Below are 55,490 nucleotides of genomic sequence, written 5' to 3'. Positions count from 1 at the left end.
TCAGACTGCCCTCAGCTTCGATGCCCTACCACGACAGGACATCGGTGCAGGTCTCCCACCTCCACTCGATCGAATAGCGCCTCGTGGCGCACGTAGCCCTCAATCCAGACCCACCCTTCGTAGGTGTATCGCTCGGGGAACTCGCGAATCACCCGCACATTGATCGGGCGAAGGAACTGCACGCTCGCCGCGGTGGTCAGGCGGACCAAGTCGCCGGCCTTCATCTCCCCCGTCATCTCGACACCCACCGACTGGCCGGGACGCGGTTGCGCCGCTCCATCGGCGGGACCGGGAACGGTCCGACCGGGACGATGGTCCCAGGCGGCCAGGGTGCGGGTGGTGGTGTCAACCGCTCAGGCTGCGGATTGGGCTTCGGCTCAGGCTTCGGTTCGGGTGGCTTGTCCGGCACGCGCGCTCTCCCTGCTCGTAGCTGTGGGAAGGGGCCGCCCTCGTGAAGTGCCCACCAGAGGGCGGCCCCGGTACAACTCGACCGGCGGCTCACCCCTGCGCATCAGCCGACCACGTCGTGTGCCTCTACCTTGCCGAGGGTTGCCTGCCAAACACACCGCGTAGGACTATGGACATAGGACGTAATTACCAAATCACTGTGGGGCGGCATGAACCGAGCTGTGCTGGCAGCAATGGCCGAGACCGGCCACACTACGGATAGCCTCGCGACGCAGACTGGTGCCGATCCAAAGACCGTCGCGCGATGGGCAAACCCGGGACGGATTCCGCAGCACCGGTACCGCACCCAGGTCGCACAACTCCTTCGGCGCGAGGTCGGCGAGTTATGGCCGGACGTCATACGCCGTGAGCCGGACTGGTTCCGCCAGTGGGCCGACCATGAGCGCGAAGCTACCGCCTTGCGCTGGTATGAGTCGTCAGTGCTTCCCGGGCTTCTTCAGACCGCCGACTACGCCCGTGCGGTGCTCGGCAGCAGCCCAGACGCAGCCGGCGATGTTGCAGGCTTCGTCGAGACTCGGCTTCAACGGCAAGCCGCGGTCTTCGATCGACCGCACCCGCCGCTGACCGTGTTCGTCATCGACGAGGCGGCGCTTCGACGCGGCGACCCCGACGTGATGGCCGATCAGCTCGACCATATGGTCACGCTCGCGGCGCGGCCGACGGTCATGATTCATGTGCTGCCGCTGCGAGCGGGTTTCCACCCCGGACAGGCGGGCCCGTTCATCATCGCGACGGGCAAAGACGGGGAAGACGTCGGATATCTCGACGACCAGGCCGCAGGGCACATCACTAATGACGTTGCTCCGTTGTGGGCGGTGTGGGATACCGTGAGGTCAGTTTCGCTCCCGCGAGACCAGACCATCGAAGTGATGAGAGCGCGAGCATGGATGACCTGACCAGCGCCCCGCAGTGGCGCACGAGCACCCGCAGCAGCTCGAACGGTGGGGCGTGCGTGGAGGTCGCCGATAACCTCCCCGGCGTCGTGCTCGTTCGCGACACCAAAGACCGCGACGGCGGAACGCTGACCTTCGGCCCCGCGGCGTGGCAGGGCTTCGTCAGCTTCGCGAAGGCCCACAGCCCCATCGCCTGACAGCATCGCAAAGAGGCCCCTGACATTCGCGTCGGGGGCCTCTTTGCGTCTCGCGTAGGAGTCGCCTCACGCGTTCCAAGCGGCTCCGCGTAGCTCCTGTAGGTAGGTGTATGCGGACCGGAACGAGCGGCCGGTCGCCTGGGCGGCCTCAGCGGCGGAGAGCGCCGGTTTAGCGGCGAGCAGAGCGGCGACCTGCGCGCGAGCGCCGCTGGCATCAGAGAGTGGTGATCTTGACCGCCCGTGCGGGGTAGCCGTCCTGGCCTGGAATTTCGTAGTGACATCGCACCCGCTGCCCTGGTTCAAGGCTTCGGTATTCGGTCGGCCCGGCGACGATGTGGCTGAAGTGCACCCAGACCGTCAGGCCAACGTGATCGAGGGCGACAGTTCCCCATCCCTCGTCGCGATTCCAGGTTTTCACCACGCCGGTGTCCTGCGGGCCCTGATCACTCACAGGTGCCAGGGTATGGGCTCGGCGGCGGCCGGGCAGGGAAGCTGCCGTGCCCGGCCTCCAAACGCCACACAGCGACCCACATCGAAGGCAGACTGCCATCGGCACGCGCTGGTACCCAAAGAAGCCGGCGATCAACGATCGCCGATCGACCATGACGGCAGGTGGTGATTGCTGCCAGCACCGACAACCGAACCGCGGGTTATCTCGACACCCAACTTCACGGCCAGGTGGCGTCCGAACCGGCGGACTTGGTCCTCCTCATGGGAGAATGGGAGGACGTTCGCAGTCGATCACACTCGTAAGGGAAGTGGCGAAGATATGGACGTGAAGACCGCGCGCTGGCGCAAGTCGTCTTACTCGTCGTCTAACGGGGGCTCGTGTGTCGAGGTCGCCGACAACCTGGCGGGCGTAGTCCTCGTGCGCGACACCAAAGACCGCGACGGCGGAACGTTGACCTTCGACCCCGCCGCGTGGCAGGGCTTCGTCGGCTTCGCGAAGGCGCACGGCCCCGTCGCCTGACCGCATCGACAGAAAGGTCCCCGACACCCCATTCGCGTCGGGGGCTTTCTGCGTCTCGCGTAAGGGTCGCCTCATGCGTTTGAAGCGGCTGGGACATAGCTCGTTCAGGTAGGTGTAGACGGACCGGAGCGACCGGCCGGTCGCCTGGGTGGCCTCGGCGGCGGCGACCTGCGCCCGAGGCAGCACCGGCCGCTAGTGTGAGCGAGTGGTCGAAGCCCGGCCCGCCGGCCCACCCGGCGTCGTCTTCGTGCTGCCGACCGCCCGGCGGATCGGCGCGCAACTCCGCGTCGGCGGCGGACCCCACCTTGGCGAGGTGCGTTTCGCCGCGCCGGCTGCGACGGCACGCCCTGTGGACGGCATCAACCAGCCGAAGCTTCCCTCTGAGCTGGGTACGATTGCTCTCAAGACCCCGGCTAACCTCTGCCTCCTGGCACGCTCCCGGGGTTTGACCCACCTCAGCGCCGAACGTAGTAGAATCACTACGAACGCTCTGGGCGCCCTCGGGCCACCAGAGTTCTGGCTCCTAACTTTGGAATGGCGCTCACCGACTTCGGTGGGCGCCATTCCGGTTTCCCGGCCGTTTCCAGCACGTCCGACGTGGAGACGGGCCGCCAGCGCCCTACGCTGTCCAGGCGCCCAGCGATCCAGGGCGCTGACCCTCGTTCCGGAAGTGGGGACGCCGCGTGCCTGACGCCACCGCACAGCTACTGCAGCAGCGATTCTCACCCGAGCGGCTGGGCCCCTACCAGGCGGCCGTCGGTGGCGACCTCGACAAAGCGGTGGCGCTCTACGAGTGGAACGCGAAGATGAGTGGCATCTTCTGGATCACCCTCGGGCACGTCGAGGTGCTGATCCGCAACGCGATGCACCAGCAGCTCACCAACTGGTCCACCCGGCAACACCAGGAATCTCGTTGGTATCTCGACCCCGGCAACGTCTTCGACCCGCGGCGTCTGAAAGAGATCGCCGAGGCCCGCAGACGTGCCACCCGCGACGGCCGCCAGGAGACACCCGGCAGGGTCGTAGCCGAACTGAACTTCGGATTCTGGCGCTACCTGCTCATCAGCTCCTACGACCGGTCCCTCTGGCCCCACCTGCGCAACGCCTGGCCCAGCAAGCTCCTACGCCGCGAGGTTCAGGAGCCGCTCACCGAACTGCACGAGTTCCGCAACCGGCTCGCCCATCACGAGCCGATCTACAACCGGCCGATCAAGGAGTTGCACGCCAAAGCACTAAACCTTGCCTCCTGGACCTGCCCAGACACGGCGGCCTGGATCACGTCACGGTGCGAGGTGCTTGCCGCCCTTGCTGCTCGGCCCTGGACCTCAGGCACCCCGAGCACGCCCCCGCAGCGAGGTGTCAGCCGATACCACCCAGCCCGGCCCATGCCCAAGCGGTAAGTCGGGCCGGTCACGCGGAGCGGGCCGGCAAGCCCAGCTGCTCGCGCACCGCCGCGTCGAGTTCGGGCGTCCAGCGGGCGCGGGCATCTTCCAAGCGGCGGCGGGCGCGCGCCAGGCCGTCCTTGGTCACGACGATGCCGACCGCGGCGAGCAGCGCCATGGTGTCGGTGCCGCTGTGCGGATTCTGGCTAACCATGACCGCAGAGTATCCCTGGCCAGGTCAGCCACCACCCCAACATGGTGCGGCCCTCAACCCGCGTCAGGTTGAGGACCGCTGACGTGCGGCCAGGTGGCGTCCGAACCAGCGGATCTGGTCCTCCTCACGACAGCATGGGAGAACGTTCGCGGTGCGGCACTATCACGCTTCACCGTGTGTGGGCGACGCGCGGAACTGCGCGCTCGGGGGTCGCCGTCGTCGGCGGGTACGACGACGGCGGAGCCACGGTTGCCCGTGACCCCGCCGTCGGTGGAGTTACTGCCCTGCGGGCTTGAGGCAGAGCACCCGGTTGGTGCCGCTGCCCGGCAGCACCACGTGCGGCTGCGTCGTGTCGGTGCACTTCTCCTTCGCGTCCACCCTGGAGACGATGGAGAAGGAACCCGCCTCGCCACAGTTCGCCGCGGAGGCCCCACCCTGACCGGACTGCTTCACGCAGCTACCGACCGCCGGATCGAACGGCGCGGGGTCGTCCTTGCCGACCTTCCCGAGGAGCAGCAGCAGGCCGAGCGGCACCGCCAGGATGAGCACCGCGGCGATCAGTACCGCGGCCAGCACCCGGCCGTTGCGTACCTTCGGTGTCGGTAGCTCCGCCTTGGGACTGTCGGCGGCGTCCGGCTTGAACGAGTCGAACCGGCCCTGATCCGACTGGCCAGGCTCCTGGCCCCAGGACGGTACGGGCTGCGGCGGTGGCGGGAAGGCCGGCGGGAAACCGCCGCCCGGCACCGACTCGGTCGCCGGCCCGCCGAACCCTGGCCCGTCGGAACCCGGTCCGCCGAAGTTCGGTGCGCCGAAGGTCGACGTGCCGCCGACCGCGGCGGAGCCGGCGGCAGGTGGGCCGCCGAACTGGTCGGCTGGCCGCTCGGCACCGCCGTGTGGCCGCGTGCCGTTCACCGGCCGGTTGTTGCCCGGCGTGTCGACGAAGGACGGCACGCCGGGAGGGAACGCCGGAGGCGGCGGCGGGGCCGCACCGAACGCGTTCGGTGCGGGCTGCCGGTCGTCGAAGCGCGGCTCGGCGGCGGGCTCACCGCCCCAGCCGATCTGGCGCGGCGGCTCGTTCTGCCAGTCCGGTGCACCCTGCCGCGGCGGGTCGTTCTGCCAATCCGGGGCGGCCTGGCGCTGGGAGTCGCTCTGCCAGTCCGGTGCGCTCTGCCGCTGCGGGTCGTTCTGCCAGTCCGGTGGGCCCTGGCGCTGGGAGTCGTTCTGCCAGTCCGGTGAACCCTGGCGATCGGCACCCGGGTCGGCCTGGAACGCCTCCGGCTCCGGCTCGTTGTCGGGCTCGGGTCGCGCCGGCCGGCCGTACACCCGGGGTTGGGGTGTGGCCGTGCCAGTCGGACGGATGGCCTGGTCGGTCGGGGGCATCACCCGGCTGGCCAGCGGCACCGAAGCGCTTGCCGTGGCCTTGGCCGCCGCGCCGGCTGCCGACTCGGCGTCCGACACCGGCACCACCGCGCGGCCCGCTCCGGCCTCCGGAGAGGTACGCGGTGCGGGCACCACCGCGCCACTCGCGGGAGCGTCCTCGGCGCGGCCCCAACCGGTCGGGTCCGCCTCGTACTGTGCGGCGACGTCCGGTGCCTCCCGCTCGGGGTACGCGGGCTGCTCCGGGATCGGAGCGAACTGGGCCTGGGGCACGTAGTCGGCCGGCGGGGCAGCCGCCAGGCTGGCGCCCGGCACGCGCTGCTCCTGAGGAGGCAGCGGCACCGCGTTCGCCGGTGAGATGCCCGGCGCGGGACCGGGTTGGTAGGCCGGAGCGTCGTCGGCCCGGTCCGCCTCCCAGCCGCCACGGGCCTGGGCGGAGGCTTCCGCTTCGGCGCGACCCCACACCTCGCCGGGTGCCCACGGCTCGACCTCGGCCGCAGCATCCTTGCCGGGCACGCTGGCGCTGGCACGGGAGGGAAGGCCGCTCTGCTGCGCCGGCGTGGGCTGGTCCTGCGGCGACAGCACCCAATCGGGTTGTTGCGGACGGCTCTCGGCCTCGCCCCAGCCGGCTGGCTGCGCGGGCTGGTCCTGCCGCGCGTCGCCGTCAGCCCACCCGGCAGGCTGCACCTGCTGCTGGGCGGCCCAGCCACCCGAGCGGGCCGGATCGTCCGGTCCGGGCCAGTTCGGCGCTGGCGCCGGCGCCGGCACCTGGGCCGCGCCACGGGCCGCGTTGGGTTTGGCCGCCTGCCCCCACGCGGGGGCGGGCTGCTCGGCCGGCTCGGCGGGTTGGCCCCAGGTCGGCGGCGACTGCGGCGCCGGCGGCCACCCGGACTGGTCGTCGCGTCCCGCCGCGCTGGCGGGCCAGCCGCCGCTGCCGGACGCCTCGTCCTGCTGGGCTCCGCCGGACCAGTTGGCGGCCTGCGACTCGGGCTGCGGCGACTCGGCTCCGCGCCACTCAGCGGTGGGCGGGTTGGCGTGCGCCGCGCCACCCCAGCCGCCGGCGTTGGCCGGATCCTGCTGGGCGGGCCAGGCTGCGGTGGCCGGAGGCACCTGCGCGGCGCCCCGCGCGGGCGGCTGGGCCTGCGCCCAGTCGGGCTGCTCGGTGGCGTTCGGGGTCCAGGTGGGGGCGGGCGCGCTCTGCTCAGCCGGCGTCCAGCCCTGCTGTGGCTGTGTGGCCCAGGCTGGCTGCGCCGGAGCCGGTGCGCTGTCGCCGCCGGGCCAGGTGCCGGGCTGCTGGTGCGGCGGCTCGCTCGCGCCACCGCCGGCCGCCCACGCGGGCTGCGCCGGGTCGTTGGGCTGCGGGGCGGTGGTGCCCCAGGCGGGCTGCGCCGGGTCGTTGGGCTGCGGGGCAGCGGCGGCACCCCAGGCGGGGGCCGGTGGTTGCTCGGACTGGGTGGCCCATGCCGGCGTCGACGCGTCGGGCCGCGCCGGTGGCGGGGGCGCCCAGCCCAGGTCTGGGCCGGTGGCGTTGTGGCCGTTGTCCGGCTGCGCCGGGCGGTCGCCGTACGGCGCCGGTCCGCCGGCGCCCGTTGACACCTCGTCCGGCTCCTGGCCGGTGCGGTGCGGGCCCTCGGACGTCATGGGTGCGCCTCCTCCATCACATGTCGGCTCGCCGGTGCCGATCGGTCTCCTCGGCATGGCTGCCGGCGTCACCGGCGTACCGCTGTGCCGGCTCCCCGCACGGTATCGGGTGGTGGCACGGCACGTCCAAGGAGCACCGGTCGTCACTCCCCGTATCCGGTTGGTGTCGAGCAGTTTCGGTTGGCTCGGCCTCTGTCGGGTCGGCGGGCGGCGACCGAAGCCCACCGTACCGGGCGCTGCGGCAGGGCGGAATCCCGGTGGTGGGTGGCCGGGAACGCCGATGGCCCACCCGGCGGGCCGGGTGGGCCATCGATCTGGAGGAGGTGAGGAAAGTCGTGGAGCGTCAGCTCATGTGACGCTGGGCGATGACGAGGATTTCCTCGCGAACTGCCGGCGAGTTCGCCGAGCGCAGCGCGTGCTCGATGGCACGGGCGCGGCGGGTGGCGTCGCGGTGGTTGCGGATTCGCTCGATCATGCTCATTGGTGGGTCCCCCTAGCTATTCGGTTGTCAGCCCCTGATGAGTCCATTCAACAGCAGAACCCCGAGAACTTCCATCGATTATTAGGTGAGCTGGGACACCTGCCTAACAATCGAAGGTCAACAGGCCGCCTGGCCGACGCTTCCGTTGCCCAAACGACACGGCCGGTGTGCCGGGTGTTAACCCGTGGCACACCGGCCGTGGCTGGCGTCGCGAACGATCAGGTCCAGGCGAGCAGCGCCGCCTCCGGATCGGTGAGGAAGTCACCGATGTCACGCAGGAACTTCGAGCCCAACTCGCCGTCGATGATCCGGTGGTCGAAGCTCAGCCCCAGGGTGGTGACCTGACGGACCTTGACCTTGCCCTTGTGCACCCAGGGCATCTCCCGCACCGCGCCGAAGGCCAGGATCGCCGACTCACCCGGCGGCAGGATCGGAGTGCCCGTGTCCACCCCGAACACGCCGACGTTGGTGATGGTCAGCGTGCCGCCGGACATGGCCGCCGGGGAGGTGCGCCCGGACTTCGCCGTCTGCACCAGGTCGGTGAGCGAGTCCGCCAACTCCCGCAACGAGAGTCGGCCGGCGTCCTTGATGTTCGGCACGATCAGGCCCCGCTCGGTGGCCGCCGCGATGCCGAGGTTGACGTACTCCTTCACCACGATCTCGTCGCCGGCCCACGTCGAGTTGACCATCGGGTGACGCCGCACCGCCAGCAGCACCGCCTTCGCCACCAGCAGCAGCGGCGAGACCCGGACGTCACGCCACTCGCGCCGGCCGCGCAGCCGGTCCAGTGCCTTCATCGCCCGGGTCACGTCGACGGTCAGGAACTCGGTGACGTGCGGGGCGGTGAACGCCGAGCGGGACATGTTCTCGGCGGTGAGCTTGCGGACCCCCTTGACCGGGATGCGCTGCTCCCGGTCCGCGCCGAAGCTGGGGGCCGTCGCCACCGCGATCGGCTCGGCAGCCACCGCCGTCGCACCGCTCGCCGCCTGCTGGACGTCCTCCCGGGTGATCGAGCCGAGCGGCCCCGACCCGGCAAGTGCGCCAAGATCAACCCCAAGATCCTTGGCAAGCTTCCGCACCGGCGGCTTCGCCAACACCGCCCCGCCGCTCGCCCCGCCGCGTCGATCATGGACTTGTGGTGCCGGAATCGTGGAGGTAGCGGCTGGTTTGTCACCCACCACAACTCCATGATCGACCCCAGCGGGGGCGGCGGGCTGGGCGGGGACGGGGGCGTTCTTGCGGGGGCGGCGCTTTGCGGCCGTGGTTCGTGGGCCGTAGCCGACAAGCACCGCCGTTCGGCCGCCCGGGGCGACGCCGCCGATCAGGCCCGGCTCCACCATGCCCTCGGCCGGGGCCAGCTCCACCGCCGCCAGCGAAGCCGCCGACGGGGTGGGCAGGTCGCCGCTGGGCGTGGCAGTGGTCGACGGCGCCTCCAGCGGACCGGCACCCGGGTCGGTGTCGATCGCGATGATCGGCGTACCGACCTCGACAGTGGTGCCCTCCGGGTGGTGGATCGCCTGCACCTGCCCGGCCCACTTCGCCGGGATCTCCACCGCCGCCTTGGCCGTCTCGACCTCGACGATCGGTTGGTTCAGCTCGATCGTGTCGCCGACCTTGACCAGCCAGGCCAGGATCTCGCCCTCGGTCAGCCCCTCGCCCAGGTCGGGCAGGTTGAACGTCTTGATCCGGGACATGGCGCTCACCAGCCGAAGGTGCGGTCGACGGCGTCGAGCACCCGGTCGAGATCGGGCAGGTACTCCTCTTCGACCCGGGCGGCCGGGTAGGGGGTGTCGAAGCCGGTCACCCGCAGCACCGGCGACTCCAGGGAGTAGAAGCACTCCTCGGTGATCCGGGCGGCCAACTCGGCGCCGAGGCCGAGGTTCGACGGCGCCTCGTGCACCACGACCGCACGGCCGGTGCGCCTCACCGACTCGTACGCCGCCGCCAGGTCCAGCGGGGAGAGCGAGCGCAGGTCGATGACCTCCAGCTCCCGGCCGTCCTCCGCGGCGGCGGTCGCCGCCTCCAGGCACGTCCGCACCATCGGCCCGTAGGCCAGCACCGTCACGTCCGTGCCGGGCCGCACCACGCGGGCCGAGTGCAGGGGGTACGCGTCGGACAGCGGCGCGTCCAGGTCGACCTGACCCTTCTCCCAGTAGCGCCGCTTGGGCTCCAGGAAGACGATCGGGTCGTCCGAGGCGACAGCCTGCTGGATCATCACGTACGCGTCCTGCGGGTTGGAGCAGGTCACCACCTTCAGGCCGGCCGTGTGCGCGAAGTACGCCTCGGGCGACTCGGAGTGGTGCTCGACCGCGCCGATGCCGCCGCCGTACGGGATGCGGATCACCATCGGGATGTTGAGCTTGCCGGCGGAGCGGTAGTGCATCTTCGCCACCTGCGACACGATCTGGTCGTACGCGGGGTAGACGAAGCCGTCGAACTGGATCTCGCAGATCGGCCGGTAGCCACGGATGGCGAGGCCGACAGCGGTGCCGATGATGCCGGACTCGGCCAGCGGGGTGTCGATCACCCGCTGGTCGCCGAAGTCCTTCTGGAGCCCGTCGGTGATCCGGAAGACGCCGCCGAGCTTGCCGACGTCCTCGCCCATGATGATGACCTTGGGGTCGTTCTCCAGGGCGCGGCGCAGGCCGGTGTTGAGGGCCTTGCCGATGGTGAGCGTCTCCGTGGCCATCAGTGGGCGCTCCCCTCGAACGACTCCATGTAGCGGCTGAACTGCGCACGTTGCTCGTCGAGCAGCGGGGAACCGTTCGGGTAGACGTGGTCGAACATCGTCACCGGCTCCGGGTTGGGCATGTCGAGCACCCGCTCACGCAGGTGCACCGACTCGCGGCGGGCCTGCTCGTCGACGTCGGCGAAGAAGGCCGCGTCGGCGATCTGCTGCTTCTCCAGGAACGCCCTGACCCGGGTGATGGGGTCCTTGGCCTGCCACGCCTCGACCTCGCTGGCGATGCGGTAGCGGGTCGGGTCGTCGGAGGTGGTGTGCGCGCCCATCCGGTAGGTGTACGCCTCGATCAGGCTGGGGCCCTGCCCGTGGCGGGCGTTGTCCAGCGCCGTGCGGGTGACCGCGTACGAGGCCAGCACGTCGTTGCCGTCCACCCGTACGCCGGGGAAGCCGAAGCCGGCGGCCCGCTGGTAGAGCGGGACGCGGGTCTGCCGCTCCAACGGCTCGGAGATCGCGTACTGGTTGTTCTGGCAGAAGAAGACGAGCGGGGCGTTGAACACGCTCGCCCAGACGAACGCCTCGTTCACGTCGCCCTGGCTGGTGGCCCCGTCGCCGAAGTAGGCGATCGCGGCCTCGCCGTCGTCGGTACCGGTCTTGCCGTCCATGGTGATGCCCATGGCGTAGCCGGTCGCGTGCAGGGTCTGCGCGCCGATGACGATCGTGTACATGTTGAACTTGAACTCGTTCGGGTCCCAACCGCCCTGGTCGACACCGCGGAACAGACCGAGCGGCATGATCGGGTCGATGCCCCGGCAGTAGAGGACGCCGTGCTCCCGGTAGGTCGGGAAGGCCATGTCCTGCGTCCGCAGCGCCCGCCCCGATCCGACCTGCGCGGCCTCCTGGCCGAGCAGGCTGGCCCAGAGGCCCAGCTCGCCCTGGCGCTGGAGCGCGGTCGCCTCGGCGTCCAGCTTGCGGACCAGCACCAGATCGCGGTAAAGGCCGCGGTACTCCTCGTCGGTGAAGTCGACGCGGTATTCGGTGCCGTCCGGCCCGGTGACGCTGTCGATCCGCTCGCCGTCGGGGGTGAGCAACTGCACCAGCTCGGGGTCGCCGGCCGTGCCCTTCTTGGAGCGGGGTGCCGCCCGCCTGCCGCGGGTGGTGCCCCCGGGGTCGCCCTTTGCCATCGGTCTCTCCCTGTCGTGTCTGCGTCGGCACCGGGGGTAACCCGGCCACGCAACTCGTGCGCCTGTCCGGCTTCTGCCGGACCGGTTCCTGGCGGCCGCGCCTAGCCCCGGTGGGGGTTGCCGCACGGCGTGAGCCGGGTTCTGGCCGAACCCGGATCGGGAGCGCCGGCGCCGGGCCGCGCCTGCCGCGAGGGTGCGCGGAGGTCACGGCTGCGTTGCCGTCGTGCTCCATATTCGCAGAGCAGGTGAGCGCGCCCACAGTACGCCCGCCCCGGATTCCGACAGCCCACCCTTTGCGGCCGTTTGTCGCCATCATGCCGGCCTGCGGTGCACAGGCGACCCGGCGATGATTCGTCACCGTTCGGACAGCATCGCGTGTCGACACGCGGTGGAGACTGGCTAACGGAGGGTGACTGGGTCAGGCTGATTCCCGCAGGATCGCGCCTATCAGGTCATATGCCGGCTTTGGGGCTGGCGGCGTCCATCCATGTCCTCCGACGGCCGACGACAAGGGGTGTGCGGTGCACGAGCCAGGTGATGGTCCCGGCACACCAGCACTCGGTCGGCATCGGTCGGCCGGTGGCTACCGGCGGGTGGTCGGTGTCCACCGTGCCCCCGGCGCGGGCGGCGCCACCCGGGGTTACCTGCTCACCGTCGCCCTGCTGGCCGGCACCGCGTCGATGCCCATCCTCGCCGCGATAAGCGCGGGCTCGGCCACCCCGGGCAGCACCGCGCTGCCGGACAGCAGCACCCCGTTCATCACGACCCCGTCGGTCGGGCCGGTGGTGATCCCGCTGCCGATGACCAGCCAGCCGGTGCTCCCGCCACCCGGCACACCAAGCGTCGGGCCGACCAGCGGCTGGCTGCCCGCGTCTCCGGGGCGTACCTCGGAAGGGCCTCCATCGGAGCCGACCGGCCGCGGCCGGGTGGCGACCTACCCACCGCCGCCGCCGAAGCCCACCCGTGGCACCTGGCCCGCCATGCCCCCACCCGGCCCCCCGGACCCGACGGACCCCGACCCGACGGACCCCGACCCGACGGACCCCGACCCGACGGATCCAGGCCCGACCGACCCGGATCCGACCGACCCAGGCCCGACCGACCCCGACCCGGACCCGACCGACCCCGATCCGACCGACCCCGATCCGACCGACCCGGATCCGGCTCCGACCTCGACCCTGGAGCCGACGCCCACCTGGGAGCCGACACCCACGTTGGACCCCGCGCCGACACCCGCGCCCACGCTGACGGACGCCCCGACGGCGACCGCCGTGCCGACCAGGGCGCCGTCCGCGCCGGTCAGCACCCCCGGGCCACCCGCCACCCCCGCCGCACCGACCAGTCAGCCCGGCCCAGCGGTCCCGTCGCCTCGGGCCGTGGCCCCAACGCCGACCGACGGCCGGTCCGCGCTGGCCTGACCGATGCGCCCCACGGTGTCTGTTCCCTCGGCGCTGACCGGCGGCCGGTCCGTGCTGGCCTGACCGATGCGCCCCACGGTGTCTGTTCCCTCGGCGCGCTGACGGCGGCCGGTCCGTGCTGGCCTGACCGATGCGCCCCACGGTGTCTGTTCCCTCGGCGCGCTGACCGGCGGCCGGTCCTCGCTCGGCTGACCGACGCGTCCCACGTGGCTCGCGACGGTACGGTGACGATCAGGCGTGGCTGACCCGGTTTCGACGGTGGGCACGTACCGGAGGGGGTGGCGTGGGCGGCGGTGCGAAACTCCGCCCGGTCATCGCCCGGCCCGGCCCGGGGCTGCGGGTCGCCCGGCTGGTCACCGAGGTGAGCGCGCCGGCCGTGCTGGTGTCGCTGTTGATCGTCACCGTGAGCTGGCACAGCGCGCGCCGCCCGGGCCAGGGGCTGGTCTGGGGTCTGCTCGCCACGCTGTTCGTCATCGGCATTCCGTTCGCCTACGTCGTCGGCGGGGTACGCCGTGGCCGGCTCACCGACCACCACGTCGGCCGTCGGGAGCAGCGCCGTGCGCCGCTGCTTGTCGGCCTCGCCTCGGTGACCGCGGGGCTCGCCCTGCTCGTCGTGCTCGGTGCGCCCCGCCCGGTGCTGGCGCTGGCCGTGGCCGGGCTGGTCGGCCTCGTGGTCGCCGTGTCGGTGAGCCACTGGTGGAAGATGTCGATCCACTCGGCGGTGGCCGCCGGCGCACTTGTCATCCTGATGCTGACCTTCGGGGCCCGGCTGGTCGTCGCCGCACCGCTGCTGGTGTTGGTCGGCTGGTCCCGGGTGCGGCTGCGGGATCACACAGTGTCGCAGGTGCTCGCCGGTGGTGTGCTCGGTGCGCTGATCGCCGCGGTGGTCTTCGGCGCGCTGCGCTGACCCGCGAGCTACCCCCGACGGGGCCCGCCACCGGGGCGGACGAGAGCCGGGGCGGACGACATGCCGCCCGCCCCGGGTGGACCGTCAGGCGCCGTCGTCGGCGAGGCGGTGCCGGTTGGCCTCGATCCAGGCATCCAGAGCGGCCGGGTCGTCCGGGTCCACCCCGTCGGCCATCAACTGCGCCACCGCGGCGGTCGCCGGGCTGCGCCGCTCACCCGTCGAGTAGAGGCGGGCGAACTCCGGCACCATCTCCTCGATCGCCTCGTCGGTGCGCGTCGCCGCCGCCTCGGGCAGCCCGCGCTGCCGGGACGCGTACCGCGCCCAGGCGCGCAGCACCCGGGGCAGCATCGCCGCGTCGTCCATGTCCAGCACCGCGCGGCGGTGCACCCAGTCGAGCAGGAACAGCCCGGACACCGCCGGGCTCCAGCGCATCGGGTCGCCGTCCGGGAAACTCGCCGAATGGTCCAGCACCAGGCTCAGGCAGAAGTGCAGGGAGGCCAACTCCGCGCCGTCGACGGTGTCCAGCCCGAAGCGGGCGGCCTCCGGCGCGGCGAGGAACCGCCGGACCAGGTCGGTGCGCTCGGCTGCGGAGAGCGGCTCGACCTGCGCCGGGCCGGTCGGATCGGCAGCGGTGGGCAGCAACGCCAGCCGGGCACCGACAAGCGCCCGGTCGGTCGCCAGGGAACCCTCGCCGGGCAACTCGCCGAGGTCGTCGGTCACCGCGAGGTGGCGGGCCACCTCGCCCCGGAGCCGGGCCGGATTCTCGGTCCGGAACCAGGTCAACTCGTCGTCGGCGCACATCTGTCGGACCTGGTCCAGGATCCGTTCCGCCGGCCCACCGACGAAGATGTCCTTGGTGATCCCGATGTTGTGGTCCACCAGGGCCACCAGCGCGTGCTCGCCGCCACCGGAGGCGTCGTCGTACGCGAAGGTGGCGAGGTAGGAGGTCTGGTCGCCGTACACGTCGCCGTAGGCCCAGGTGCCGGTGAGGTGCACCCGGCCGAGCTGCCCGGACCAGGCGGGGGCCTGGCTGCCCGGACGGACCCGCTCGGTGCCCTCGGCGTCCGGGACGAGCGCGGCGAACACCTGTCGGATGGTGGTGGCCGCCGCGATCCGGCGGCGCGCGGTGGCGGCGAGGAAGCCGGTGACGAACTCCCGTACGGCGGTGTCGCGGTCGGTTTCCGCGATGGCGTAGACACTGCCCAGCAGCGCGCTGCCGAGCATCTCGGCGTCGAGGGCGGACTCCAGCTTGGTCACGTCGCGTGCGGCGTGCAGCACCGCGTCGTAGGGGGTCTCAGGCGTGGCCATGCTCCGACCCTACGCCGCCCGGAGCCGATGTAGAGCGGTAGCGAGTCGCGCGGGACGTCAGCGGCGGGCGGCGTCCCGCAGCGCGTCGCGTGCCTGCGCGTACGAGTCGAGCACGGCGCGTACCGGTGTCAGCACGTACTCCTCGCCGACCAGGGCCACCTTCGCGGTCAGCCGCTGCTCGGCGCGGGCCCGAGCGCGTCGGGCCGCCCACCGCACCACCGGCCGGGTCAGCGCCGCCACCAGCAGCCCGGCCAGCAGGCCGCCGAGCAGCAGCAGGGTGGGCAGCGGCACCTGACCGACCATCGGGTTGTCCAGCGCCGGCAGGCCGAGGGCCCGCAGCGCGTAGCCGAGTAGTAACCAGCCGAGGCCGACCACCGCGGCGAGGGTGACCAGCCACTGCACACCGCCGACGAACCGCCACCACAGCGGCCGACGGCCCAGGCCGAGGTCGGTGCCGGCGATCGTGCGGTCGAGGGCGTCCGGCAGGTCGCCCAGGCGGGACCGGGCGGCCGAGGTCACCGCGCCGGGCCAGGCGGCGGGCAGGTCGGCGGCGGCCCGGTCGGCGACCGCGCGGATCGCGAGGCCCAGGGCCGAGCGTTGGGCGGCCGATGGTTCCGGGACCGAGGTGGCCGCGACCAGGCTCTCCGCCGGGTCGGCCCGGTCGCCGGTCGGGCCGGGCAGGTGCAGCCGGCGCAGCGGGTCGGGTCGCAGCCGCCGCCAGCCCCGGACCACGGGCCAGCCGGTGGCCGTGCCGGCACGATGCCGGTACGCCTGCTCCACCGCCTCGGTGACCGCGGACACGCCGGCCGCCGCGGCCAACGCCCGGTTGAGCCCGTCGAGCGTCGAGTCGTCCGGGCCACCCGCCGGTCGGGCGGAGCCGACCAGCTCGTCCAACCCGGCCACGACCGTGTCGACGTCACCCGCGAGCCGACGCAGTGCGGCCTGCCGCTCGGCGACCGTACGCTCCAGCGCCCCGCGCAGCCCCACCATGCCGGGCGGGTCGATGGCGGTCGTCGCCAGCAGCGGCACACCGGTCAGCCCGTCCGTGTCGAGCAGCCGGCGCAGATCGTCCAAGACCCGGGGCACCTCGGCCGGGGACAGCCGGTCGGCCTGGTTGAGCACGACAAGCGTGACGTCCCGATGCCTGTGGAACTCGCGCAGATAGCTGTCGTGGATGACCCGGTCGGCGTACTTCTGTGGATCGACGACCCAGACCACCTGGTCGACCAGGCCGAGAAGCCGGTCCACCTCCAGGCGGTGGGATCGCTGCACCGAGTCGAAGTCGGGCAGGTCGAGCAGGATCAGCCCGTGCAGTGCCGTCTCGTCGTCCCCGTCCAGGGCGCTCTCCCGCACGAAGCGGTGTCGGGGCAGCACGCCGATCCAGTCGAGCAGACGGGTGGCGCCCTCCAACGGCCCCCACACGCAGGCGTGGGTGACGCCGGTGGTCGGCCGGCGCACCCCGACCGGCGAGAGCTCCAACTGGGCCAACGCGTTGAAGAGGCTGGACTTGCCACTGCCGGTGGCGCCGGCCAACGCGACCACCGTGTGGTCCCGGGACAGCGCCAGCCGGGTGCCGGCCCGCTCGACCAGGGTGTGCGCGGGCACCAGCTCGGCGTCGGGCAGCAGGCCGTCCACCGCGGTCAGGAAGCGGCGTACCGCGTCCAGGCGGGCGACAAGCGCGTCGGCATCGACCCGCTGGTCACCGCGGAACGCCTCGCGTACCCGGCCGGTGATGTTGGTCACCGGGCGCTCCCCTCGTCGCCGCCCGCGGACAGGCCGCTGCGGTGCCGGGCCAGCTCGACCCGACCGGCGGCCCGGCGCAGACAGTCGCCGGCGTCCGCGGCGGGGCGGGCGTCGGCGGTGCGGGTGAGGAATCGGGCGGCCTCCGCGTCGAGCAGCGTCCGCACCCGGGCCAGCAGGTCGGTGCGGGCCTTGGCGGCCAGGGTACGCACGGCCTGGTCGCCGAAGATCGCCTGGAGCACGGCCTGCGCGGCGACGGTGGTGCCGGCGCCGGTGGCCAGCTCCAGCCCGGTCGGGATGAACGCGGTGGAGGCGAAGACGGCGATCATCACGGCCAACCCGGTGGCGTTGACCGCGTACGCGGCGGTGCGGGCCACGAACCGCTTGTCCCCGCCCTCGACCCGGACCAGCTCCAGCACCCCGCGCTGCCAGTCGCGGACCATCCGTTCGGCGTGCTCCGGGAGGTCGTCGCTCGGGTGGGCGAGCGCCGGATCGAGCAGCCCGGAGCCCGCCGGATGCGCCTTCCACCCCGTGTACGCGGATTCGGCTGCCTCCGAGGACACGCCGCGCAGCAGCGTGACCAGCTGCGACTCGATGGCGTTGCGCAGCTCGACGGCGGGTGCCGGGCGGCCGGTGACGGCGGCGACGACCCGGTCCCGGAGGCGACCGATCCGTGCCTCCAGAGTGCGGAAGAACTCCCCGGTGCCGACGAACTCCTGCCAGCGGGCGAGCACCTCACCCCGGAGCAGTCGGCCGTCCTGGAGCCCCTGCTCGACGGTGCGTTCGGCACCCCGGTACGCGGCCCGGACCCGTTCGTCCAGCTCGGCGGCGGCGGTGACCTGCTGGTCGGCGGCGTCGGCCAGCTCCTCGACGGTGGGGTGGAGCGCGGCCAGCGCACCGTCCAGGGTCTGGCGGACCACGGCCGAGCGGGCTTCCGCGTCGCCGGCCAGTCGGGCGAACCAGTCGGCCAGCGCCGCGGTCACGCCCTCGGGCAGCAGCCCCTGACCGTCGACCCAGGTCTCCGGCAACACGAACAGCGGCGCCCGGCCGAGATCCTGTTCGGCGAGCATCTCGGCCAGGTGCGCGGAGATCTCGTCGGTGGCCTCGGCGGGCACCCGGTCCAGCACCATGGCGATCACCGCGCCGCGCGCCCGGGCGCTGCGCAGCAGCTCCCACGGCACCGCGTCGGCGTACCGGGCGGCGGTGGTGACGAAGAGCCAGAGGTCGGCGGCGGCGAGCAGTTGGGTGGCGAGTGCCCGGTTGGCGTCGACCACCGAGTCGATGTCGGGCGCGTCGAGGAAGGCCAACCCGGCGGGCAGGGCGGGCGCGGTGACGAGGTGCAGGGCGCGCGGATCGTCGCTCGGCTCGGTGGTGCGGGTCAGGCCGGGCAGCAGGTCACCCTGCCGAAACCACGCCGCGTCGGACGGGTTGCACACCAGCACCGGGGAGCGGGTGGTCGGCCGGAGCACGCCGGCGGCGCTGACCCGGGCCTTGACCAGGCTGTTGACAAGTGTCGACTTGCCCGCGCCGGTGGAGCCGCCGACCACCACGAGCAGTGGGGCGTCCAGCCGGGCGAGCCGGGGCAGCAGGTAGTCGTCGAGTTGGTCGGTGAGGGCGGCGGCGGTGTGCCGGGCGGAGCCGGCGGAGGGCAGTGCGAGTGGAAACCGGGTCGCACCTATCGCCTCCCGGAGGCCCGACAGAGCACCGGGGAGGCTGTCGTCCCCGGTGGTGGCGGGCGGCTCCTCCGCGGTGTCCGGCGGGCCGGTGCGGGCTGCGACGGCGGGCGCGCCGGAACGGGTGGCGGAATCGCCGTGCGTCGTCACCGCTAAAGCGTGCCCGACCGATGCAAGGGAAGACAACCGGACGGTAGTAATGGCTGAGTTGCGTCGGGTTGACTCAACCCGACTTGACGATTCGCCAACGCGTGGCACTATTGAGTCAAGTTCACTCAACTTGTGGTGGGGCCCGCTGCGGGCGGTGCTCGCCAGGCAGCCGCGGGCGATGCCCGTCACCTGCACAACCTTACGAAGCGAGGAAGCGAAGATGGCACGTGCGGTCGGTATCGACCTCGGCACGACGAACTCCTGCGTCAGCGTTCTCGAGGGTGGTGAACCCACCGTCATCGCCAACGCTGAGGGGTCGCGGACGACCCCGTCGATCGTCGCGTTCGCCCGCAACGGCGAGGTGCTCGTTGGTGAGGTCGCCAAGCGCCAGGCGGTGACCAACCCGGACCGGACGATCCGGTCGGTCAAGCGCGAGGTCGGCACGAACTGGTCCGTCGACATCGACGGCAAGAAGTACACCCCGCAGGAGATCTCGGCCCGGACGCTGATGAAGCTCAAGCGGGACGCGGAGGCGTACCTGGGTGAGCAGATCACCGACGCGGTGATCACCGTCCCGGCCTACTTCAACGACAGCCAGCGCCAGGCCACCAAGGAGGCCGGTGAGATCGCCGGCTTCAACGTGCTGCGGATCGTCAACGAGCCGACCGCGGCCGCCCTGGCGTACGGGCTGGACAAGGGCTCCAAGGAGCAGACCGTCCTGGTCTTCGACCTCGGCGGCGGCACCTTCGACGTGTCGCTGCTGGAGCTGGCCGAGGGCGTCATCGAGGTCAAGTCGACGAGTGGTGACAACCACCTCGGTGGCGACGACTGGGACCAGCGGATCATCGACCACCTGGTCAAGACGTTCCGTGGTGAGCACGGCATCGACCTCGGTCAGGACAAGATGGCCCTCCAGCGCCTCCGCGAGGCCGCCGAGAAGGCCAAGATCGAGCTGTCCGCCGCCACCACCACCAACATCAACCTGCCGTACATCACCGCCGGTGCGGCCGGCCCGCTGCACCTCGACGTGACGCTCAGCCGCGCCGAGTTCCAGCGGATGACGCAGGATCTGCTGGACCGCTGCAAGGGCCCGTTCGAGCAGGCCGTGAAGGACGCCGGGATCAAGATCTCCGACGTCGAGCACGTCATCCTGGTCGGCGGTTCGACCCGGATGCCCGCCGTGACCGACCTGGTCAAGCAGCTCACCGGCCGCGACCCCAACAAGGGCGTCAACCCGGACGAGGTCGTCGCCGTCGGCGCCGCCCTCCAGGCCGGTGTGCTCAAGGGTGAGGTCAAGGACGTCCTGCTGCTCGACGTGACCCCGCTGAGCCTGGGCATCGAGACCAAGGGCGGCATCTTCACCAAGCTGATCGAGCGCAACACCACCATCCCGACCAAGCGCTCCGAGGTCTTCACCACGGCGGACGACAACCAGCCGTCGGTGCTGATCCAGGTGTTCCAGGGTGAGCGGGAGATCGCGGCCTACAACAAGAAGCTCGGCACCTTCGAGCTGACCGGCCTCCCGCCGGCGCCGCGCGGTGTGCCGCAGATCGAGGTCGCCTTCGACATCGACGCCAACGGCATCGTCAACGTGCACGCCAAGGACCTGGGCACCGGCAAGGAACAGAAGATGACGATCACCGGCGGCTCCTCGCTGCCGAAGGACGACATCGAGCGGATGCGCCGGGACGCCGAGGAGCACGCGGAGGAGGACAAGCGCCGCCGCGACGACGCCGAGACCCGCAACGTGGCCGAGGCGCTCCAGTGGCAGACCGAGAAGTTCCTCGCCGAGAGCGGCGACAAGCTGCCCGGTGAGAACCGGGAGCAGCTCAACGAGGCGCTCGGTGAGCTGCGGGGCGCCCTCGGCGGTCAGGACATCGAGAAGATCAAGTCCGCGCACGAGAAGCTGGCGCAGGTCTCCCAGCAGGCCGGTTCGCTGCTCTACTCGCAGCAGGCCGAGCAGGGTCAGCAGCCGGGTGGCGAGCCCGGTCCGGGTGCGGCCGGCGCGACCGGTGCGACCGGCGCGCAGGCCGGTGGGGCCGACGACGTGGTCGACGCGGAGATCGTGGACGAGGACGGCAAGAAGTGACGGTCGGTCTCCGACACGTATCCACGGCGAAGGGGATGAGGTAGCCGCATGACGCAGAAGCCACGAGCCGCCGACCCGGACGACACCGGGTCGACGCCGGGTGGCTCCGCGCCCACGGAGCCGACCACCGGCGACGGGGAGCGGGTCGTCATCCGCAACAGACGCAAGCTCGTCGACACGGCGGAGCCGGAGGGCACCGCCGCCGACGCGGAGACCGGTGTGCCGGCCGAGGGCCTGGTCGAGGACGCCGAGGTCGTGGTCGACGAGATCGAGGTCGAGGTCAACTCCACCGACGGACCGGAGCCCTCCGGTCCACCGGTGGTGGACGCCCCGGCACAGCCGGTCGACGGCGGCGGCACGGGCACGTCGCTCGGCGCCGAGCTGGAGGCACTCCGGGCCGAGTTGGACGAGCGGACCAGAGACCTGCAGCGGGTGTCGGCGGAGTACGCCAACTACCGCAAGCGGGTCGACCGCGACCGCAACCTGGTGCAGGAGCAGGCGACCGGCTCGGTGCTGGCCGCGCTGCTGCCGATCCTCGACGACCTGGACCGGGCTCGGGAACACGGCGACCTGGTCGGACCGTTCGGCACGGTGGCGGAACAACTCACCACCGCACTTGGCAAGTTCGGCCTGAACGCCTTCGGCGAGCAGGGCGACGCGTTCGACCCGACCCGCCACGAGGCGGTCGCGCACCAGACCTCGGCCGAGGTCAGCGAGCCGACCTGCGTCCAGGTGATGCGACGCGGCTACCAGCTCGGTGAGCGGCTGCTGCGCCCCGCGCTGGTCGCGGTCGCGGACCCGGAATAGTGCGAAACAGTGACCGTGCCGTCCCGCCCACCGTGCAACGGTGGGCGGGACGGCCGGGCCGCGACTGTCGAAAGGGGGTGGACCGGTGAGTTCCAAGGACTGGATCGAGAAGGACTTCTACGCCGTGCTCGGCGTGGACAAGGCCGCCTCCGCGGACGACATCAAGAAGGCGTACCGCAAGGTGGCCCGGGAATCGCACCCGGACCACAACCCGGGCGACGCCAAGGCGGAGGAGCGGTTCAAGGCCGCGTCCGAGGCGTACAACGTGCTGTCGGACTCCGGCCGCCGCCGCGAGTACGACGAGATGCGCTCGCTGTTCGGCTCGGGCGCGTTCCGGCGTAACGCCCGTGGGGAGGGTCAGCCGGGCGGCATGCCGTTCGACGTGTCCGACATGTTCGGCGGCGGGGGCGGCGACCGCCGCTTCGGAGGCGCCGGCTTCCAGGACCTGTTCAGCTCGATCTTCACCGGCGGCCAGGGCGGTGGGCAGGCGGCGCCGCGCGGTCCGGCCCGCGGTCGGGACGTGGAGACCGAGGTGGCACTGGACTTCGGCGACGCGGTGCGCGGGGTGACGCTGCCCCTGACGCTGCGCGCGCCCGGAGTCTGCGACACCTGCCATGGCAACGGGGCCAAGCCCGGCACTCAGCCGCGTACCTGCCCGGTCTGCCACGGTGCCGGCGTGACCACCCGCAACCAGGGCTCGTTCAGCTTCTCCGAGCCGTGCCGCAACTGCCAGGGCGTCGGCACGGTGGTCGAGGAGAAGTGCCCCGAGTGCCACGGCAGCGGCGGTGTCACCAAGACCCGCACCATGAACGTGCGCTTCCCGGCCGGCGTGGCCGACGGCCAGCGCATCCGGTTGGCCGGGCGCGGTGAGCCGGGCGAGCGCGGCGGCCCGGCCGGCGACCTGTTCGTGCACGTCAAGGTTCGACCGGACGAGCTGTTCGGGCGTACCGGTGACGACCTGACGCTGAGCGTGCCGGTCACCTTCGCGGAGGCCGTGCTCGGCACGGACCTGCGGGTGCCCACGCTCGACGGCGCGGTGACCCTGCGGGTTCCCCCGGGGACGCCGAGCGGGCGGGTGCTGCGCGCCCGCGGCAAGGGTGTGGTCCGCCGCGACGGACAGGCCGGTGATCTGCTTGTCACGTTGGACGTGGCGGTGCCGGCCCGGTTGTCCGACGAGGCGCGGGCGGCGCTTGAGGCGTTCGCCGAGCAGAGCCCGCCGGCAGCCCGGGAACATCTCGACGCGCGGGTGCGTCGAGTCAGCTAGTCCGGTGGAAGGGACGCGGAGGTGAGCGGCATGTCGGGCGAGTTCCTCGGTTCGGGTGACCCTGCCTACGAGGCCAAGGTGCTGATGATCTCGGTTGCGGCGCGGATGGCGGGAATGCATCCGCAGACCCTGCGCCAGTACGACCGACTGGGGCTGGTGCAGCCTGGCCGGGCCGCCGGCGGCGGTCGCCGGTACAGCGTCCGCGACGTGGTGCTGCTCCGCGAGGTGCAGCGGCTCAGTCAGGACGACGGGATCAACCTTGCCGGCGTCAAGCGGATCATCGGGCTGGAGCGGCTGTTGGAGCAGGCGCAGCAGCGGGTGGCCCGCCTGGAGGCGGAGCTGGATGCCGCGTACCGGCGGGTGGCCGAGCTGGAATCACTCGCCCGATTCCCGGGACGGGACCTGGTGCCGACCAATCGCACGTCCACCGCGCTTGTGGTGTGGCGACCCCGCCGTACTCCCGATCGTTGACCTGACGCCCACCGCAGATCCGTCTCCTCGGCCCGGACCGCACCGGATTCCCCGGTGCGGTCCGGGCCGTTTCGGTTAGCCTGTGAATACGGGTCCAATCGGCTATTTCGGGCCTACCGGCATGGCGAGGGGGAGCGATGGCGGAACCGGCGAAGAAGGTGGCCGAGCAGACGGAGGAGCGGCTGGAAAGCCTGGCCGAAACCGTCCGCAAGAAGTTCGACAAGGTGACCGAGGGGACCTATCGGGACCGGGTCGTCGGCGGCCGGTTCGCCGAGCGGGGCGACGACAAGGGTCGACCCGAAACCGAACGCAAGCAGGACTGACCGGCGACCGACGGGCGGGCCGGGACCCACGGGGGGTCCCGGCCCGCCCCTGGTTACCGAGTGCGGGCCGGGACGCGGGTGACGCCGGGGCGGCGGTCGCAGTTCAGCCGAGGCGGCGGTTCTCGCGGACCAGGCCGCCCTCGCACCAGTCGCGGTAGACGAAGAGATCCGGTCGGGCCAGCAGCACCCGCCCGTTGTGCGCCCAGATCTTCATCAGCTCGTCGCCGTCGCGCTCGGCCTGCTCGACGAGCTTGCGGAAGCGGCGCTTGGGGTGGGCGCGGAAGTTCGTCCGGATGCCGTCGGCCGCGTAGATGTAGAGGCAGTGCAGGGCGAAACGCCGGGCCGGGCAGGTCGGGTCCATCGCCAACTCGAAGAGTGTCAACACCAGCCGGTCGCCGGAGACCAACAGGTCCCAGTCGGGTGGCATCGAAGCCAACGGCACCGAATCAGGCTTGTACGCCCACGCTCGCAACTCCGCCGGACTCGGATCGACGGGGTTGGCGAAGCCGCGGAACGTCGACTCCTGCACGCTCACCGGCCAACCTTCCACGCTCTCGCCCGCGTTTGGCAACGCTGCCTACGGACCTTGGCTGCTGGGGCGAAACGGTAACCCGCCGTCGGGTGCTGCGGTAGTAGCCGCGAGGAGCAATTCCGCAACCGTTGGCATGGGCGGGTTCACTGCAGTGAGTCGACGACCGGGGTCCGCTCCCGCCGTTGGGCCGCCGCGCGGTTACGCAGCCACCGCTTGAACCACGGGAAGTCCGGCAGCCGGGCGAGGATCGGTCCGGTCACCACGGTGATCAGGACGTACGTCGCGGCCAGCGCCGCCAACCGAGGCTCGACGCTCCCGGCGGCCACCGCGAGCCCGGCGATGACGATGGAGAACTCACCCCGGGGTACGAGTGCCAGGCCGGCCCGCCATCGACCGGGTTCCGCGATGCCGACCCGGCGGGCCGCGAGGTAACCGGTGAGCGTCTTCGTCGCCATCGTGACCACGGCCAACGCGAGCGCCGGCAGCAGCACCGGCGGGATGTCCCGTGGGTCGGTGACCAGGCCGAAGAAGACGAAGAACACGGCGGCGAACAGGTCCCGCAGTGGGGAGAGCAACTCGGTCGCGTGGTGCGCCACCGGACCGGAGAGCGCGATGCCAACCAGGAACGCGCCCACCGCCGCCGACACCTGGAGCTTCGCCGCGAGGCCGGCGATCAGCAGGGTCAGACCGAGTACGCCGAGCAGCAGCGCCTCCGGATCCTTCGCCGACAGGGCAGAGGAGATGAGGTGGCCGTAGCGGATGGCGACGACAAGCACGAGCAGCACGGTGCCCACCGCGACGGCGAGGGCGATGCCGCCGCCGAGCAGGCCGGTGCCGGCCAGGACGGCGGTGACGAGCGGCAGGTAGAGCGCCATCGCCAGGTCCTCGATCACCAGGACCGAGAGGATCACCGGAGTTTCCCGGTTACCGAGTCGTCCCAGATCGGCGAGAACCTTGGCGATGACGCCGGAGGAGGAGACCCAGGTGATGCCGCCGAGCACCAGGGCGGCCACCCAGTCCCAGCCGAGCAGCAGGGCGAACGCCGCGCCGGGCAGCGCGTTGAACAGGCCGTCGATCAGCCCCGCCGGGGCCGCCGAGCGGAGGTTGCCGACGAGTTCGTTGGCCGAGTATTCGAGGCCGAGCATCACCAGCAGCAGGATGACGCCGATCTCGGCGCCAACGGCGAAGAACTCCTCGCTGGCGGCGAGCGGAAGCAGCCCGCCGTGCCCGAACGCGAGCCCGGCCAGCAGGTAGAGAGGGATGGGTGAGAGACCTACCCGGCGGCTGAGCCGGCCGAGGACACCGAGCAACAGCAGCAGCGCGCCGACTTCGACGAGCAGTGTGGTGGAGTCGTGCATCCGCCTCAGCCGTCCGGGTCACTGTCGGCGAGGATGGCGGACACGCCGTCGAGACCCCTGCGGGTCCCGACAACGACCACCACATCGCCGGCCGCGAAGCGGAAGGAGGGGAGTGGCGAGACGATCACTTCGCCTTCGCGCAGCACCGCCACGATGGAGGCGCTGGTGCGGGTGCGCGCCTTGGTGTCGGCGAGCTTCCGGTTGACGTACGGCGAGCCGGCCGTGATGGCGATCTGCTCGGTGAGCAGACCGGCGGCCTGCTCGCGCAGCCCGGAGAGTTGGCCGAGCATCAGCGACGCGCCGAGGATGTCGGCCAGAGCCTCAGCCTCGTCGTCGGTCAGCGGGATGTCCGCCTGGCAGGAGTCGGGATCGTCGGGATCGTACAGAACGAGATCACGGCGGCCATTGCGGTGGGAGACAACGCCCAGGCGGCGTCCGGACTCCGTCACCAGATCGTGACGTACCCCGATCCCGGGTAGGGCGGTCTGCTCGACACGTACTCGCACACACCAAGGCTACCGCTTGGTTAACAAACCGCAGATCTTGGAGCGAGCACGCCCGGCCGCCGAGCTAACCGTGATCGACTCGGTTTTCATGATGTCGCGGTGTCCTAGCGGTCCGCATACGCCGATTTCCTGAAAGCCGAGTGGATCAACCGCTCCGGGGCCGGGGCGAGGCCGAGGCAAGGGCCGGGGCAGGCCGGGCTGGGGCAAGGCCGGGCCGGGGCCGCGGTAGAGGCCGGACGCGTCGGCGCCCGCCCCCGGTGCGAGCGGGGCGGGCACCCCTGGCGACGCGATGGTCAGCGGAGGCTGGCGAAGAACTCGCGGATGTCGGTGACCAGGACGTCGGTGGCCTGGTGGGCGGCGTAGTGGCCGCCGACGTCACCGCGGCCCTCGATGTCCGTCTGGTAGGCCGTCCAGCGGACGATGTTCGCGTGGTCCCGCTCGGCGAATCGGCGGATGGACTGGAAGTCGCCGGGGAACATGGCCAGCGCGGTCGGCGCGGTGGTCGGCCCGGTCGGCTGCTGGTCGGCGTGGGCGTCCTCCCAGTAGAACCGGATCGCCGACGCGGCCGTGCCGGTGAACCAGTAGAGGGCCACGTTGGCCAGGACGAAGTCCGCGTCCAGGCTCTCGTCGAAGAGTTGGGCGTTCCAGGCGAGCAGCCCGACCGGGGAGTCGGCCAGCGCGTACGCCAGGGTCTGCGGTTGCTGGCTGTGCACCTGGTTGAAGGAGAACTTGTTCTCGTAGAACCACTGGAGGTGCGCGAGCGCCGCCTGGTCCGCCTCGGACAGGTCGGCGAACTCGGCCGGGTCGCCCGAGGGGAACGAGAAGAGCTGGGTGACGTGCACGCCGAGCACGTGCTCCGGATCGATCCGGCCCAGCTCCGGTGCGATCATCGAGCCGGCGTCGTTGCCGATTGCGCCGTAGCTGTCGTACCCCAGGCGGTTCATCAGCTCGGCCCAGGCGCGGGCGGTGCGGTGTCGGTTCCAGCCGGCGCTGCGGGTGGGCCCGGAGAAACCGAAGCCGGGCAGCGACGGGATGACCAGGTGGAAGGCCGGTGCGGCCGGGTCGCTGGGCTCGGTGAGCGGGGCGATCACGTCCAGGTATTCCAGGACCGAGCCGGGCCAGCCGTGGGTGAGCACCAGGGCGGTGGCGTCCGGCCGGGAGGACCGGACGTGCAGGAAGTGGATCTGCTCGCCCTCGATCTCGGTGACGAACTGGGGGTGGGCGTTCAGCCGGGCCTCGACGGCCCGCCAGTCGAAACCGTCGCGCCACCGGTCGGCGAGGGCGCGCACCCGATCGGTGCTCATCCCGTAGGTGTCGCCGGTGCCGGGCAGGTCGGCGGGCCAGTTCGTGCGGCCGAGCCGGGCGGCCAGGTCGTCGAGGGCGGTCTGCGGGATCTCGGCGCGGAACGGGCGGATCGCGGTGCCGGTCATCTCGGAACTCCTTCGGAACGGAATGTTTCGTTCTGCAATCAGAGTAGCAGACCGGAACGATCCGTTCCACTGGTAGGCTGAGGTCATGCCAACTTCCGGAAAAGCGCTGGCCGGCCGCCGCGCCCAGGCCGCCCGCAACGACGAGGTCATCCTCGAAGCCGCGCGGGCGGTCTTCCTCGACGACCCGAAGGCGCCGATCGCCGCCGTCGCCGAACGCGCGGGCGTCGGCATCAGCGCGCTCTACCGGCGGTACGCGGGCAAGGAGGACCTGTTGCGGCAGCTCTGCCACGACGGGCTGCGCCGGTACGTGGCCGAGGCCGAGTCGGCCCTCGCCGAGCCGGACGACTGGGCCGCGTTCACGGGGTTCCTGACCCGGGTGGTCGACGCCGACGTGCACTCGCTCACCGTCCATCTGGCCGGCACCTTCACGCCGACCGAGGAGATGGGGCGGGACGCGGTGCGTGCCGGCGAGTTGGCCGCCGCCCTGTTCGAGCGGGCCCGCGCGAGTGGGCGGTTGCGCCCCGACGCGGTCGTACACGATCTGGGGTTGCTGTTGGAGTCGTGTGCGGCGGTGCGCGTACCGGATGTGGAGCGGACCGGGCAGTTGCGCCGCCGGCAGCTCGCGGTGCTGCTGGCCGGCCTCTCGACGGTGTCGGACGCGGACCCGCTGCCCGGCCCGCCCCCGGCCGCCGGGGAGTTCGACTGGCGGTGGCGCCGTCGGGCGTGATGGGCGTCACAGCGCTAAGGTTGAGTGGAATACGCTCAACTCTGGTTGTGTCCTTCTCAGTGGACAACGCCGATCCGGGGGAGCCCATGAACACCGAAAAACTCACCACCAAGAGCCGCGAGACCATCACGGGCGCCGTCGCGCTGGCCAACCAGCGTGGCCATGCCACCGTGGAGCCCTGGCACCTGCTGCTGTCCCTGCTGGACACCGAGGGCTCGACCGCCACCGGCCTGTTGCGCGCCGTCGGGGCCGACCCCGCCGAGCTGCGCCGGGCCGCCCAGCGCGCGGTCGACGCCCTGCCGGCCGCCCGCGGTTCGAGCATCGCCGAGCCGACGTTGGCTCGCGAGTTCGTCAACGCCATCGGCGCCGCCGAGCAGATCGCCCGGCCGCTGGGCGACGAGTACACCTCCACCGAGCACCTGCTCGCCGGTCTCGCACGGGTCGGCGGCGCGGTGTCCGACCCGATGAAGGCGGCCGGCGCCACCGAGGAGGCCCTGGTCGCGGCCTTCCCGACCGTTCGCGGTGGGGACCGCCGGGTCACCACCGCCGACCCGGAGCAGACCTACCAGGCCCTGACCAAGTACGGCGTCGACCTCACCACCAGCGCCCGGGACGGAAAGATCGACCCGGTCATCGGCCGGGACTCCGAGATCCGTCGGGTCATCCAGGTGCTCTCCCGGCGTACGAAGAACAACCCGGTGCTGATCGGCGAGCCCGGCGTCGGCAAGACCGCGATCGTCGAGGGCCTCGCCCAGCGGATCGTCACCGGTGACGTGCCCGAGTCGCTGCGCGACAAGAAGCTGATCTCGCTGGACCTCGGCGCGATGGTCGCCGGCGCACAGTACCGGGGCCAGTTCGAGGAGCGGCTGAAGTCCGTCCTGGAGGAGATCAAGAACTCCAACGGGCAGGTCATCACGTTCCTCGACGAGCTGCACACAGTCGTCGGTGCCGGCAAGGGCGAGGGCTCGATGGACGCCGGCAACATGCTCAAGCCGATGCTGGCCCGCGGCGAGCTGCGGATGGTGGGCGCGACCACGCTTGACGAGTACCGCGAGCACATCGAGAAGGACCCGGCGCTGGAGCGTCGTTTCCAGCCGGTGCTCGTCGGCGAGCCGACGATCGAGGACACCATCGGCATCCTGCGCGGCCTCAAGGAGCGCTACGAGGTGCACCACGGCGTACGGATCACCGACGCCGCACTGGTTGCCGCCGCGACCCTGTCGGATCGCTACATCACCGACCGGTTCCTGCCGGACAAGGCGATCGACCTGGTCGACGAGTCCGCGTCCCGACTCCGGATGGAGATCGACTCCCGTCCGGTCGAGGTGGACGAGATTGAGCGGGCGGTCCGCCGGTTGGAGATCGAGGAGATGGCCCTGGCGAAGGAGCCGGACGCCGCCTCCGCCGAGCGGTTGGAGCGGCTGCGCAAGGAGTTGGCCGACAAGCACGAGCAGCTCACCGTGCTCTCCGAGCGCTGGCAGACCGAGAAGAGCCACATCACCAAGCTCTCCACCGCCAAGGAGGAGTTGGAGCGTCTCGGCGGCGAGGCCGAACGGGCCGAGCGCGACGGTGAGTTGGAGCGCGCCGCCGAGCTGCGCTACGGCCGGATCCCCGCACTCCGGGTCGAGCTGAAGCAGGCCGAGGAGGAGCTGGCCCAGCTCCAGGCCGACGGCGCGATGCTCAAGGAGGAGGTCGGCGCGGACGACATCGCCGCGGTGGTCGCCTCCTGGACCGGCATCCCCGCCGGCCGGCTGCTGGAAGGCGAGACGGCCAAGCTGCTGCGGATGGAGGAGTCGCTGGGCGGCCGGGTGGTCGGCCAGGCCGAGGCGGTCGGGGCGGTCTCCGACGCGGTACGCCGCGCGCGGGCCGGTATCGCCGACCCGGATCGCCCGACCGGCAGCTTCCTCTTCCTCGGCCCCACCGGTGTCGGCAAGACGGAGCTGGCCAAGGCCCTCGCCGAGTTTCTCTTCGACGACGAGCGGGCGATGGTCCGCATCGACATGAGCGAGTACGGCGAGAAGCACTCGGTCGCCCGACTGGTGGGCGCCCCGCCGGGCTACGTCGGCTACAACGAGGGTGGTCAGCTCACCGAGGCGGTGCGGCGTCGGCCGTACTCGGTGATCCTGCTCGACGAGGTGGAGAAGGCCCACCCGGACGTCTTCGACGTGCTGCTCCAGGTGCTCGACGACGGCCGGCTCACCGACGGCCAGGGCCGTACCGTCGACTTCCGCAACGCGATCCTGATCCTCACGTCCAACCTCGGGTCGTCGGTGATCGGTGACCTGACGCTCGCCGACGAGCAGCGCCGCGAGGGTGTGCTCGCCGTGGTCCGGTCGCACTTCAAGCCGGAGTTCCTCAACCGGCTGGACGACATCGTGGTCTTCGCCTCGCTGCGCGGGGACGATCTGCGGGCCATCGTCGACATCCAGTTGGACCGCATGCGGCGGCGACTGGCCGACCGCAGGCTCGGCCTGGACATCACCGAGTCCGCCCGGACCTGGCTGGCCGAGCACGGCTACGACCCGATCTACGGCGCCCGCCCACTGCGGCGGCTGGTCCAGACCGCAATCGGAGACCAGCTGGCGAAGGCCCTGCTGTCCGGCCAGATCCGAGACGGCCAAACGGTGAAGGTGGACCAGAACCCCCAAACCAACACCCTGTCGGTAACCCCCGCCTGACGCTTCCCCGCGCGTTGATCATGGAGTTGTTGCCGGGCTGCACGACGTGTCGGGGCAATAACTTCATGATCAGCGGGGTCGAAGCGGGGTGGGTGGGGAAAGAGTGGGGGCATGTTTGGGATGGGGAAGAAATGGGAGCGGGAACTTGGTGCGGCTGTCGACACACTGGTCGCGGCTGACACGCTCGCCTTCGGTGGGGTCGGCATCGCCGGGGCCCTGCTGCCGGTGACGGAGGCGTACGAGCGGGTTTCCGCAGCCGTCGACGACCACCCCGAGGAGGTCCGTCGGCAACTCGACCGGGTGCTGGCCGACGGTACGCCCGCCGGCCGAGCGTACGCGGCCACGCTGCTGGAACGGGTCGACCCGACGGCGGCTCGGGCGGCCTGGACGGCTCTGCGGGACGACCCGAGCGAGTTCACCACCTTCGTCGGCTGCGTGCTGGGCCGCGAGACCCTTGGCGCCTACGCCAGCCAGCGGCTCGCCACACTTTGATCCATCTGCGGACACGGGCGAACCAGCGCCCACCCGGCCGTCCACAGTGCGATCGTGCACAACAGGCGACGCCACGGCTGCCGTCGGTAGCTGAGCTGTCGGTCACGGTACGGGTCCCACCGGAGCCGAGGATTGTTACCGTCTGCGCCGAGGTACCTGGGGAGATGGTCGGGTGGGCAGGTCAGTGACGTACCTGGTGGTGGCGCTTACCGTACTCGCGGTGGTCGTCATCGTGATCGTCGTGCGGATCCGGCGGTCGGCGACGGCCCGGTCCGGCGGGCGGTCGTCGGACGCCCGGCCGGCGGAGCCACCGCGTGGCGATCCGCTCCGTCTGGGCCTGGGCGACCGCGTGCGGATCCGCGAGCGGGAGTACGCCGTGAGCGGCACCATCCGCCTGGTCGAGGGGGCCTGGAGTTGGGTGCAGCACCTGCTCGACGACGGGTCCGGCACCCGCTACCGGCTCTCCGTGGAGAACGGCCCCGAACTGGAGTTGGTGCTCTGGACGGCCGAGCCGGGCGCGAGCGTGACCCCGGGTGCCCCGACCATCGACCTCGGTCGGCGGCGCTACACCTGGGCCGAGACGGGGCAGGCGCGCTACACCGCCACCGAGGAGACCGGACTGCCGGCGGCGGGCACGATGCGCTACCACGACTACCAGTCCGGCGGCACCGCGCGGCTCTCCTTCGAGGCGTACAGCGAGGAGGGTTGGCGGGTGGCCCGCGGCGACCTGCTCGCCCCCGCCGACCTGACGATCCTTCCCAGATCCGGGGAGCGCTGAGCCGATGGCGGGTGGGCGCGCCGGCTCACCACGGCATGCCGAAACGGCCGGTTGCCGATACGGTGTGGGCGATCTGAGGGAAGGAGAATCATGGTCGATTCCCAGAGCACGCCGGCCCGTCAGCGGCCATCAGTTGTGTCGATTTCCAGTTACCTGCTCTTCCTGTTCCTGGCGCTCCAGGTGATCACGCTGATCATCTCGCTCACCACCTTCGGCAAGACGCGTGACGCGCTCCGCGCCGCGTACGAGGGCAGCAGCACCGACGGCGACCAGGTGGCCGACGTCTTCGTCGCCATCGGCCTGGGCGGCGGCGTCCTGCTGCTGCTGCTCGCGGTGGCGCTGGGCGTGCTGGCCCTGTTCAACAACCAGGGCCGCAACGGCGCCCGGATCACCACCTGGATCGTCGGCGGCATCATGGTCTGCTGCGTGGGCGGTGGCCTGCTCAGCAACGCGGGCGGCGGTTTCAACACCGGTGGCGGCACCGGCGACGGTCCCAGCCCGGAGGAGATCCAGCGCCGCCTGGAGGAGGCCCTGCCCTCCTGGGTGACCCCGGTCAGCCTGCTGCTCGGTGTGCTCAGCCTGATCGCGCTGGTCACGGCGCTGGTCCTGCTGGCGCTGCCGAAGGCCAACCCGTTCTTCCGCAAGGCCACCACGGCCTGGGAGCCGCCGGCACCGGGTGCCAGCTACCCGGGCAACCCGCAGGTCCCGGGTCAGCCCGGCTACCCGCAGTCGTCCGGTGAGCCGGGCTATCCGTCGAGTGGGGAGCCGAACTACCCGCCGGCGGCGGGTCGGCCGGACGACACGCCGCCCGCGGACCGGCCCGGGTCAACCCCACCGTCGACGAGTTGACCGCCAGATAAGCACGACGCCGACGATCCCTCCGAGTAGGTTGCAACCCGACGCCTACCGGAGGGATTCGTCGTGTCGTACCCCGAATCGGCACCGGCCCGCCGGCCCGCCATCGTCCTGATCGCCGCGTCCGTGCTGTGGGTGATGGCGGTGGCCTCGCTCGCGTACACCGTGGTCGACCTGCTGGTGCTGGGCGGGACCGTCGACGCGTTCCGCTCCGCCGCCCGCGACACCGCGGCGAGCCCGGAGCAGATCGACGACGTGGTGACCCTGCTTCGCGCGTCCTGTGTGCTGTCGGCGGTGCTGGCGGCGCTGTCCGTGCCGGTGCTCGCCGGTCTGGCCCTCGGGCTCGTGGCGGCCCGCAACGGTGCCCGCGTGGCCACCTGGGTGATCAGTGGACTCGGCGTGCTCGGTGGCTGTTGCAGCGTGGCGGTGCTCGTCGGTGAACGGGCCGCGCCACTGCAGTTGGGTGCCGACGACCAGTCTCTCGCCGAGTTGTTGGGCCTGGTCGGCGACGCGTACCCGTCCTGGTGGATCCCGCTCAACGCCGGGCTTTCCATCGGGCAGGTGCTCGGTTACCTTGTAGTAGCCGTGCTGCTGGCCCTGCCCGCGGCGAACGCCTGGTTCGGTCACCGCCGCTCGACCGCGCCGACTCCACCATCCGCACCACCCGCGTTCACGTCCGCCCCACCGGCGCCGCCCGCGCCTCCGTACCCGCCCAGGTGAGGAACCGCCCCGTGCCGCTCGACCCCACGACTGCCGAGCGTCGAGCACTCATCACCGGGGCCACCGCCGGCATCGGTGCGGCGTTCGCCCGGAGGCTGACCGCCGACGGTTGGCACCTGGTGCTTGTCGCCCGCGACGCGGCCCGGTTGGCGGAGATGGCCGCCGAGGTGAGTGCCACCCACGGTCACGAGGCGGAGACGATCGCGGCGGATCTGTCCACCGACGACGGGTGCGCCATCGTGGAGCGACGGCTCACCGACGGCGGCCCGGTGCACCTCCTGATCAACAATGCCGGGGTCAGCCTCAACAAACCGTTCCTGCGCTCGACCGCGGAGGACGAGGCGCGCCTGCTGCGGCTCAACGTGCACGCGGTCATGCGGCTGACCCTGGCGGCGTTGCAACCGATGACCGAACGCCGAAATGGGGCAGTGATAAATGTCTCTTCGGTTGCCGGGTTCGGCACGACGATGCCCGGTTCGACGTACTCGGCCAGCAAGGCATGGGTCACCAACTTCAGTGAGTCAGTTGGTTTGTCGGCGCGGCCGTTCGGTGTCCGGGTGATGGCCCTCTGCCCCGGCTACACCCGCACGGAGTTCCATCAACGGGCCGGCATCAACATGTCCAAGACGCCCGGGTGGATGTGGCTGCGGGCCGAGGACGTGGTCGACGAAGCCCTGCGTGACCTGGGCAAAGGCAAGATGGTCAGTGTCCCGGCCTGGAAGTACAAGGTGGCCGTCGCAGGCATGCGGCATGCGCCACGTCGGCTGGTCGAGTTGATCGCCCGGGACACGCGCGGCCGGATCGGCCGCGACGAGCACTGAGCCCCGACCGGCCCACCGGCCCCCGGTCGTCGTTGCCGAGGCGTTGGCGCGCCGCTATCAGGCCAGTCGCTGAGGGTAGTCGAACATTGCCAACCATCGGTCCCTCACCGGGCTGATCAGGGTGGACCCCGCACACGCCGTCCAGACTTGCGCAGTAACCTCTATCGCCATGGGGGACCACGACGACCTGCGCAAATTCATTACCGACCTGGCCGTGGTCCACGGGCGGGTCGTGCTCTCCTCGGGACGTGAGGCAGACTGGTACGTGGATCTGCGGCGCGTCACGCTCCATCACCAGGCCGCTCCTCTGGTCGGCCGGGTGTTGCTCGACCTCACCGCCGACTGGGATTACGCCGCGGTCGGTGGCCTCACCCTGGGCGCGGACCCGATCGCGCTGTCGATGCTGCACGCCGCCGCTCCGACCGGCCGGGCCCTGGACGCCTTCGTGGTGCGCAAGGCGGGCAAGGCACACGGTCTGCAGCGACGGATCGAGGGACCGGAGGTGGCCGGCCGCCGGGTGTTGGCGGTGGAAGACACGTCCACGACGGGCGGAAGTGTGTTGACCGCTGTCGAGGCGCTTCGCGAGGCCGGGGCGGAAGTCGTGGGCGTGGCGGTTATTGTTGATCGAGGGGCCGGCGACGCGGTGCGAGCCGCCGGATTGCCTTACCGGGCAGCCTATACGTTGGCTGACCTCGGCCTTGTGGCGTAAAAGTTTGCCGATTCGGATCTGCTGATATGCAGGCGGATCGATGCTGCTGGTGGAAGGATGGAATACGTGGGAACTGCGTTGGCCGAAATGACTATGCCTCAGATCTCGCCGCTTAACGGCGAGCCGATCGAACGTGCCGATGCCGAGCGTCTCGCCGGGGTCCTCAAGGCCCTTGCGGATCCTGCTCGGCTGCGGCTGCTCAGCCTGATCCAGTCGGCCCCAGAGGGCGAGGCGTGCGTCTGTGACCTGACGGCGCCGCTCGGCCTCTCTCAGCCGACGGTCAGTCATCACCTGCGTATCCTCACCGAGGCGGGCTTGCTGCAGCGGGAGAAGCGCGGTGTCTGGGCGTACTACAGCCTCGTCCCGAGTGCGATCGCGACGATCGCCGACCTGCTGACCCCGCCGCGTAAGCGGGCCACCAAGAAGGCCCGCTGACGTAGGCGCTGCACGCCGTCCCGCGTCGGGACGGCGTCCGGTGGCGAGCCAGGGGTGGCGCCACCGGTGGGTAACACCTGCTCGTCCCCGGCCGCACCGCCGGAGGTCGGGCCCGACATGCCGACGGCCGACCCCCTCGCCAGGGGGCCGGCCGTCGTCGTACGCGGGTTCAGCGGTCCTGGCCGTGCTCCGGGCGCCGCCGGTCGTGCTCGTGCCGCTCGTGGTCGAACGCCTCGCGAGCCGCCTCCACCGCACCGGCGGCGCTGGCCGCCGCGACCACCGCGACCGCCTCGCCGCGCTTACGAGCGCGCCGGTCGCGAAGGAACTCGAAGAAGATCGGCAACACCGAGATCAGGATGATCAGGGCGACCACCGGCAGGATGTAACGGTCGATCTTGTCGCCGATGGCGTCGTAGATCTGCTCCGCGAGCAGGTAGCCGATCAGCAGGATGCCGTCCACCCAGAGCACCGCGCCGACGATGTTCCAGAGCAGGAACGTCCGGGCCGGCATGCCGAGCGCTCCCGCGACCGGGTTGAGGAACGTGCGGACGATCGGAATGAAGCGCGCCAGCACCACGGCCTTTGCCGGGCCGAACTTCTCGAAGTAGTACTCGGCCTTCTCCACGTACTCCTTCTTGAAGAGCCGGGAGTTTGGCCGTTCGAACATCGGCCGGCCATACCGGGCGCCGAGCCAGTGCCCCAGTTGGGCGCCGATGATCGCGCAGATCGGCCCGCCGATCAGCAGGCCGGCCAGGTTGAGGCGGGTGCCGTCGCCGAAGATCGCGTCCGCCACCGGTGACGCGGCGACGCCGGCGAGGAACAGCAGCGAGTCGCCCGGGAAGAAGAAGCCCACCAGCAGGCCGGTCTCGGCGAAGAGGATCACCCACACACCGATCAGCCCGAAGGTTTGCAGGAGCTCCTTGGGATCGAGCGGGTTCAGGGCGACGCTCTCCACGAGAGCGCGAGTCGTCTCAGCTGTGTCCACGGCCACAAAGGGTACCGAAGTCCAGGTCTGGTGCCGCGCCGGACCGGCCCGCACCACCCGCCCGCGACGTGCGAGGCCCCGACGACGGTGCCCCGCCGACCGGGGTGGTCGGCGGGGCACCGGTGGTGCGGGGTGGGATCAGGCGACGAAGCGGGAGGTGCGCCGCCGGGCGAGCAGACAGACGGCCACCCCGGCGACGAGCAGCAGAGCACCGATGCCGGCGACCGGGCCGGTGGGGTGACCAGTGACGGGCAGTGACCCACCGCCACCGCCAGCACCGCCATCGTTGCCCTCACCCTGGCCGCCGCCACCGCCACCGCTCTGAGCCGCGTTGACCACGATCGTGGCCCTGTCGTTGGCCGGTCTGATGTCGTCCTCGAAGGTGCCGCCGCCGGGGCATTCGCAGGGCGCGTTGACCAGGACCGTGCCCCGGGAGTGGGGGACGACCCTGTCGATGCGCAGCCGGAAATCCATGGTGTAGGTCTTCCCGGCCACCAGGAGCATCTCGGAGGCGCACTGGTACGTCCGGGTGCCCGGCCGCAGTTGGCAGCCCGCGGGAACCCCGACGGCAGTGGTGCCGGGCGGCAGTTCGACGACCGTGTGGGTGGCGGCCTCCCCGTCCGCGTTCACCTTGTCGAGCGTCGCCGGGCCGTTGTTCCGGAATCCGACGGTCGCCGTGACGACGGCACCGGCCCGGCCCCTGAGCGTGTCGCCGATCGCCGCGAGGTCGGTGCCGTTCCTGCCGGCGACCGTGATGGTCCAACCCGTGTAGTCGTAGCCCGGACCGACGTCGGTCTGGTCGGCCTGTCGCACCCGGTTGGACGCCTCGGTGAGGGTCAGCTTCGGACCGTTGCCACCCGTGGCAGCTCGGCCGCCGACGGCTTCCCGTACGCGGGTCAGGTCTTCGAAGTCGGCCCTGGTCATGAACTCGGCGGAGCCGCCCTGGTTGCTGGGGGCGTAGGTGTCCCTCGCGAGTTCGAGGTTCAGCGTCGTGGACACCCCCTCGCCCACCGGAATCTCCTCGTCGAACTCGCAGGAGACCAGGTGGTCGCCGGAGTAGAGGCAGTTGCTGAACCGGTCCCTGGCCCGAACCGAGTACGAGAGCTCGAAGACTGCGACGAAGCCCCTGATGGTCTGCTTGCCGGCGTTGGAGACGGCCAGCGGCACGCTGACCTTTCCACCAGGCCGGGAGGAGTGGGTGGTGAACGGCCCGCCGGCCAGGTCCACCCCCTCGCCGACGCGGACCCGCGAGGTGTGGCTGCCCCGCTGCCCGCCAGCGGCCTGGAAGCTGACCACGACGTCACCAGAGTCGCCGAGCTGCGCGCCCGGGGTGGCGGCCATGTTCACCCGCCCGGTCACGCCGCGGTAGATCCCGCTGCCGAGAGGCGGCAGCTCGCTGAGGGAGACGCCGAAGCGCTCCTCGCAGACGAGAACGCCGGGCTCCGGTGCGGCACACTCCTGCCCATCGGCGGGGGCGATGGTGATCTTGCTGGCGAGGGAGCGGTAGTCGTACCGCACGGAGACCTCGTTGAGGGTCGTCGGCTCGTCGGCGTACAGGAGCAGGCGGGTGGTCTTCGTCGAGCCGGCGGCCAGGGTGGTGTCCTGGAAGTAGGGCTCGATGTCGGCAGCGGCGACGGCCGGGGTGGCGGAGGCCGCGACCAACGCGCCCGCGAGGCCGAGCCCAGCCAGACAGCGGAGCGAATGCTTGAGCATGGGTCCTCCCGTGGAATGCAGGTGGCGCCCGTCCAACCTAGGCAGACCCCGGCTCCTCCGGCAGCCCTGTCAGATTGATGACTGTCTAACGAACCGAAAGGCTGACCAGCTCAGTCGCAACGGGCGGCCGACCCTCCCGACGGGTCAGCGGTAGTCGTCCTCGTCGCCGGTCACCACCCGGGCCTGCTCCATCGCGTCCCAGTCGTCGACCTCCAACCCGCGCTGCGGCGTACCGTCGACGTCGACGGGGCCGGCCACTGTCGCCTGCTCGACGGCGTCCGCCGGCTCCGCCTCGGGGTCGCGTTCGTCCGGGGCGAGGTGGTCGCCGGGGGTGAAGTCCTCATCGGGCTGACCCATCGTCTCTCCCGGGGGTCTCGGGGCACGGTTCCCACCCACCGTACGGGCTGGACGGGCCCCGTGCCCGGAAGCGGAGTGGCGGAATCAGCCCTCGCGGACGCGACCCGGTGCCAGGATGGTGCCGTGGGCTTCCTCATCCGATTGGCGATCACCGCGATCGCGTTGTGGATAACCACGCTCATCGTGCCCGGGGTCGACGTGCACGGCCGCTCCGGCGGCAACACCGTGCTCACCCTGATCGTGGTGGCACTGATCTTCGGTGTGATCAACGCGGTGCTCAAACCGATCATCCGGGTGGTCGGCTGCGTGTTCTACCTGCTGACCCTCGGCCTGTTCGCGCTTGTGGTCAACGCGTTGCTGTTCCTGCTCACCGACCGGATCGCCCGAGGGCTCGACCTGCCGTTCCAGGTGGACGGCTTCTGGGCGGCATTCTGGGGAGCCATCGTGATGACAGTGGTCACCTGGCTGATCAGCGTCATCGTGCCGGACAACCTGGACCGGCGGTGAACGGCTAGCACCCGGGTCGGTTGTTCCGGCACACCCCACCTACGGGATACTGCCGGGCGGAGGACAGCGCGGTCCGGCGCACAAGTGAACAACAGCGGCCAGCACGGCCGAGAGTGGTAAGTAAGGAGCGCATCACATGCCCATCGCTTCCCCCGAGGCCTACGCGGAGATGCTGGACCGCGCCAAGGCTGGCCGGTACGCGTACCCCGCGATCAACGTGACCTCCTCGCAGACGCTGAACGCGGCGCTCAAGGGCTTCGCCGACGCGGAGAGCGACGGCATCATCCAGGTCTCCACCGGTGGCGCCGAGTACCTGTCCGGCCCCTCGATCAAGGACATGGTCACCGGCGCCGTGGCGTTCGCCGCGTACGCGCACGAGGTCGCCAAGAAGTACTCGGTCAACATCGCCCTGCACACCGACCACTGCCCGAAGGACAAGCTGGACAAGTTCGTCCGTCCGCTGATGGGCATCTCGCAGGAGCGGGTGAAGCGCGGCGAGGAGCCGCTGTACCAGTCGCACATGTGGGACGGCTCGGCCGTGCCGGTCGCGGAGAACCTCCAGATCGCCGCCCAGCTCCTCGACGAGGCCGCCAAGGCCAAGATCGTCCTTGAGATCGAGGTCGGCGTCGTCGGTGGCGAGGAGGACGGCGTCGAGAACGCCATCAACGACAAGCTCTACACCACCACCGATGACGGCCTGGCCATGGTCGAGGCGCTCGGCCTCGGTGAGAAGGGCCGCTACATGGCGGCGCTGACCTTCGGCAACGTGCACGGCGTCTACAAGCCGGGCAACGTCAAGCTCCGTCCGGAGATCCTCAACCAGATCCAGGAGGCGGTCGGCGCCAAGTACGGCAAGGACAAGCCGCTCAGCCTGGTCTTCCACGGCGGGTCCGGCTCCCTGCTGAGCGAGATCCGCGAGGCTCTGGACTACGGCGTGGTGAAGATGAACATCGACACCGACACCCAGTACGCCTTCACCCGGCCCGTCGCGGACCACATGCTCCGCAACTACGACGGCGTGCTGAAGATCGACGGCGAGGTCGGCAACAAGAAGCAGTACGACCCGCGCGCCTGGGGCAAGGCCGCCGAGGCCGGCCTGGCCGCCCGGGTCGTCGAGGCGTGCGAGCACCTGCGCTCCACCGGCACGACGATGACCAAGTAACGACGTACCACCGACGGCCGGCTCCCCGCGCGGGGAGCCGGCCGTCGTCGTTCACGCGGTGAGCAGGCGGACCGCCTCGTGCACGTCGTCGGTGAGATGGATCGTCGACGACAGGTCACCGAACGGGGACGCGGCCAACAGCGGACGCAACAACGCCTCCACCGGCAGCTCCTGCGTCCAGTAGCCGCGGTCCAGGAAGATGTACGCCCCACTGGCGCCGTCGGTGCCGTAGTAGGTCTTCGTGGCCGCCTGGAACACCTCCTGCACCGTGCCCGCCCGCCCCGGCGCGAAGACGATGCCGCCCCGGGCGAGCCGCAGGATGGTGTCCTCCCGGATCGCGTTGGAGAAGTACTTCGCGATCCGACCGGCGAACAGGTTCGCCGGCTCGTGCCCGTACAGCCAGGTCGGAATGGCCAGCCCACCGGCCCGCGCCCAGGCGAGGTCGTCACCACGTTGCCGGGGCACGCCCGCGTACCGCTGCCGCACCGCCAACGCCGTGGCCGTGTAGCGGTGGTGGTCGGTGAAGTCGGGAGCGCCGGCCAGCAGGTCGATCGCCCCGGTCAACTCGGCCGCCGGCCGGTCCGCCAGGTAGGCGCCCAGGTTCGCGGCCTCCATCACCCCCGGACCGCCGCCGGTCACCACCAGGCGGTCGGCCCGCGCCAGCTCCCACCCCAGCACGGCAGCCATCCGGTACGCGGGACTGCCGCGCCGCACCGCGTGCCCGCCCATGATGCCCACCACCGACTGCGGTCCGTGTCGGGCCAGCCAGACCCGGGTGGCGTCGGCCAGCGCATTGTCCACGCCGTGATCGTGCAGCCGCTGACCCAGCGCCTCCCGGACGTCCGGCAGCGCACCACCGTGCGCCCGGAAGTGGTCGTACACCCGGGTGTCGTACATCCCGGTGAACCCGCCCTCGACGAACCCGGCGGCCAGGTCTTCCGGGGTGTAGAGGTGGGCCGGCTGGGTCGGGTACGGCAGCCCCGAGAACGGTGGCACCACGTTCGCGCCGCGCCGGACCAGGTCGGCCCCGACGCCCCGGGAGGCGAACCGGCAGCCCACGAAGAGCGTGCCGGCGACCTCGATGCCGGTGAGGTCGGGCACCGGCGCCAGGTCGAGGCGCAGGCCCTGCACGGTCAGCCCGGTCAACCGGCCGGTGGCCAACTGCCGATCGAACTCGTCGCGGGTCTGGATCTCGTCGGTGTGCAGGTGCGGCTCGATGACGTCCGCGGGAGGTGGGGTCGGCACCCGGCCATCCTGCCCCTGCGCCGGGGCCGGCCAAACCTCGGGCCTGGGGTGCGACCGACAGAAGCCCGGTGACCGAGGCCACCGGGCTCCTGCGTTACCGGTTCCTGGGGAGGCTCCGGACCATTAGTTGTAGTGGAAAAGATCCGGCGGCGGCATAGGCCGCAGGCGTGACCAACTCCTCAGCCGTTCAGTGGAACGCGTCGGCCGACCCGCTCGCGTGTCGCCCTGTCCAGCGGGTTGAATGGGGCGATGCAGAACCTTTTGCCAGAGCCACCGGCCACCCGCCTGCCCGCGAACGACGAGGCCGACGCCGCCCTGGCTGCCGCCGAGCAGGCCGGCACCGACGAGGCGTTCGCCAGCGTGGCGGCCGACTGCCCGACCTTCAGTGCGGGCTGGGCGGAGCTTGCCGCCCGGTCGTTCGCGCAGGGCCAGGTGGTGACCGCGTACGCCTACGCCCGCACCGGCTACCACCGCGGCCTCGACCAGCTGCGCCGCAGCGGTTGGAAGGGGCACGGCCCGGTGCCGTGGTCACACGAGCCCAACCGGGGCTTCCTCCGCTGCCTCTACGTGCTGTCCCGAGCGGCGGACGAGATCGGTGAGGCCGACGAGGCTGCCCGCTGCGCCCAGTTCCTGCGCGACTGCGACCCGGAAGCGGCGGACGCGCTGGCCAGTAACTGACCCGCTCCGACGGCCGGCCCGACTCCGGGCCGGCCGTCGGCGGGTTACAGCCCCTCGGCGACCGCCGCAGCGATCTTCAGCCAGGCGTCCCGGGTGGCCGTGGACAGCCCTCCGTACCGGATCGGCTCACCCGTGTCGATGAGCCGCTCGTACGGGGCCAGCAACACCGCCCGGGTACGCGCCGCGAAGTGCTCCTGGATGGCCGGCAGGTCGATCTCCTTGCGGGACGGCGGCATCGACACCACGGTCACGGCCTGGCGGACCAGCCGCTGCCGGCCACTCTGCTCCAGGTGGTCGAGCATCCGGGCGGCGGTCTCGGCGGAGTCGTTACGAGCCGACATGGTCACCACCAACTGGTCGGTGGCGTCCATCGACGCCTGCCAGTTCTGCGCCCGCACGTTGTTCCCGGTGTCCACGAAGATCAGCTTGTAGAACCGGCTGACCACCTCGCGGATCTCGGCGAACGCGGCGGCGGTCAGCATCTCGCCGCCGGTGGCCGACTCGTCCGACGCCAGCACGTCGAACATGCCCTCGCCCTGCGAACGGACGTACTGCGACAGGTCACCGACCCGCCCGTGGGCGCCCTGGAACTGCCCGAGATCCCGCAGCATGTCCCGCACCGTGCGGGAGTGGAAATCCTGCTGGGCGCGCATCCCGAGGGTGCCCTGGGTCTCGTTGTTGTCCCAGGCCAGCACGTAGCCACCGCGCTTCTGGCCGAACGTCATCGCGAGCAGCAGGATGGCCACCGTCTTTCCGGCACCACCCTTCGGGTTGACGACCGTCACCTGTCGCAGCCCGCCGAAGTTGCGGCGCACCATCTCGATGTCCCGCTTGAGCTCCTGCTCGTGCCGCCCCGGAGAGAGCCGGAGCAGCCCCGTCCGGTTGACCATCGCGCGTACGCCCATGGTCGCCACCGGGTCGACGGGCCGGACCTGCCGGCGCCGGCTGAAGTCCTCGGCGGTCGGTACCGCCGTCTCCTCCGGCGTCCAGCTCGCGTCCGGATACGCGGCGGCATCCGGGTACCCGGCGGTGGGCACCCGGGTCACCCCCTCGGCCTCCTGGTAGGGCTGCCCAGGCTGGACGCCGGGCGCGCCCTGCTGCCACGGCGGCGGGTACCACCCCGGAGACGGTGGGAACGGCCCGGGCGGTGGGGTCGCCGGCCCGGCCTGTTGGTGAGCCTGTGGCAGGTTGCCGAACTGCGTCAGGTCGGGCGGCGGCGGAATGTGCCCGGGACCGGCCGGACCGGGAGTCGTCGGGGTGAACGACGGACCCGGGTGCGGCGGCTGCGGGTCGGGCGGGGCGGGAAGCGGGGGCGTCGCCGTGGCGGCTTGGTCGTGGGCCGGCGCGGGCGGTCCGGAGGGGCGTTGCGGCGGATACGCCCACGGCGACTCGGTGACGAGCCGCGCCGCCCCGACGGCAGGCCCGTCGTCCCCGGGTCCGTCGGCCTGCGACGCCAGTCCTGCCGCTGCGGGCCCGGCGCTGGTCGAGCCTGCGCTGGTCGAGCCTGCGGCGGTCGGGCCTGTGGCGGTCGGGCCCGTGCTGGTGGGGCCTGTGCTGGTGGGGCCTGTGCTGGTCGAGCCTGTGCTGGTCGGGCCTGCGGAGAACGGGGCTGCGTCGGTCGGGCCTGCGCTGGTCGGGCGGGCGGTGGGTGTGAGGGCTGTGGTGGGTTGGTCGGTGGGCGTCGCGGGTGCGGCGGGGCGATCCAGGGTGAACGGCAGGTCCAGGTCGACACCGCCCGGGGGGATGGGTGCGGCAGCGACGCCCGTCGGACCCCGGTCGCCGGCCTGCGCCCGCGCCACCCCGGGTGCGCTGCCGGTCGCCCCGGCGGCGGTGCTGGTCGCGTTGCGTACGCCGTTGGTCGCCCCGGCGGCGGTGCTCGCGGGAGCGCCGGCTGTCCCTGCTGAGGCTGGTGCTGCTGGCGTGCCGGTCGCTGGCGCGTCGGTCGCTCGCGTGCCTGGTGCGAGCGGCGTGCCTGGTGCCGCTGGCGTGTCGGACGCTCGCGTGCCTGGTGCCGCTGGCGTGCCGGTCGCCGGCCTGCCTGGTGTGAGCGGCGCGCCAGTCGGGGGCATGGCTGGTGCTGCTGGCTTGCCCGCGGTAGGCGGCGTGTCGCTCTGAGGCGTGCCCGGTGCCGGGGGCGTGCCCGGTGTGAGTGGCGTAGCCGGCGTGAGCCGCGTGCCCGGTGCGAGCGGCGTAGCCGGCGTGCCCGGTGTGGGCGGCGTGCCGGTTGCCGGGGGAGCGGGCGGTGTCGACGCGGCGGTTGGTGCCGTCGGGTCGGCCGGCGGCCAACTCGGCTGTGCTGGCGCCCAGCCGGACGCGGCGGCGGACGAGCCACTGCCGCCCCAGCCGCCCGGCATCGGGACGGCACCGGTGAGCGACGGATAGTCGGACGGCGAAGGCGGTGGCTGGGCCGGGGCCCCGGGTTGACCGGGAACCGGCGACCGGCCGGTCGGCGGTGCGGCCACCGGCGGAGTCACCGGCCCGGGCGCGACCGACGACGGCGCACCCCGCTGTTGGGTGACCGCCGCCCACGGCGGCACCGCGCTACCCGCGCCGCGGTCGGCGGGATCCGGCGGCCAGAGTGGTTCGATGTCCCGCTCTGGCACCGGCTGCTGGCCGTGCACCTGTGCCCGGTCGGCGTTCTCGTCCATTACGGCCCCTCCCAGTCCTCCTGCGAGGATAGGCCCATCCGCCGAGAAGGGGCCGTCGGCGCAGCCGGGCCGGCCGCTCAGCCGGGCCAGCCCTTCGACACCGGCAGGGTCAGCTCGACCAGACCGCCCAGGCGCCCGGCTCGATCCACCAGGAACGCTTCCGGGTCAGCTCACCCTCGACACCATCGTCGAGGTAGGGGACCTTCCCCTCCCGGGGCAGCACCGAAACGGCCCGCCCACGGGCTCGCCGCACCTCGAGGCGTACCCGCTTGCGGCCCAGCGCCGACCGGACGACCACCGGCACGGCGACCGCGACCTCGATCTGGCCGTCGGCCGGGTCCGGTGCGGTCAGCAGCGTCACGTCGTCGAGCGTCGCGTACCCGCCGGCGTTGCCGACCAGGCACGCCAACAGCGGTTCGTCACCGTTGGTGAGGACGGTGTCGTCCACCTCCACCCGGGCCCGCCAGTGCAGCGGCCGGCCGGCGTCGTCGGCGGCACCGAGCAGCGCGCCGTCCAGGGTCACCGATCCACCGTCGTTGCGCAGCAGGTCGAGTCGGCGCACCGTGCCATCCACCACCGCGGCGGCCACCGCCGCCGGGTCACGCGGCAGCCCGAGCTGCGCGGCCAGGTCCCGGTGGGTGCCGCCACGGGCCGGATCGAGCGGGAGTACGGCCACCGGCGGCAGGTCGGGCAGGGTCCGGTTGCCGGGCAGATCCGCCGGACGCCTGCTCGGCGCTGGCGCGTACCGCCGGACCAGCCGGCGCAGCACGGCGCGCAACTGCCCGTCGCTGGCTGTGGCGACGACCAGCCGGGTCTTGCCGTCCAGGTCGGGCCAGGTGAGGCCATCCGGGCGGGCCGGACCGTCGAGCCGCGCCAACACCGCGTCGATCTCCGCGTCGGAGCGGGCGGTGACCATCTCCACCCGCGCGCCCCGGGCGATCAGCGCGTCGGAGCAGGCCAGCACCGGCACCCGTGGCCGCTCGGTGGCGCACCGCTCGGTGTCGCCGCCGGCCCGGGCTCCCCGGCCGGTGTCGGTCCGGCCGGTGTCGGTCTTACCGGTGTCGGTCCGGCTGGTGTCGGCCTGGCTGGTGTCGGCCTGGCTGGTCTCGGCCTGGCTGGTCTCGGCCTGGCCGGTGTCGGCCTGGCCGGTGTCGGCCTGGCCGGTGTCGGCCTGGCTGGTCTCGGTCTGGCTCGTCGGGTCGGTGGCGGCCTCGGTCGCGCCGCCGCAGCAGGCCCCTCCGCTGCCACAGCCCCCGGGAGCGTCCCGCTCCGAACCGAGGGTGAGCAGCACCACGTCGTACACGGAAGGAGCCTCCTGCCTCTCGACGCGACCCCTGCCGGCCACGCCGTCATTACTTGTTAACCTGACACCCCGGGCTCGCCAACCGGTCGCCACCTGGCACCCGAGCCTTCTGGAGGCGGAAAAGATGCCAGCGATCGTGCTCATCGGCGCTCAGTGGGGCGACGAGGGCAAGGGCAAGGTTACCGACCTGCTGGGTGAGCGGGTCGACTACGTCGTGCGCTACTCCGGTGGCAACAACGCCGGCCACACGGTGATCACCCCAGACGGCCAGAAGTACGCGCTGCACCTGATGCCGTCCGGCGCACTCTCGCCGAACGCGATGATCGTCATCGGCAACGGTGTGGTGGTCGACCCGAAGGTGCTGCTCGCCGAGATCGACGGCCTGGCCGAGCGCGGCGTCGACGTGTCCCGGCTGCGGATCTCCGGCGACGCGCACCTGATCATGCCGCACCACCGGGCACTGGACCGGGTGATCGAGCGTTACCTCGGCTCGTCGCGGATCGGCACGACCGGCCGGGGCATCGGCCCGGCGTACGGCGACAAGGTCGCCCGGATCGGCATCCGGCTCCAGGATCTGCTCGACCCGGGCATCCTGCGCAAGAAGCTGGAACTCGCCCTGCGCGAGAAGAACCAGATCCTGTTCAAGGTCTACAACCGCAAGGCGATCGACCTTGAGGCGACCGTGGACGAGTACCTGGAGTACGCCGAGCGGCTCAAGCCGTACATCGCGGAGACCCGGGCCATGCTCTGGGACGCCCTGGACCGGGGCGACACGGTGCTGCTGGAGGGTGCGCAGGCCACCATGCTCGACATGGACCACGGCACGTACCCCTTCGTGACCTCGTCGAACCCGACCGCCGGCGGTGCCTGTGTGGGCGCCGGCATCCCGCCGACCGCGATCAACAAGGTCATCGCGGTGAGTAAGGCGTACACCACCCGGGTCGGCGCGGGACCGTTCCCGACCGAGCTGTTCGACGCCAGCGGCGAGCACCTGCGCAAGGTCGGTGTGGAGTACGGCACCACCACGGGGCGGGAGCGTCGGTGCGGGTGGTTCGACGCGGTCGTCGCCCGGTACGCCTGCCGCCTCAACGGCGTCACCGACCTGGTCATCACCAAGCTGGACGTGCTCACCGGCCTGCCCAAGGTGCCGCTCTGCGTCGGCTACGAGATCAACGGCGTCCGGGTCGACGACATGCCGATGAGCCAGACGGACTTCCACCACGCCACGCCCGTCTACGAGGAACTCGACGGTTGGTGGGAGGACATCACCAAGGCGAGAATCGCCGAGGACCTGCCGGAGAACGCCCGCCGCTACATCGCCCGGGTAGAGGAACTCTGCAACACCAGGGTCAGCGTCGTAGGCGTAGGCCCAGGCCGAGAAGAAAACGTAATCCTCCACCCCCTCCTCCCCTAACAGTCCCCCCACCCCCCACCCCACCCCACCCCACCCCCCGCTCGCCCCGGTGATCATGAGGTTGACGGGTTATTCGATCTACAAAGGTCCCGTCAACCTCATGATCACGCGCAGCGGGGGAGAGGGCTGTTTTCCACAGGGTTATCCACAGGGGTGGTGGCTGGCTGGATGGACGGTCAGCGTGGTTCTTGTGGATCGCGCAGACCTTGTTCGCTCGATTGCGGCCGCCCAGGATGGCTTGATCACTCGAGCGCAGGCACAGAAAGCCGGATTCAGCCGACACGATATCGATCATCTGGTGGCTGTGGGCCGTTGGTGGCCGCTCGCTCGTGCGGTCTATCTGACGCATGGCCGCAGTGCACCACCTGCTCGCCGGTGTCGTATTCGTGCCGCATTGCTCTCGCTGGGCCCGCACGCGCACGCGGTGTTCGGCACGGCGGCCGAGTTGCACGGCATCGCCGGACTGCCGCGTCGGGACGAGATACATGTGGGGCTGCCGGGTCGCATGGCCAAGCTGGCGCGGGTGTCGGATCCCGCGATCGTTCTGCATCAGCTCGAACGGGCTCCAAGTGCGGTGATGCAGGTGAACGGGGTCGCGGCCACGGAGCCACGTCTGACCGTTGCCGAGATCATCTTGCGGGAACGTCGCTACGCGGCGGTCTCGGTGCTCGACTCCGCGCTCAACCGGGGGTTACTCACGACCGAGTGCCTGGCAACCATCCCGGCGCTGATCCGAGGTCGGCGAGGCGCGGTCGCCGCACGTGTCTACCTTGCCGAGGCCGATGGTCGGGCACAGTCGCCACTGGAGACCCGCTCTCGGTTGCGATGCGTCGACGGGCGGGTTCCGCCGGACACCCTCCAGTTGGAGGTGCGCGACGATGACGGGTATCTGCTGGGCATCGGCGACCTGGGCTGGCGCGGTCCAAGGGTGATCGCCGAAGCGGACGGCCGAGACGCGCACGCCACACCTGAGGCTGTCTTCGCGGACCGCCGCCGCCAGAACCGCCTGGTCAATGCCGGCTGGACCATCCTCCGCTTCACCTGGCAGGACACCCTCCGCCCCGACTACATCCCCCATACGGTCCGCCAGGCGATCACAGCCGCTCATTCCCGTCGATCATGAGGTTGACGGCTTAGTGGATCACTAAAAGACCCGCCAACCTCATGATCAACAAGGCTCGGGAGGGGGACAGTAGGATCTGGGGTCGTGCGGGTTCTTTTGGTGGGTGGTGGCGGGCGGGAGCATGCGCTCGCGCTCGGGTTGGTGCGCGATCCGGGGGTTTCCGCGCTGATCGCCGCGCCCGGTAATCCGGGGATCGCGAGCGTGGCTGAGCTGCGGGCCGTGAACGCCTCAGATCCGGCCGCGGTGGCGGCGCTGGCCGTGGAGACATCCGCCGACCTGGTGGTGATCGGGCCGGAGGCGCCGCTGGTCGCCGGGGTCGCCGACGCCGTACGCGCCAAGGGGATCGCCGTGTTCGGCCCCTCCGGTGCGGCCGCTCAGTTGGAGGGCTCGAAGGCGTTCGCCAAGGACGTGATGACCGACGCCGGCGTGCCGACCGCCCGGGCGTACGTCTGCACGGACGAGGAGAGCACCGCCCGTGCGCTCGACGAGTTCGGTGCCCCGTACGTGGTGAAGGACGACGGTCTCGCCGCCGGCAAGGGCGTGGTGGTGACCGACGACCGTTCCGCGGCTCTGGCGCACGCCGCCGAGTGTGGACGGGTCGTGATCGAGGAGTTCCTCGACGGCCCCGAGGTCAGCCTCTTCGTGATCACCGACGGGGAGGCGGCCCTGCCGCTCCTGCCGGCACAGGACTTCAAGCGGCTCGGCGACGGCGACACCGGGCCGAACACCGGCGGCATGGGCGCGTACGCGCCACTGGCCTGGGCCCCGCCCAGCCTGGTCGACGACGTCATGCGCGACGTGGTCCACCCGACGCTCGCGGAGATGCGCCGCCGGGGCACCCCGTTCGCCGGCCTGCTCTACGTCGGGCTCGCGATCACCGCCGCCGGCCCTCGGGTGATCGAGTTCAACGCGCGCTTCGGTGACCCGGAGACGCAGGTGGTGCTCGCGCTGTTGGAGACCCCACTGGGCGGGCTGCTGCACGCGGCGGCCACCGGCACGCTGGCCGAGCATCCGCCGCTGCGCTGGCGGGACGGCAGCGCGGTGACAGTGGTGCTGGCCTCGCCGGGCTACCCGGTCGCGCCGCACACCGGCGACGTGATCACCGGCGCGGATCGGCCGGGCATCATCCACGCGGGCACCGCCCGCCGGGCCAGCGACGGCGCCTTGCTCTCCGCCGGCGGCCGGGTTCTCTGCGGTACGGCCACCGGCCCCGACCTGGCCGCCGCGCGCGACGCCGCGTACGCGCTGATGGGCGGGGTGAAGCTGGCTGGCTCGCAGCACCGCACCGACATCGCCGCCGCCGCGATCGACGACCGGATCACGATTCCCGGCTGAATCCGGGCAACCCCCGCCCTCCGCGCCGCCGTTCGAGCGGTGAGGTGAGGGGCTGGCGGGAGATGCCTGTCGCTGCACGGTCCACGGTGTTGGTCAAGGTGGCTGCTCCCGAGGCGCTGTCGACCGCGCGGAACTCGTCGAACTCGCGTGAGCACCGGACCTGACCCTCTTTCCCTGAGCGGCTGTCGCCCTCGATGGGCAACCCGGCGTTGCTCCGGCCACGACTTAGCGGTGTCGGAGGCACAGCGACGGGAGGAGTGGGAGATGCGGGTTTGCGGACGATCACCGTGCTGTTGGTGGCCGGTGGGAGGACAGGTCCGACGATGCCGTTGAGCCCGGGATCGGTCGAGCGGTCCGCGGCCGACGCCGAGTACACCGAGTGCGTTCGCGTTGGTCTGCCGCAGTGGCGTCGGACGGCGTACCTGATGTGCGGTGACTGGCATCAGGGCGACGACATCGTGCAGCGGGTGCTCACCGAGCTGTACCGCAACTGGTCCCGGGCACGGCGGGCCGGCAACCTGAATGCGCTGGTCCGGACGATGTTGATGCGGCGGTTGATCGACGAGCGGCGACGCGGCTGGGCTCGGGTGCTGATCACCGACCTGCTTCCGGAGCGGCCCGCACCGGCCGCCCCGGATGCCACGGAACGGCTCGATCTGGTGGCGGCGTTGCGCCAGGTCGCGCCGCGGCAGCGGGCCGTCCTGGTGCTGCGGTTCTTTCAGGACCTGAGTGTCGAGGAGACGGCACAGGCGCTGGGTTGCGCGCCGGGCACCGTCAAGAGCCAGACAGCCAAGGGGCTGGTGACGCTGCGAGGACTGCTCGCCCCCGTCCAGAACGACGTGCCGACCACCATGCGGACCGGCGTGGCGGGTGGCCCGCCGACCAACGTGTTGGCCCAGGGGAGTTGACAATGATCGATGAGATGGATGTGGCGCGGTTGATGCGCGCCGAGTTCGAGGCCGCCGAGCCACCGTCCGCCGTGGTGAACATCGAACGGGCGATGACCGCCGGGCGGCGACAGCGCTGGTACGCGCGCAGTGCGGGTGCCGCACTGGCGGTGGTCGCGGTCGTTGTCGGCGCTGTCACGGTGCCGGGCCTGGTCGCGCCGGCGGACCGGTCGCCGTCACTGGGCCCGTTCGGCACCCCGGCCCCGCTGGAGCCGTCCGCCGGGAAGACGCCGTCGCCCGACACGTCCCGGATCCCGGCCGCGTTGGAGACGATCGATCCGACCATTCAGTACGTTCGGTTCGGTTGGTTGCCGTCGGGACTGGCCCGTCTGAGCTACTCGGCGGGTCAGATGCAGCTTGGCCTGGGTGTATCTCTGAGTGGGCATGCCCCTGGTTCGCCGAACCCCGGCTGGATGGGGGTTTCGGTCGACCTCTACCCGAAGGGGGTGACGCCGAAGGCGCCGCAGGTCATGGGCATCGACCAACGGGCACCCGTCGTGAGTACGGCGCCCGCACCCGATGTGCGGGGCGAGGCGGCGACCTTCACCCTGTACGACGTCGACGGCGACACCGACCGGCTCTCCCTCCGCTGGCAGTACGCCCCGGACGGCTGGGCCGAGGTCGATGTCACACCCTGGGCGGCGGGGCAGGATGCCCGCGAGATCGCCCTGCACGTGGCGCAGACGCTCAGGTTCAGTACGACCGAGCGGGTGCAGATGCCGGGCCAGGTCACGGGGTTGCCGCAGCGGCTGCGGCCGATCTGTGTCAGCGTGGACGGGCCGCTGACCCCGGACGGCTGGCGATGGTACGCCGACGTCGATTACAGCGCCGAACCCCTCAACGCTGATCACTATGCGGTGGGGTCGAAGACGCTGAAGGTCAGCTTCTTCCCGTACGTCGAGATGACCGACAAGATTCGGGCCGAGTTGCAGGGGAAGGAACTTTACCGGACTCCGAACACGACCATCGACGGTCATCAGGCGTCCTTCCTCAAGGCGGAGGATCCAGAGTGGTTGGAGAGTCTGGAGGTGTTCGACGTGCGGGGGATGGCGGTCCAGTTCGACGCACGCCGCGGCGCGCTCGACGAGCCGGGCACGAAGGGCCTGTTCCAGCACCTCGACCTCGCCGGGGCCAGGCCGGACTGGCGGCCCTCACTGCTGGCCGACTGACGGGTGTGGTCACCTCCCCGGAACTCGCCGGTTCTCGCCGACGGTTCCGGGGCGGTCAGCCGTAGTAGCGGCGTAGTTCTCGGCTGAGCACCTTGCCGGTGGCGTTGCGGGGCAGGTATTTCACGAAGATCACGTCCCGGGGGACGGAAAATCGGGCCAGGTAGTGCCGGACGTACTCGCGTACCGCCTCGGGGTCGAGCGTCTCGCCCGGGTGCAGGGCGAGGAACGCGGACAGTCGTTGGCCGTACTCGGCGTCGGGTACGCCGATCACGGCCGCCTCGCGGACCTGGGGCAGTTGGGCGAGCAGGTCCTCCACCTCGGACGGGAAGACGTTCTCGCCACCGGAGACGATCATGTCGTCGGCCCGTCCGTCGACGAAGAGCAGGCCGTCGGGGTTGAGTCGGCCGAGGTCACCGGTGTCGAGCAGGCCGTCGTGGGTCTCCCGGCTGGCTCCGGAGGTGTACCCCTCGAAGAGCATCTCGTTGCCGACGAAGATCCGCCCGACCTGGCCGTGCGGCACCGGCTGACCGTTGTCGTCGAGCAGTTCGAGCCGGGTGCCGTGGGGTGGGCGGCCGGCCGTGGTGGGTGCCTGGCGCAGATCCTGGGGGGCCGCGAGGGAGGCCCAGGAGACCTCGGTGGAGCCGTAGAGGTTGTACAGGACGTCGCCGTAGACGTCCATGAACCTCGGGGCGAGCCCGCCGGGCAGGGCGGAACCGCTGACCGCGACGACCTTGAGCGGGGGGCGCGGGTCCGGCGCGGGCACCTCCAGGAGCCGCTGCACCATCACCGGTACGGCGAACAGCGCGTCACACCGGTGCGCGGTCAGGGCGGTGAGCGTGGCGACCGGGTCGAAGCGCCGGTGCAGCACGATGGTGGCCCGCAACGCCAGGCTCACCTGGAGGGCGGCGAATCCCCAGGTGTGGAAGATCGGTGCCGCGATCATCACCCGGTCCCGGGCGTGCAGCGGGATGCGGTCGATGATGGACACCAGCGGGCCGAAGCCGTTCGGCGTGGGTCGGCGGGCACCCTTGGGGGTGCCTGTGGTGCCGGAGGTGAGCACGATGATCCGGCCGTCCCGCTCGGGCGGGTGCAGGTCACCCGGCAGCGCCCCGGCGACCAGCTCCTCGCGGGCCCGTTCGTCGAGGCGTGCCAGCTCGGCGGGGAGGCCGAGGACCCGCTCGGCGAACTCGTCGTCGTGCACCAGCAGCCGCAGCCGCTGCTCCTCGGCCACGGTGCCCAGTTGGGCGGCGGAGAGCCCGGTGTTGACAAGCACGGCGTCGACGCCGAGCAGGGTGGCCGCGACGATCGTCTCGATCAGCCCGTGGTGGTTGCGGCAGAGCACGCCGATCCGGTCGCCGGCCTGGACGCCGAGCCCCGCCCGCATCGAGCGGGCCATCCGTTCGGCCCGGTCGAGCAGTTCGTGGTACGTCAGCTCGACGCCGTTCTCGTCGATGACCGCCGGTCGGCCGGGGTCGCGGGCGGCTGCCTGGCGTAGCTCGCCGGCCAGGCTCCATCCCCAGGTCCGCAACGCGTTGAGCTGTGCGGCCACCCGGACGGGGCTGCCGGGGGTGAGCAGTCCGCGACGGGTGAGCGTGGCAACGATGAACGGCAGGTCCATGCCGCAGACCTCCTCGGGTGGTGCGCGGACGGGCAGGGGTTGTCCCCCCGTCCAGCAGGGCGTCTTTCCTTGATCATGCACTGGGCGCGACGGAGGGCCCAGTTCGCGTCCGCGCGGGGTGACGAAGACGGCACGGATCGTGGAATCCGACGATGGTGCGGTCCGCGGCTGCCGCAGCCGCAACGCCCGGCTCCGCCGAGCTGGCCCTGACCTGGCGTCCGACCGCACCGGGCCAGCCGGACCGGGGTACGGCTGACCGGGTCGAGACCAGCCGGGCGGGCCTCGACCCGTCGACACCCGTCGGTCAGCGGATCTGCATCCCGGAGATCGCCCGGGAGATGACCAGTCGCTGGATCTCGGAGGTGCCCTCGAAGATGGTGTAGATCTTGGCGTCGCGGTACCAGCGCTCGACCGGGTGGTCACGCAGGAAACCCGCGCCGCCGAGCAGTTGCACCGCCTTCTCGGTGACCGACACCGCCACCTCGCCGGCCTTGAGCTTGGACATCGACCCCTCACCCGCGGTGAACGGGCGGTTGTTGCGGCCCATCCACGACGCACGCCAGACCAGCAGCCGCGCCGCGTCGATCTCCATCCGCATGTCGGCAAGCGCGAACGCGACCGCCTGGTTCTCGATGATGGGGCGTCCGAACTGGACCCGGTCCTTCGCGTAGTCCAGGGCGTACTCGTAGGCGGCCCGTGCCACGCCGAGCGCCTGCGCGCCGACGGTGGGTCGGGTCAGCTCGAAGGTGCGCATCGCGGCCTGCCCGGTGGACCGCTGGCCGGAGCGGGCCCGGTCGAGTCGTTCCAGCAGGGCGTCCCGTCCGCCGAGCAGGCAGCGGCCGGGCACGCGGACTCCGTCGAGGAAGACGTCGGCGGTGTGCGACGCGCGCAGGCCGAGTTTGCGCAGCTTGCGGGTGGCGGCCAGGCCGGGGGTGCCCGGGGGTACGACGAACGCCGCCTGGCCTCGGGAGCCGAGTGTGGCGTCGACCGAGGCGGTGACCACGTGGACTCCGGCGATCCCGCCGTTCGTGGCGTACGCCTTCTGGCCGGTGAGCACCCACTCGTCGGTGGCCTCGTCGTAGACGGCCCGGGTGCGCATCGCGCCGACGTCGGAGCCGGCTTCCGGCTCGCTGGTGCAGAACGCGGCGACGGCCGGCGAGTCGGCGTCGCCGAAGCACTGCGGCACCCATTCGACCATCTGGTCCGGGGTGCCGGCGCCGTAGATGGCGGCGACGGCGAGCGAGGTGCCGAAGATGGAGAGGCCGATGCCGGCGTCACCCCAGAAGAGTTCCTCGCTGGCGATCGGCAGGGAGAGCCCGGTCGGGTCGGCCCAGCAGGTGGCGAGGAACTCGAAGCCGTAGAGGCCGACCTTGGCGGCCTCCTGGATCACCGGCCACGGGGTTTCCTCGCGCTCGTCCCACTCGGCGGCGGCCGGGCGCACGACCTCGGCGGCGAAGCCGTGCACCCAGTCGCGCAGATCCCGCTGTTCCTCGTTCAGGTCGAGCGAGAACTCGGCCATGTCAGGCCTTGGGGATGTCGAACAGGTTGGCGATGTTGGCGGCGAGACCGAGGTCACCCTTGGCCTTCAGCTTACCGGTCATGAACATC

The 55,490-nt window shown here is 71.4% G+C and carries 53 protein-coding genes (1 of these 53 only partly in view); 29 read left to right on the top strand and 24 right to left on the bottom strand.

Annotation, left to right across the window (positions count from 1 at the left end; genetic code table 11):
* Window positions 1-11 precede the first annotated feature (11 nt).
* The gene (locus ACGFIW_RS10595; protein ID WP_393312710.1) at window positions 12-236 is read right to left on the bottom strand and encodes a hypothetical protein; all 225 of its coding nucleotides are present in this window, start codon (window positions 234-236) and stop codon (window positions 12-14) included.
* 381 nt (window positions 237-617) lie between these two features.
* Between ACGFIW_RS10595 and ACGFIW_RS10590 the strand changes: the two genes are divergently transcribed.
* Both ACGFIW_RS10590 and ACGFIW_RS10585 read left to right on the top strand, forming a co-directional pair.
* Complete coding sequence (locus ACGFIW_RS10590; RefSeq protein WP_393312708.1) at window positions 618-1,364, top strand: DUF5753 domain-containing protein; 747 nt, start codon at window positions 618-620, stop codon at window positions 1,362-1,364.
* Window positions 1,352-1,558: a DUF397 domain-containing protein gene (locus tag ACGFIW_RS10585; RefSeq protein WP_393312706.1), complete on the top strand. Its 207-nt coding sequence runs from the start codon at window positions 1,352-1,354 to the stop codon at window positions 1,556-1,558. Before ACGFIW_RS10590 ends, ACGFIW_RS10585 begins: the two co-directional genes overlap by 13 nt.
* 214 nt (window positions 1,559-1,772) lie before the next feature.
* Here the strand turns inward: ACGFIW_RS10585 and ACGFIW_RS10580 are convergent, their stop codons facing one another.
* Window positions 1,773-2,009, bottom strand: coding sequence for a cold-shock protein (locus ACGFIW_RS10580; RefSeq protein ID WP_393312704.1), 237 nt, complete (start codon window positions 2,007-2,009; stop codon window positions 1,773-1,775).
* A gap of 318 nt (window positions 2,010-2,327) precedes the next feature.
* Here ACGFIW_RS10580 and ACGFIW_RS10575 point away from each other — a divergent pair, with 318 nt between their 5' ends.
* The gene (locus ACGFIW_RS10575; protein WP_393312702.1) at window positions 2,328-2,528 is read left to right on the top strand and encodes a DUF397 domain-containing protein; all 201 of its coding nucleotides are present in this window, start codon (window positions 2,328-2,330) and stop codon (window positions 2,526-2,528) included.
* Window positions 2,529-3,211: 683 nt separating this feature from the next.
* Entirely contained in the window at window positions 3,212-3,928 is a 717-nt protein-coding gene (locus ACGFIW_RS10570; RefSeq protein WP_393312700.1) for an Abi family protein, read from the top strand.
* Window positions 3,929-3,938: 10 nt separating this feature from the next.
* On the opposite strand, the gene ACGFIW_RS10565 is transcribed toward ACGFIW_RS10570, so the two are convergent.
* The 6 genes from ACGFIW_RS10565 to pdhA form a co-directional block, all read right to left on the bottom strand.
* Window positions 3,939-4,124 carry a hypothetical protein gene (locus ACGFIW_RS10565; RefSeq protein WP_393312698.1) on the bottom strand — a complete coding sequence of 62 codons (186 nt, stop codon included), beginning with the start codon at window positions 4,122-4,124 and terminating at the stop codon, window positions 3,939-3,941.
* Between the two features lie 276 nt (window positions 4,125-4,400).
* Window positions 4,401-7,142 carry a hypothetical protein gene (locus ACGFIW_RS10560; protein ID WP_393312696.1) on the bottom strand — a complete coding sequence of 914 codons (2,742 nt, stop codon included), beginning with the start codon at window positions 7,140-7,142 and terminating at the stop codon, window positions 4,401-4,403.
* Between the two features lie 343 nt (window positions 7,143-7,485).
* Complete coding sequence (locus tag ACGFIW_RS10555; protein WP_165435866.1) at window positions 7,486-7,623, bottom strand: hypothetical protein; 138 nt, start codon at window positions 7,621-7,623, stop codon at window positions 7,486-7,488.
* Between the two features lie 218 nt (window positions 7,624-7,841).
* The gene (locus ACGFIW_RS10550) at window positions 7,842-9,317 is read right to left on the bottom strand and encodes a dihydrolipoamide acetyltransferase family protein (RefSeq protein WP_393312807.1); all 1,476 of its coding nucleotides are present in this window, start codon (window positions 9,315-9,317) and stop codon (window positions 7,842-7,844) included.
* A gap of 5 nt (window positions 9,318-9,322) precedes the next feature.
* On the bottom strand, window positions 9,323-10,312 hold the full coding sequence (locus ACGFIW_RS10545; RefSeq protein WP_393312694.1) for an alpha-ketoacid dehydrogenase subunit beta: 990 nt from the start codon (window positions 10,310-10,312) through the stop codon (window positions 9,323-9,325).
* Window positions 10,312-11,487 carry a pyruvate dehydrogenase (acetyl-transferring) E1 component subunit alpha gene (gene pdhA / locus ACGFIW_RS10540; protein WP_393312692.1) on the bottom strand — a complete coding sequence of 392 codons (1,176 nt, stop codon included), beginning with the start codon at window positions 11,485-11,487 and terminating at the stop codon, window positions 10,312-10,314. Before pdhA ends, ACGFIW_RS10545 begins: the two co-directional genes overlap by 1 nt.
* Window positions 11,488-12,008: 521 nt before the next feature.
* Here pdhA and ACGFIW_RS10535 point away from each other — a divergent pair.
* Together ACGFIW_RS10535 and ACGFIW_RS10530 are read left to right on the top strand one after the other, a co-directional pair.
* Window positions 12,009-12,905 (top strand): hypothetical protein, encoded by an 897-nt coding sequence (locus ACGFIW_RS10535; protein WP_393312690.1) that lies wholly within the window; start codon window positions 12,009-12,011, stop codon window positions 12,903-12,905.
* 283 nt (window positions 12,906-13,188) lie between these two features.
* The gene (locus tag ACGFIW_RS10530) at window positions 13,189-13,812 is read left to right on the top strand and encodes a phosphatase PAP2 family protein (RefSeq protein ID WP_393312688.1); all 624 of its coding nucleotides are present in this window, start codon (window positions 13,189-13,191) and stop codon (window positions 13,810-13,812) included.
* 84 nt (window positions 13,813-13,896) lie between these two features.
* On the opposite strand, the gene ACGFIW_RS10525 is transcribed toward ACGFIW_RS10530, so the two are convergent.
* Genes ACGFIW_RS10525 through ACGFIW_RS10515 form a run of 3 tightly spaced genes read right to left on the bottom strand, consistent with a single transcriptional unit; the run spans window position 13,897 to window position 18,683 of the window.
* Window positions 13,897-15,120 (bottom strand): hypothetical protein, encoded by a 1,224-nt coding sequence (locus ACGFIW_RS10525; RefSeq protein ID WP_393312686.1) that lies wholly within the window; start codon window positions 15,118-15,120, stop codon window positions 13,897-13,899.
* Between the two features lie 57 nt (window positions 15,121-15,177).
* Window positions 15,178-16,863 carry a GTPase gene (locus tag ACGFIW_RS10520; RefSeq protein ID WP_393312684.1) on the bottom strand — a complete coding sequence of 562 codons (1,686 nt, stop codon included), beginning with the start codon at window positions 16,861-16,863 and terminating at the stop codon, window positions 15,178-15,180.
* Window positions 16,860-18,683 (bottom strand): ABC transporter, encoded by a 1,824-nt coding sequence (locus tag ACGFIW_RS10515; protein WP_393312682.1) that lies wholly within the window; start codon window positions 18,681-18,683, stop codon window positions 16,860-16,862. Before ACGFIW_RS10515 ends, ACGFIW_RS10520 begins: the two co-directional genes overlap by 4 nt.
* Before the next feature lie 220 nt (window positions 18,684-18,903).
* On the opposite strand from ACGFIW_RS10515, the gene dnaK reads away from it, so the two are divergent.
* The 5 genes from dnaK (at window position 18,904) to ACGFIW_RS10490 (ending at window position 23,637) form a co-directional block, all read left to right on the top strand.
* Window positions 18,904-20,772, top strand: a complete 1,869-nt coding sequence (gene dnaK / locus ACGFIW_RS10510; RefSeq protein WP_393312680.1) for a molecular chaperone DnaK — start codon at window positions 18,904-18,906, stop codon at window positions 20,770-20,772.
* Between the two features lie 48 nt (window positions 20,773-20,820).
* The gene (gene grpE, locus ACGFIW_RS10505; protein ID WP_393312678.1) at window positions 20,821-21,579 is read left to right on the top strand and encodes a nucleotide exchange factor GrpE; all 759 of its coding nucleotides are present in this window, start codon (window positions 20,821-20,823) and stop codon (window positions 21,577-21,579) included.
* Between the two features lie 85 nt (window positions 21,580-21,664).
* Window positions 21,665-22,843, top strand: a complete 1,179-nt coding sequence (gene dnaJ / locus ACGFIW_RS10500) for a molecular chaperone DnaJ (protein ID WP_393312676.1) — start codon at window positions 21,665-21,667, stop codon at window positions 22,841-22,843.
* Between the two features lie 30 nt (window positions 22,844-22,873).
* On the top strand, window positions 22,874-23,314 hold the full coding sequence (locus ACGFIW_RS10495) for a heat shock protein transcriptional repressor HspR (RefSeq protein WP_030332087.1): 441 nt from the start codon (window positions 22,874-22,876) through the stop codon (window positions 23,312-23,314).
* A 137-nt stretch (window positions 23,315-23,451) separates the two neighbouring features.
* Window positions 23,452-23,637: a hypothetical protein gene (locus ACGFIW_RS10490; RefSeq protein WP_393312674.1), complete on the top strand. Its 186-nt coding sequence runs from the start codon at window positions 23,452-23,454 to the stop codon at window positions 23,635-23,637.
* A 103-nt stretch (window positions 23,638-23,740) separates the two neighbouring features.
* Here the strand turns inward: ACGFIW_RS10490 and ACGFIW_RS10485 are convergent, their stop codons facing one another.
* The 4 genes from ACGFIW_RS10485 to ACGFIW_RS10470 form a co-directional block, all read right to left on the bottom strand.
* Complete coding sequence (locus tag ACGFIW_RS10485; protein ID WP_357555125.1) at window positions 23,741-24,172, bottom strand: hypothetical protein; 432 nt, start codon at window positions 24,170-24,172, stop codon at window positions 23,741-23,743.
* 140 nt (window positions 24,173-24,312) lie between these two features.
* On the bottom strand, window positions 24,313-25,527 hold the full coding sequence (locus tag ACGFIW_RS10480) for a cation:proton antiporter (RefSeq protein WP_393312673.1): 1,215 nt from the start codon (window positions 25,525-25,527) through the stop codon (window positions 24,313-24,315).
* A 5-nt stretch (window positions 25,528-25,532) separates the two neighbouring features.
* Window positions 25,533-26,033: a TrkA C-terminal domain-containing protein gene (locus tag ACGFIW_RS10475; protein ID WP_357066486.1), complete on the bottom strand. Its 501-nt coding sequence runs from the start codon at window positions 26,031-26,033 to the stop codon at window positions 25,533-25,535.
* 293 nt (window positions 26,034-26,326) lie between these two features.
* Entirely contained in the window at window positions 26,327-27,463 is a 1,137-nt protein-coding gene (locus ACGFIW_RS10470; protein WP_393312672.1) for an epoxide hydrolase family protein, read from the bottom strand.
* Window positions 27,464-27,548: 85 nt separating this feature from the next.
* On the opposite strand from ACGFIW_RS10470, the gene ACGFIW_RS10465 reads away from it, so the two are divergent.
* The 9 genes from ACGFIW_RS10465 to ACGFIW_RS10425 all read left to right on the top strand — a co-directional run bounded on the left by ACGFIW_RS10465 (window position 27,549) and on the right by ACGFIW_RS10425 (window position 35,678).
* Window positions 27,549-28,190, top strand: coding sequence for a TetR/AcrR family transcriptional regulator (locus ACGFIW_RS10465; protein ID WP_393312671.1), 642 nt, complete (start codon window positions 27,549-27,551; stop codon window positions 28,188-28,190).
* Between the two features lie 86 nt (window positions 28,191-28,276).
* Window positions 28,277-30,868, top strand: a complete 2,592-nt coding sequence (clpB, locus tag ACGFIW_RS10460) for an ATP-dependent chaperone ClpB (protein ID WP_393312669.1) — start codon at window positions 28,277-28,279, stop codon at window positions 30,866-30,868.
* A gap of 111 nt (window positions 30,869-30,979) precedes the next feature.
* The gene (locus ACGFIW_RS10455) at window positions 30,980-31,360 is read left to right on the top strand and encodes a hypothetical protein (protein ID WP_393312667.1); all 381 of its coding nucleotides are present in this window, start codon (window positions 30,980-30,982) and stop codon (window positions 31,358-31,360) included.
* A 172-nt stretch (window positions 31,361-31,532) separates the two neighbouring features.
* The gene (locus tag ACGFIW_RS10450) at window positions 31,533-32,138 is read left to right on the top strand and encodes a DUF4178 domain-containing protein (RefSeq protein ID WP_393312665.1); all 606 of its coding nucleotides are present in this window, start codon (window positions 31,533-31,535) and stop codon (window positions 32,136-32,138) included.
* Between the two features lie 90 nt (window positions 32,139-32,228).
* The gene (locus tag ACGFIW_RS10445; protein ID WP_393312663.1) at window positions 32,229-32,987 is read left to right on the top strand and encodes a hypothetical protein; all 759 of its coding nucleotides are present in this window, start codon (window positions 32,229-32,231) and stop codon (window positions 32,985-32,987) included.
* Window positions 32,988-33,059: 72 nt separating this feature from the next.
* On the top strand, window positions 33,060-33,713 hold the full coding sequence (locus ACGFIW_RS10440; RefSeq protein WP_393312661.1) for a hypothetical protein: 654 nt from the start codon (window positions 33,060-33,062) through the stop codon (window positions 33,711-33,713).
* 11 nt (window positions 33,714-33,724) lie between these two features.
* Entirely contained in the window at window positions 33,725-34,534 is an 810-nt protein-coding gene (locus ACGFIW_RS10435) for an SDR family NAD(P)-dependent oxidoreductase (protein WP_393312659.1), read from the top strand.
* 169 nt (window positions 34,535-34,703) lie between these two features.
* Window positions 34,704-35,243, top strand: a complete 540-nt coding sequence (gene pyrE / locus ACGFIW_RS10430) for an orotate phosphoribosyltransferase (protein ID WP_393312657.1) — start codon at window positions 34,704-34,706, stop codon at window positions 35,241-35,243.
* Between the two features lie 57 nt (window positions 35,244-35,300).
* On the top strand, window positions 35,301-35,678 hold the full coding sequence (locus ACGFIW_RS10425) for a helix-turn-helix transcriptional regulator (RefSeq protein WP_030332125.1): 378 nt from the start codon (window positions 35,301-35,303) through the stop codon (window positions 35,676-35,678).
* A 169-nt stretch (window positions 35,679-35,847) separates the two neighbouring features.
* Here ACGFIW_RS10425 and ACGFIW_RS10420 read toward each other — a convergent pair whose 3' ends face one another.
* From ACGFIW_RS10420 to ACGFIW_RS10410, 3 genes are all read right to left on the bottom strand, one after another.
* Entirely contained in the window at window positions 35,848-36,669 is an 822-nt protein-coding gene (locus tag ACGFIW_RS10420) for a DedA family protein (protein WP_393312655.1), read from the bottom strand.
* Window positions 36,670-36,801: 132 nt separating this feature from the next.
* On the bottom strand, window positions 36,802-38,376 hold the full coding sequence (locus tag ACGFIW_RS10415; protein WP_393312653.1) for an LPXTG cell wall anchor domain-containing protein: 1,575 nt from the start codon (window positions 38,374-38,376) through the stop codon (window positions 36,802-36,804).
* 144 nt (window positions 38,377-38,520) lie between these two features.
* Window positions 38,521-38,733 carry a hypothetical protein gene (locus ACGFIW_RS10410; protein ID WP_357555143.1) on the bottom strand — a complete coding sequence of 71 codons (213 nt, stop codon included), beginning with the start codon at window positions 38,731-38,733 and terminating at the stop codon, window positions 38,521-38,523.
* A gap of 123 nt (window positions 38,734-38,856) precedes the next feature.
* On the opposite strand from ACGFIW_RS10410, the gene ACGFIW_RS10405 reads away from it, so the two are divergent.
* Together ACGFIW_RS10405 and fbaA are read left to right on the top strand one after the other, a co-directional pair.
* Window positions 38,857-39,240 (top strand): phage holin family protein, encoded by a 384-nt coding sequence (locus ACGFIW_RS10405; protein WP_357066511.1) that lies wholly within the window; start codon window positions 38,857-38,859, stop codon window positions 39,238-39,240.
* 136 nt (window positions 39,241-39,376) lie between these two features.
* Window positions 39,377-40,402 (top strand): class II fructose-bisphosphate aldolase, encoded by a 1,026-nt coding sequence (gene fbaA, locus ACGFIW_RS10400; RefSeq protein WP_393312651.1) that lies wholly within the window; start codon window positions 39,377-39,379, stop codon window positions 40,400-40,402.
* 51 nt (window positions 40,403-40,453) lie between these two features.
* Here fbaA and ACGFIW_RS10395 read toward each other — a convergent pair whose 3' ends face one another.
* Entirely contained in the window at window positions 40,454-41,647 is a 1,194-nt protein-coding gene (locus ACGFIW_RS10395; RefSeq protein ID WP_393312649.1) for an LOG family protein, read from the bottom strand.
* 249 nt (window positions 41,648-41,896) lie between these two features.
* Here ACGFIW_RS10395 and ACGFIW_RS10390 point away from each other — a divergent pair, with 249 nt between their 5' ends.
* Entirely contained in the window at window positions 41,897-42,325 is a 429-nt protein-coding gene (locus tag ACGFIW_RS10390; protein WP_393312647.1) for a DUF3151 domain-containing protein, read from the top strand.
* Between the two features lie 44 nt (window positions 42,326-42,369).
* Here ACGFIW_RS10390 and ACGFIW_RS10385 read toward each other — a convergent pair whose 3' ends face one another.
* On the bottom strand, window positions 42,370-44,394 hold the full coding sequence (locus ACGFIW_RS10385; protein WP_393312645.1) for a chromosome partitioning protein: 2,025 nt from the start codon (window positions 44,392-44,394) through the stop codon (window positions 42,370-42,372).
* Window positions 44,395-44,488: 94 nt separating this feature from the next.
* Here ACGFIW_RS10385 and ACGFIW_RS10380 point away from each other — a divergent pair, with 94 nt between their 5' ends.
* Window positions 44,489-44,707 carry a hypothetical protein gene (locus ACGFIW_RS10380; RefSeq protein ID WP_393312643.1) on the top strand — a complete coding sequence of 73 codons (219 nt, stop codon included), beginning with the start codon at window positions 44,489-44,491 and terminating at the stop codon, window positions 44,705-44,707.
* 375 nt (window positions 44,708-45,082) lie between these two features.
* Here the strand turns inward: ACGFIW_RS10380 and ACGFIW_RS10375 are convergent, their stop codons facing one another.
* The gene (locus tag ACGFIW_RS10375; RefSeq protein ID WP_393312641.1) at window positions 45,083-46,276 is read right to left on the bottom strand and encodes a diacylglycerol kinase family protein; all 1,194 of its coding nucleotides are present in this window, start codon (window positions 46,274-46,276) and stop codon (window positions 45,083-45,085) included.
* Window positions 46,277-46,400: 124 nt separating this feature from the next.
* Here ACGFIW_RS10375 and ACGFIW_RS10370 point away from each other — a divergent pair, with 124 nt between their 5' ends.
* The 5 genes from ACGFIW_RS10370 (at window position 46,401) to ACGFIW_RS10350 (ending at window position 52,264) form a co-directional block, all read left to right on the top strand.
* A complete protein-coding gene (locus ACGFIW_RS10370; RefSeq protein WP_393312639.1) occupies window positions 46,401-47,690 on the top strand; it encodes an adenylosuccinate synthase in 1,290 nt (429 codons plus the stop codon).
* Window positions 47,691-47,745: 55 nt separating this feature from the next.
* On the top strand, window positions 47,746-48,813 hold the full coding sequence (locus ACGFIW_RS10365; RefSeq protein WP_393312805.1) for a hypothetical protein: 1,068 nt from the start codon (window positions 47,746-47,748) through the stop codon (window positions 48,811-48,813).
* Window positions 48,814-48,897: 84 nt separating this feature from the next.
* Window positions 48,898-50,148: a phosphoribosylamine--glycine ligase gene (gene purD / locus ACGFIW_RS10360; protein WP_393312637.1), complete on the top strand. Its 1,251-nt coding sequence runs from the start codon at window positions 48,898-48,900 to the stop codon at window positions 50,146-50,148.
* 272 nt (window positions 50,149-50,420) lie between these two features.
* Window positions 50,421-51,056 (top strand): SigE family RNA polymerase sigma factor, encoded by a 636-nt coding sequence (locus ACGFIW_RS10355; RefSeq protein WP_393312635.1) that lies wholly within the window; start codon window positions 50,421-50,423, stop codon window positions 51,054-51,056.
* Between the two features lie 2 nt (window positions 51,057-51,058).
* On the top strand, window positions 51,059-52,264 hold the full coding sequence (locus ACGFIW_RS10350; RefSeq protein WP_393312633.1) for a hypothetical protein: 1,206 nt from the start codon (window positions 51,059-51,061) through the stop codon (window positions 52,262-52,264).
* Between the two features lie 55 nt (window positions 52,265-52,319).
* On the opposite strand, the gene ACGFIW_RS10345 is transcribed toward ACGFIW_RS10350, so the two are convergent.
* The 3 genes from ACGFIW_RS10345 to ACGFIW_RS10335 all read right to left on the bottom strand — a co-directional run.
* Window positions 52,320-53,882 carry an AMP-binding protein gene (locus ACGFIW_RS10345; protein ID WP_393312631.1) on the bottom strand — a complete coding sequence of 521 codons (1,563 nt, stop codon included), beginning with the start codon at window positions 53,880-53,882 and terminating at the stop codon, window positions 52,320-52,322.
* Between the two features lie 304 nt (window positions 53,883-54,186).
* Window positions 54,187-55,401, bottom strand: coding sequence for an acyl-CoA dehydrogenase family protein (locus ACGFIW_RS10340; protein ID WP_393312629.1), 1,215 nt, complete (start codon window positions 55,399-55,401; stop codon window positions 54,187-54,189).
* Between the two features lies 1 nt (window position 55,402).
* Window positions 55,403-55,490, bottom strand: the 3' end of a protein-coding gene (locus ACGFIW_RS10335) for an SCP2 sterol-binding domain-containing protein (protein WP_393312627.1). Its footprint extends 365 nt past the window's final position; the window shows 88 of its 453 coding nt (coding positions 366-453); its start codon lies beyond the right edge, outside the window; the stop codon is at window positions 55,403-55,405.

Source organism: Micromonospora sp. NPDC048935 (genome assembly GCF_043197875.1).
Classification (GTDB): domain Bacteria; phylum Actinomycetota; class Actinomycetes; order Mycobacteriales; family Micromonosporaceae; genus Micromonospora.
The sequence above is the reverse complement of the archived record's forward strand: the minus strand, read 5'-3'. Positions and strand labels throughout refer to the sequence as shown.

Coding starts and splice junctions, on each gene's coding strand:
- ACGFIW_RS10595 (WP_393312710.1), bottom strand. CDS start 236: ATGACGGGGGAGATGAAGGCCGGCGACTTGGTCCGCCTGACCACCGCG.
- ACGFIW_RS10590 (WP_393312708.1), top strand. CDS start 618: ATGAACCGAGCTGTGCTGGCAGCAATGGCCGAGACCGGCCACACTACG.
- ACGFIW_RS10585 (WP_393312706.1), top strand. CDS start 1,352: ATGGATGACCTGACCAGCGCCCCGCAGTGGCGCACGAGCACCCGCAGC.
- ACGFIW_RS10575 (WP_393312702.1), top strand. CDS start 2,328: ATGGACGTGAAGACCGCGCGCTGGCGCAAGTCGTCTTACTCGTCGTCT.
- ACGFIW_RS10565 (WP_393312698.1), bottom strand. CDS start 4,124: ATGGTTAGCCAGAATCCGCACAGCGGCACCGACACCATGGCGCTGCTC.
- ACGFIW_RS10560 (WP_393312696.1), bottom strand. CDS start 7,142: ATGACGTCCGAGGGCCCGCACCGCACCGGCCAGGAGCCGGACGAGGTG.
- ACGFIW_RS10555 (WP_165435866.1), bottom strand. CDS start 7,623: ATGAGCATGATCGAGCGAATCCGCAACCACCGCGACGCCACCCGCCGC.
- ACGFIW_RS10550 (WP_393312807.1), bottom strand. CDS start 9,317: ATGTCCCGGATCAAGACGTTCAACCTGCCCGACCTGGGCGAGGGGCTG.
- ACGFIW_RS10545 (WP_393312694.1), bottom strand. CDS start 10,312: ATGGCCACGGAGACGCTCACCATCGGCAAGGCCCTCAACACCGGCCTG.
- pdhA (WP_393312692.1), bottom strand. CDS start 11,487: ATGGCAAAGGGCGACCCCGGGGGCACCACCCGCGGCAGGCGGGCGGCA.
- ACGFIW_RS10525 (WP_393312686.1), bottom strand. CDS start 15,120: ATGGCCACGCCTGAGACCCCCTACGACGCGGTGCTGCACGCCGCACGC.
- dnaK (WP_393312680.1), top strand. CDS start 18,904: ATGGCACGTGCGGTCGGTATCGACCTCGGCACGACGAACTCCTGCGTC.
- grpE (WP_393312678.1), top strand. CDS start 20,821: ATGACGCAGAAGCCACGAGCCGCCGACCCGGACGACACCGGGTCGACG.
- ACGFIW_RS10495 (WP_030332087.1), top strand. CDS start 22,874: ATGTCGGGCGAGTTCCTCGGTTCGGGTGACCCTGCCTACGAGGCCAAG.
- ACGFIW_RS10490 (WP_393312674.1), top strand. CDS start 23,452: ATGGCGGAACCGGCGAAGAAGGTGGCCGAGCAGACGGAGGAGCGGCTG.
- ACGFIW_RS10480 (WP_393312673.1), bottom strand. CDS start 25,527: ATGCACGACTCCACCACACTGCTCGTCGAAGTCGGCGCGCTGCTGCTG.
- ACGFIW_RS10470 (WP_393312672.1), bottom strand. CDS start 27,463: ATGACCGGCACCGCGATCCGCCCGTTCCGCGCCGAGATCCCGCAGACC.
- ACGFIW_RS10465 (WP_393312671.1), top strand. CDS start 27,549: ATGCCAACTTCCGGAAAAGCGCTGGCCGGCCGCCGCGCCCAGGCCGCC.
- clpB (WP_393312669.1), top strand. CDS start 28,277: ATGAACACCGAAAAACTCACCACCAAGAGCCGCGAGACCATCACGGGC.
- ACGFIW_RS10455 (WP_393312667.1), top strand. CDS start 30,980: ATGTTTGGGATGGGGAAGAAATGGGAGCGGGAACTTGGTGCGGCTGTC.
- ACGFIW_RS10445 (WP_393312663.1), top strand. CDS start 32,229: ATGGTCGATTCCCAGAGCACGCCGGCCCGTCAGCGGCCATCAGTTGTG.
- pyrE (WP_393312657.1), top strand. CDS start 34,704: ATGGGGGACCACGACGACCTGCGCAAATTCATTACCGACCTGGCCGTG.
- ACGFIW_RS10425 (WP_030332125.1), top strand. CDS start 35,301: ATGGAATACGTGGGAACTGCGTTGGCCGAAATGACTATGCCTCAGATC.
- ACGFIW_RS10415 (WP_393312653.1), bottom strand. CDS start 38,376: ATGCTCAAGCATTCGCTCCGCTGTCTGGCTGGGCTCGGCCTCGCGGGC.
- ACGFIW_RS10410 (WP_357555143.1), bottom strand. CDS start 38,733: ATGGGTCAGCCCGATGAGGACTTCACCCCCGGCGACCACCTCGCCCCG.
- fbaA (WP_393312651.1), top strand. CDS start 39,377: ATGCCCATCGCTTCCCCCGAGGCCTACGCGGAGATGCTGGACCGCGCC.
- ACGFIW_RS10390 (WP_393312647.1), top strand. CDS start 41,897: ATGCAGAACCTTTTGCCAGAGCCACCGGCCACCCGCCTGCCCGCGAAC.
- ACGFIW_RS10385 (WP_393312645.1), bottom strand. CDS start 44,394: ATGCCCCCGACTGGCGCGCCGCTCACACCAGGCAGGCCGGCGACCGGC.
- ACGFIW_RS10370 (WP_393312639.1), top strand. CDS start 46,401: ATGCCAGCGATCGTGCTCATCGGCGCTCAGTGGGGCGACGAGGGCAAG.
- ACGFIW_RS10365 (WP_393312805.1), top strand. CDS start 47,746: ATGAGGTTGACGGGTTATTCGATCTACAAAGGTCCCGTCAACCTCATG.
- ACGFIW_RS10350 (WP_393312633.1), top strand. CDS start 51,059: ATGATCGATGAGATGGATGTGGCGCGGTTGATGCGCGCCGAGTTCGAG.
- ACGFIW_RS10345 (WP_393312631.1), bottom strand. CDS start 53,882: ATGGACCTGCCGTTCATCGTTGCCACGCTCACCCGTCGCGGACTGCTC.
- ACGFIW_RS10340 (WP_393312629.1), bottom strand. CDS start 55,401: ATGGCCGAGTTCTCGCTCGACCTGAACGAGGAACAGCGGGATCTGCGC.